Below are 57671 nucleotides of genomic sequence, written 5' to 3' on the forward strand. Positions count from 1 at the left end.
CCTTTTAGAAAATGGTTGTTCGTGGCGTTATTATAACGCCGATTTATTGGAGGAGTCCATTCCATCACTTGCAGCAGACGGCTCCGGCCTGTCACGGTCCTTGCTTGGGCAAGGCCCGCGCTAGGAAAGCCCGCGGCTGAACCGATGGATGCTAGACCGGAATGAAATTGCAATATCACCTAAGGAGTAATTTATAAATGGAAAACCTTCATTACACGTTCGCTGGAATTTTGTTTGTTTGGGCTTTAATAACAGTAGTATTTACACAAAGATCCTTGAGGGCAGAGGGGACAAAATCCCCAATAATTAATTATCCAAATCGAGATGCTTCTGAATTATTAAATATATTTGAAAAAAGATACAATGCTTACCTTGAAGAAAAAAAACGACTTGAGCGATTGATTATAATACAAGCATCACTTATTGGTATCACAGCTTCTCAAATATTTCAGCCAACAAAGATAGCTACATTTAATCTTTTCAACATCAATCTTCCTATTGTAGCATTCAGTTTAATGGTGCCCTTTATGTTGCTTTATGTTTGGGGACGGTTTGGGATAACTCTCGACACTTTAATTGATACACGTCTTTCATTGAATGTTCTTTTAAAGAAATTGGATGATCCTAAGATAGGTGCCGATTCGTTACGACCTACCCTGCGAGACAATGGAGTGGTTGACTCTTATCTTGCATACTATAGCCCGGAAAACTTAGATCGACCGGAGAAAGAACCACAATGGTTGAGCAAATTATATATGCCCTTTTTTGGAGTTTTCTTCTCTGCTGCGCATAGTTCGATATTTTGTATATTATGGAAACAAATAGAACGGTGGTCAGATTGGAGATCATACTACTTTGGTATCATTCTTTTTGTATTTTTTGGTTTCTTTATTACCATTACTCATTATCATTTTGGATTCCGGCGTGGATCTGGAAGTACCAGTACGGCAATAGTGATTTTAACCTTTATAATAAGTATTATATTTATTTTGGTACCTAAATTATTGAGATCGTGATGTATTCGGTCTAACTCTCGTAGCAGCCGTCGGAGTCTTCTCTGTCACGGCCCCTGCGGGGCAGGGCCCGCGCCAGGCAGCCCACAGCTATAACGATTTGTTAGGCCCTATAGAAAGTAAACTGGGGACAACAAATAAGGAGCTAGTATCATAGAAAAGAGATTTCGATATATTTTTATACCAGTTTTTCTCCTAGTTGCAGCGGCATCCGCTACTGCTATCGGCAGTCTTCTTGTCAGGCACTACAGCGGGCAGCAACTGACGGATTTGTGTTCTAGCCTTCAGATCATCATTTTCGTGTTCACGGCATCGGCTGGATTTCTTGCTCTCATAAAATACTGGCGGTCTGTTGAAGCTGAGCTTGAACAGAAACGATGGGAAAAACTCAAACATCTTGAAAACAGCTTTCAGAGATTCAGAGATCACCATCTTGCAGTAATCCAAGCATTCGATTACCCACATATTTTACGCGAGAAATACCTTCCGCTCTGCGAAAAGGCAATGGCATATGACGAAACAGGGCCAGAAAATCAAGCTTCAATGGTGACAATTGATGAGATGGACAGTATCCGAGAGTTTGACGATTTCCTAGAGTTCTTTGAGAACATTTTCTTTGCGCTCGACCGTCGCCTTGTTGATGTCTCGGACTTGCTCGTATTTCTTAGGTATTACATTTTTCTTCTTGGTGATGCGTACTTCGATCCTAGTGATGAGCGTCTGAAGCACTACGTTGACCAGTATTACTGCAATATCTCCTCCTTTTTAGAGTTGGTTGAGAAAGAGCTCAAGGGCGAATCCGACCACTTAATGAACAGGAATTTTGAGAACTATCCGCGAAGATAGATGGAGTGAATGACTAACCATTTGGAAATAGAGAGAAATAATTTGGGCAAGTGACTTAATTAAGATAAGATTTATAGGCAAGCATACCAATAGGATAAACTTGGCCAAACTATCGGATGCAATTGATGGCTCTGGCAGGGGCCCGCGCCAGTCCATCCCGCAGATGAAGCTAACGTTAAGTGTTTTGTGGTGAAAGGGTTTATATGGCAACAAAAGTATTCATAAGTTGGTCAGGTGATTTGAGTCATAAACTAGCAGAAGCTGTTAGGCAATGGTTGCCAGGCGTTCTTCAATAAAAGATCGGGGAATCTGGAAATTTATAGTAATTCTGAGTTACATAAAAAAGAGATGATGAGGGATAGTATTGACGATGACTAAGAAGCAACCTAACTACTGCCTGGATCAACCGGAATCTACCAGGTTACAGCTTTTGTGGAGGTATATCTTCCTGCATGGAGATCTACAACCAATTCGAAGGTTATTATCGGTACGTAGAGAAATGCAGCTGGAGGTGTAGTATGGAGAAAAAAGCTGTAATTCTGATGCCATTTAAAAATAACGACAATGAGATGGTCTACGATTATGTGATCGAACCTTCTTTGCGCGAATGTGGATATTCAGTCTATAAAGCAGATGAAGTTTGTCGTACCGGAGATATTGCAGTCGAAGTCATAAGTCAAATTGTAGATGCTGATCTTGTAATTGTGGAGACAACTGAAGCAAATCCTAACGTGTATTATGAGCTTGGCATATGTCATACACTGGGAAAGAACACAATACCTATAGCACGGGGACTGGATAGAGTTCCATTTTACATGAAGCAGCAACGTATTCTTACGTACGAATCGAAGTCAAAAGAAAGTCATATGGCTTTACGAAGAGAGTTTCTTGACTGGATCAATGAGATTAATTCCGGCTGCAAGGTAGCGGGCAATCCTGTGGAACTGGCCGAAGGGAGCTTGCCAAAACTTCTGGGGCGCGTAAATGAGGAGATGAAACGTCTTCAGGATCAACGTCGAAGAAGTGAGGCGTTTAACAAATTTATAGCAAATGGGCCTCGATATATGGAAGCAAGCGATGGAGTAACTGATGATATCGCTAGGCTTATTGTACAGAGTGAGCCTCAGGTTAGTGGAGTAACGGTTGCGGCAGTGCTTGGTACGAGTGCGATCGGTAAATCAAGGCTTAGTGAAAGGCTTGTAAATAGAATAGCTGACCTTGGGTCCGGAAAGACTGTATCTGTACTTGGAACTGATTGCTATATGCTCTCTCGTGCCGAGAAGTTGGCTAAGGGAGTGCTCGGTTTCGATCCGGAATCGCATCGCCTTGATGAGATGTATGAGGACATAATGACGCTAATAGGAGGATCTGCAATTGAAGTATGTCCGTACGATCACTCAATCGGAGACAGGGGCAAAGTTATAACGATACAACCTCCTAATGTGATTATCGTCGAGGGAGTCCATGCGTTTTTCCATCGACTTGTACCTCATACAGAAGGACTAAGATTTTTCATGCATGCTGATGAAGATACGGCGAAAGAACTTAAATTCCTTGTCGATTTCCTTGAACGTGGTTACGAGTTAAGAGAAGCCTTTTCACATGCGGATAGAGAATATAGGTCCTATGAGAGGCATACTCTAGCATTGGTAGGTCAAGCAAATTACATAATCGAAGTTAAGGATTACTGGGATTTTGTAGGTCCAATTCCTATGTCGGACTGGAGAGTTGGACGAAGATCAATCTAAAAAGTTATTGATAAGCGAAGGATTCTCTAGCCGGTTTCCTGTTTTAAAATGAAAGGAGCAGCATAATGGGCGAAAATAAAAGGGAAAACATAATGGTCGAGCTGGTATTCAGGAATATTAAAGTCACGCATGGCAACGATGTCTATACTGACATGGAGATTAATCCTGGAGATGCAGACTTGTTACAGGTTTATGCGGATTTTCCGGGAAATTTACGTCTGTATCATCAAAACTTTGTAAGTGGAAATGCCATCAGGCAGACCAACTTTCATTTGAAGACAAGAAGACCGGTATTTCAGTTCACGAAAGGGAATAAGATCGTCGCCAGAGTGCAGATTGATTTTCAACCAGGAAGCGCAAGGATACTCGGTATTTGTGAAGGCAAGGTGTCAGTAAGATAGAGGCTATAAACAGATATCTAATACATGATGCATTTTGTTGAATCAAAGAACATTTATGATATATATCGCGAAATTAAATCCCCGATAAACCTGTTTGTTGGTGCCGGCATTTCCGTTCCAGAACCTTCTTGTTTGCCGCTTACATTGGGAATTGCTAAATCAATTCTGAGAATGGATTGGTTCGGGGGTGACGAACGATTTCCAGTTGAAGATGACAATTTGATCCAAAGAATAGCAAAGAAAGTCAGAATGGAACATTTGTTATCCATTTATCATAAGTGGAGGGGGCATGATCCAGGAAATCTGATTACCCAGTTTGGAGAAGCTCGACCTAATTACTACCACAAAAAAATCGCTCAACTTGTTAAAGAGGAAATTGTACAAAGAATATTCACGACCAATTTTGATTTATGCCTGGAAAAAGCATTCCGGGATGAAGAAATACCCTTCCAGCAGATTATTGACCGCGAAGATTATTTAAATCCTGATAAAAATAAAATACAGATTGTCAAACTGCATGGCTCTGTCGTCCTGAGTGAAGGGAAATATTTTACGAAAGGTTTAATAACGACACTGGAATCCATTTCACGGGAAATACCTGTCTGGAAAGCTTCGTGTTTATCGAAAAACATTGAAGAAAATGGATTGGTTTGTATTGGATATAGTGGAAATGATTCATTCGATATAAATCCCGTATTAAGAGCAGGCAGGAATTCAAAAATTGCCTGGGTGTTTCGCAGACAACCTGATCCAGAGGACTACAGGGAAGCAATCCAGACGTTGGAGATGTCCCCGAAGTCACAAGCTATTGTGTCAGATATACCCACTTTTCTAGGCGAAAAACAAAAGCTTAAAATGCCTGAAAATGACTTCGCTTTTAAACCAGTAGTGAACCTTTCCGAGAGATTTCATCCTTCAATTGTTTTGGGCAAAATATTGGAAGAATCAGGAGAATATGAAGAAGCGAAGGAATACTATCTGAATGTCATTACGCTGTCGACAGGGAGCAATTATTGGATGGTTGAGATATTGGATTTACAAAGATCATGGGCAGTCTGCTATTATGAGACCGGTGATTATGATAAGACTCTTGAATTGTTATCAGTTGGTCAGATGATGTTGCTTGATTACAAGAAAAGAGTATCAGAAAAAAAGGGTGGAATTCTTCCAGCAGAGAAGATGTTGATCCTGGAAGAGGAACTCTTATATGGCGAAGAATTCATGGTAACTTATAAAATGCTCAATAACATGGAAAAAGTACAATCCATGGAAAAAACTCTGTTTAAAACTTTGAATGAATTGGAAAAATTGTCTGGCCCGCAGACCACGCACAGATCCCGCCTGCTGTTTAATAGCATTTCAGTAGATTTTCACCTTGTGGAGACTCTGGGCAAAACAGATTTTGTTGAAGCGAAAGAGTATCTTGAAAACAGTCTTGAAATGAAGAAAGAGATCGGGGATCTGATAGGTACGATATTGGTATTAGGGAAGCTGAGCATTATTAATCTGTACCTGGGGGATATACCGGCAGCTCAGGATGTCCTGCTAAAGTGTATTGTTACTATCAGAAAGGCAAATACATATGTCGCGACAGATTTTCCCCAAAAGATAAAATCGATATTATCAGTGGTATTCTTTCAGCATTTTACTGCCGGGTATTGTCCGGTGAATACCAGGGTGAGATGGGATACGATTGATAAAAAACTCATGCAAAAATTTGAGAATTCTCTAAATGATCTGTTGTTCAATATACCTGTCGAAAATCTAGATAGAAAGGGCTTCATAGAGTTTATCGAAAGAGAAAGCGATTTGAATCATATTCTGCGATCGATCAGAAATTCTGTCTTAAGAAAGGATAATTTATTAAAAGATGAGGTAGATGAATTCGTCAGAAAGTATGGAATATCTGTAATTACGCCAGATGACAAGATTCTTCAATATCGTGCAGTTCTTGAAATAATGAATCCTGAAGATACGAATGGTTACTATGCCACAAAATATGGGCAGTGGGAGGCGATCGGTTCACAATATGAAAAGGCAGGAGATTACTTTCAAGCTGCGGCAAGTTATCAAAATGCTCTTGATGGTGCTGAAAATATGATGATTGATATAATGTTCACTCAAGTTGTAAAAGATCATGGGATAGAATATCTTAAGCAAGCAATTGATCGAGTTTCTTCAAAAATAGGGATGTCTGGAATGTGATGATATTCGCCTGCCCCCCCTTGACCGACCTGCCAAAAAACGATATACTAGAAACAGGTATAAATCACTAAATTATCATGAAAGGAACTGACAGGGAAGATTGCTAATGATCTCTGAAAAACCATCTCGCCTTTCCGGGCGATCTGCCTCTGACGCGAGCCTCGGGCCGTGCCTCTATCTCCCTGCCGGCAGGGGGGAAGCGTCATGAAAGTCCGATCGAGTTCGCTCGTTATAACAGGCATCTTCATCTTTATCATCATCTTCATGCCCCTGACCTGCGCCAGGGGGCAGGTGCTGAGCCTTTGGGCGAACGAGCAGAGGACAGCAGCTTGCGTCACTGGCGTACCGGTCATGGCGCCTTATGATATCTACGTTTTTCTCGACCCGGGGGCCGGAGGGGCGATGGCGGTCGAATACCGGATCGACAGCCCGCCAGGGACACACTCGATTATCGGCACGGAGAACGGCGATTTCATCTCCTGCTCGATGGGAGACCCCTTTCTGGAAGGAGTATCCCTCGCGTTCAGCACATGCCAGATAGATCCCGTATGCCTTCAGAAGCTCACAGTGCTTCCGCTGTCGGCCGATGTCGCGTATTTCAACTTTGCCCCACACGCAGATACCGGCCTGCTCGCTGTGGCGACCTGCGAAAGCGGGTATCCGAAAGAAGCGGCAAGCGCCTTAAATCAATTCGTCTTCAACTACTGCGAGCATACGCCTCCCTATATATCGGCGATAGAAGCTTACAGCCCGATATCGATAAGGGTCGATTTCAATCCCTGCGTCAACACGTGGGCTTCGCGTTCCTACTATACCCATTTCACGATGTACGATGTCTCATCTCCGGCTGATACAGCGCGGTTCATAGAGGCGTACCAGGAAGTCGATACCTCCGGAGCCCTTTACCTTGTAACGGAAGCTCCGATGGTCGAGGGCACGACATACCGCCTGGAAGCGGATGATGTCTGCTGCGACTGCAACGGGTGCGGCGATTCGTGGCTCGAATGGACTTATGGCGGAGGCTTCAGCGATCTGCCAGACCTCGATATAATAACATTCCGGACACCGGAGGTCATGCCCGATTCGTGCGCTTCGATCCCGATTGAATTCCTCGTTGTCAATAACGGCAGCGCCGCGGCGAGCGAGTTCGACATCCTTATCGAGTATTACGATTACCCCGGCATCTATCTTACACTTTTCCACGATACATACTTCGACCTCGGTCCGGGAAGCTCGGTGGGAGGCACGATATATATCGACTCGCCCGATTATCTCGACAAGCAGTTCTCTTTCCTCATAAAGACCGACACCGGTGGCGAAGTCGAGGAATGGATCGAATTCAACAACAATTACGCTTCGGCAAATCGCAGCCACAACCCGTCGATCATATCGGTGGAAGACTGCCCCGGCGACTATGGCGGAATGGTGACGCTGCGGTTCAGCTCCTCCTTTATCGATGATATTTTCTCCGGCCCGAGGGTCGATTACGAGATATACAGAAGGGACCTACTCGGCGCGGCATGGACATGCATCGACACTCTTCCCGGCACTGACGACCCCGAATACGAAGTGATCGTCGCGACCGAGGCAGATTCCACTCAGGAAGACGGCGTCGTATGGTCGGCTTTTATGGTGAATGCTCTTGTCGATTACGGAGCGGAGTCATATATGTCGTGCCCCGATTCGGGGTACTCTGTGAATGATCTCGGCGAAGTCGCCACCGCTCTAGTCTCATCTTCGCTCAGCATCGAAGGAGACCTCATCGTTCTTGCCTGGGAAGTCTCTTCGATCGATCGGCCTCAGGGGGCCGCCTTCAGGATCGAGAGATCGGAAGGGCAGGGGCCGTTCGAGATGATAGAGGACGCCGTCATCACAGCCGAAGGGATGAACTTTCGATTCAATGACAGGGATGTCGTTCCAGGAAAATCGTACAGATACAGGGTATATTCTCTCGATGGAAGCGGGGAGCGGCGGCTGCTCTTTGAGACGCAGAGCGCCTCGATCTCAGCTGCGCCGCTTGTCCTGACGCAGAACAGCCCGAATCCGTTCAACCCGTCGACAGAGATCAGGTACTGCCTCAGCGCGAGGTCATTCGTTAACCTCAATATCTACGATGTGAGCGGAAGGCTTGTCATCTGCCTGGTCAGCGAAACGGTCGGCTCCGGCTGGCATACCGCCTCGTGGAACGGGATGGATAGCGCCGGAGGCAGGGCAGCTTCGGGAATATATATATACAGGATCGAAGCGGGGAAGGAGAGGGTCTCGAAAAAGATGGTCCTTCTCCGCTGATTCAGGCCACCCGCCAGATCAAACACGCAAAAAAAACAGGGAGGTGATTTTTCACCTCCCTGTCTGTTATTTCACATTATTATTCGATCATCTTCTCCGGCCGGAGCTGCCTCCCGATGACGAAGACCTCGACGAGCTGCCTCCCGATGACGAAGACCTCGACGAAGAGCTGCTCGATGAAGACCTGGCCGTGCTGCTCGATGATGAGCTGCTCGAACTGCTCTTTCTCACCGAACTGCTCGTCTCTCTCTCGGTCTTCTTCGTCCCGCTCGATCGGGTCCTTGTCGGCGAACTGTTTTTTCTCGTCGTAGTAGAAGATTTCGAATTGGAAGAGCTCCCCGTTCTGTCTCTCGTCGTTGACGATCCGGAGCGGGTCGCGTCCCTTTCCTTGCTTCCGCCGGAGCGGCGGTCGATCGTATTGCCCCTGGTGTTCGGGTTGATCGCCGGGTCGCGGTCCCGGGTATTCGTTCTCGTCCTCGTTGTCGCGGGATCGTATGTCCGGCGGGTCGTCCTCGCGTCCCCGGCAGTTCTTACCCTGCGGGCGTCGCCGTGGATCACCTGCCGTTTGACGTCCCTGTCATAAGTCGTTCTCGTCGCCGGCCTGATTCCGGTGATGCTGGCGTCCCTGACGCGGCTGCTTACCGCCGAGCCGCCGATCGTCCTGTCGCGGACTGTGCCGGATGGGATCCTCGCGTCAGGGCTGAGAGTCTTCGTCCTTCTCGCGTCACGGCTGTCGGCGATCCTGTCCCTGCGGTTGTTCGTCCTTGTGACCATCGCGTAGTCGATCGAGCGTTTCTTGAAATCGCGGGCTCCGTACAGCGGCCTTCTGTCGCGGTGGTAATAGTCGCTGTAGCACGGATAGCCGCAGAAGCCGCCGTACCCGTACCAGCTGTTCCACGCGTAGTAGTTGTACCTGTAGTCATACCATGAGTAGAACGGAATGTGGTGATAGTAGAAATCGTTCCACCCGAAGGAGAAGTAGAACCCTCCGCCGTACCACGGATCCCAGTAGTCCCATCCCCACGGATCATAGTTGTAAGCGTACCATGACCTGTACTGCGGGTAGTAGAAACCGTACGGATAATCATAATCGGTATAATATATCGACAGGTAGACCTTGCTGTCGTCGTACGTGTCGTAATCTCCCCAGTCGTTGGAGAGATTGTCGTCGTAGTAGTTCAGCGCGTAATCGCCGTCATCCGAGTCATCCACATGCTGGATGCTGAAAAGCGGGGGGAAGGGATAGACTGGATCCTGTTCGTAGATCATCTTCTCTATCACTACCTCGGGGCATTCCTGCGCGTACGGATCCTCTATGCTCCCCTCGCCGTGGCACCTCGAGCAGAGATAGCGCGGATAATCGACCTCGCGGTTGATATAGAAATAGGTAAAGTCGGAAGCGGGCGCGACACCCTGGGCGTCATCGACTATCATCTCGTCGATCTGGTTGAAAGCGAGAAAAGGATCGATATCGACCCTGAGCTGCTCGCCCGGCGCAGCGTCTCTGTTACCGGCAAGGTAGAGCAGCTCGTTGCCGTTGATCCTGTCGGCGTCGGTCACGGCTATCGCGTGTATATATTCTATGCCTGTTTTACCTCTGACTTCCCATGATATCCCCTTGCCCTTCTCGGGAAGGAAATATACTTCCTCGCCTTTCGATCTGCGGATTCTTCCGTCTTCAGGGTAGAGGAGCTGTATCATACCCTCGCTGTCTATATTATAGATGATGACGTAGGCGTCTCTGCTTGTGCGGAAGGTCAGGTTGATGTCCCGGCCCTCCCTGAGGACCGAACCTTTGCCTCCGACGAGCCGGATCGCCACGTCTACATCTTCACGGGCGACGGTATCCCTCGCGGGCGTTGCCCGTGTCACCTCAACAGGCGAAGCATCCAATACGCTCAATGGGACGATAATAAAAGCCAGAAGGAAGAGCAGTAGCTTGCGGTTCATAACCCTCACTCCTTCCAGGGGGTGTTCGAAATTCTGTTCCCGCGATTCCAACTGGCACGGTGGCGCGGCGAACGGTACTACTATACTTCATATAGATTATAGTAGTTTTATGGCGAATTGACAAGTCAAACCTCTTTTGCCGGCTCTTCCCGGCGCCTCGGCTGAGGGCCCCGAAACCCTTTGCCCGGCATCGATTCGCGGCAGGTCCGATCCGTCATTTGACGCCTCTATTATATTAGACGTCGGGAAGAGGTGAAAAGTTTCCATTTTTTGCCCTCCCGCGTGTCCGGGGCGTCAACCGGAGCGGTAAGTATAATTTCTGTCGAAGTGAAACTAACTTGACCGTTTACGGGTAGAATGATAATGTGCGCGTTGAAATGGAAAAAGGAGGACCACTATGGGGTATGACGGGATGCCGCTCTTTCTTCAGATGTCGGGAAGCTTTACAGATCTGATTGCCAATACGGGGACGCTGGCGAAGACGATACTCGCTCTTCTGCTCGTGCTCTCGGTCGTCTCGTGGACGATAATCTTCGAGAAGATAAGGTTTTTCAGAAAGGCTTCGAAGCAGAGCGGAAGATTCAGGCGTATATTCGAGGAAGAAAGATCTATCGCCTCTCTCACTGAAAAGACGAAGGGGATGAGTGAATCGCCCGAGGCGGCGATGGCGGGGTATATCGGAAAAGAGATCGGGAGCGGCGAGCTCAGCGACATGAAAAATCTCGACAGCTATATCGACGCCGGGATGGATTCGATCATCTCGGACTGGGAATCATACCTTATATTCCTTTCAACGACCGCTTCGGTCTCTCCCTTTCTCGGTCTTCTCGGGACGGTGTGGGGGATCATGAGCTCCTTTCTCAGCATGGGCGTAAGGGGCTCGGCGAACCTCTACGTGATAGGCCCGGGGATCGCCGACGCGCTGATAACGACGATCTTCGGTCTTGGCGCTGCTATTCCCGCGGTGATCGGGTATAACTATATCCTTCGCGTGGTAAGGAGAAAGGAAGAGGAACTCTCTTCTTTCTCGGTTCGTCTGAGAAGCCGCATCCTCGACGGCCGCTACAGCGATATCGGCCAGTCAGGCGGAAGGTAGAGGGAGGCAGGGATGAAACATAAAAGATACTCATCGATGGCTGATATAAATATCACCAATCTTGTCGACGTGATGATGGTCATGCTAATCGTTTTCATGCTTACAGCTCCTTTTCTCCAGGCCGGCGTGAAACTGAACCTCCCCGAAGCGGAGGCGAAGGTGATCGAGGAACAGGAAGGGATCACAGTCTCAGTCGACGAGGCTGGTGAGATCTTCATAGGCAAGGAGAAGGTAGCCTGGCGCGATTTTTCGGCCGAGCTAAAGAAAGCTCTCGAGACGAACGCCCCGAGAGTCTTTCTCAGGGCCGACAAGGAGACGAAATACGGACACGTGATGAGAGTCATCGCTCGAATAAAGATGATGGGGATTGAGGATCTCGGTCTTATAGCCGAGCAGGAAGATAGCGGTTGATCCGCTAAAGGGCAGGGGACGATGAGGTTATCCTTACTTATTTCGATCCTGGTACATGTCATACTGCTGTTCGCGCTGGTCTACATGTTCAATGTAGTGCCGGACATGCGCCTTCCGAAGAAGATCTATTCGGTGAAGATACTCCAGCCGATCATAAGGAAGGCCGAACCCGAGCCCGAGGTGAAGACCGAAGTCAAGAAAGAAGCCCCCGCCCCCGCGAAACCGAAACCAAAGAAAAAAGACGAACCGAAAAAAAAGGTCGAGGAGAAAAAGCCTCCCGAACCGGTGAAGGAAGAAAAGCCACTCGACGTATCGGTGGACAAGGTGGATGAAGCCACGTCGTCGATGACGGTCGACGCTCCGCGCTTTCCATTTTCGTATTATCTCTCGGCGATAGAGCGCAAGGTATCGCAGAACTGGTTTTCGTCCGCATCCGAAAGGGGGACGGGGATCTCTTGCGTCGTCTACTTCAGGATGAACCGTAACGGCAGCGTGGCCGACGTGAGGATCGAAGAGAGTTCGGGAAATTCATATTTCGACAGATCGGCTCTGCGGGCGATTAAGAGTTCCGCGCCTTTTCCGCCGCTGCCGAGAGCTTTCACCGAGCCGTGGCTCGGGATACATTTCACATTTATTCAGAAAGATTGAACGGGAAGGGCGGCGAAATGAGGAGAGAGTCTTTAATGAGGGTTTTTATAGCGGCCGCGGCGCTGGTTCTGCTGTTTCCAACGGTGGCAGCCTCGCAGACAGACATTCATCTCAGCACCGAAAAGTCCGGCGGCGGGACGATACCGATCGTGATCAGGGATTTCGAAGCGCAGACGCCGGCGGGCGCCGGCGTGGCGGCGTATATATCGAAAGTCCTAGAAAAGGACCTTCTCTTTACCGATATCTTCGAACCGATGCGTTTCGTCGCGGGCGCCGACACCTTTTCGGATATGCGTACCGCATCGGCGATAATCGAGGGCACGCTTGCCGTCGATTCGGGGAAATATTCCCTCGAGGCGAGGCTTCTCGACTATTCAAGCAGGGAAGTGATATTCACCAAGCGCTACACCTTCGCCAGCGAAGCAAGACGCTCGATAGCGCATCATCTCTGCGACGAGATACTCTTCTTCCTCGCCGGAGAGACGGGTGTAGCGACGACCCGAATACTCTTCACAAGAAGGGAAGGAGATTTCAAGAATCTCCACGTGATAGATTATGACGGCTACGGCGAGCGCCCGGTGACAAGCGACGAACTGGTCGTATCTCCCGAATGGGTCGATCACGAAAGGTTCTGTTTCACCTCGTACAGGAGGGATAACCCCGACTGTTACCTCATCGATCCTGCAAGGAACACCAGGACGAATATATCCCACCGGAAGGGGATAAATATCGCCGGGAGCTATTTCCCGGCCCGGGACGAACTGGCCATGACGCTGAGCCTGAAGGGCAACAGCGAGATATATCTCATCAGGCCGAGCGGCGAGATCGTGTCGCGGCTTACGACAAACAGGGCGATTGACTGTTCGCCTTCGTGGTCTCCGAACGGCAGGGAGATCGTCTTTGTCTCCGACCGGACGAGGAACCCTCAGATCTACGTGATGGACAGGTACGGAGGCAACGTCAGGCGCCTGACGCGAGACGGCAATTATAACACCTCTCCGGCGTGGTCTCCCGCGGGGGACCTGATCGCCTATGTATCTAGGGAAAGTTGGCTCTACAGGCTCCGCGTGATCTCGCCGGACGGATTGTGGGAGGAGACCGTCTTCGAGGACATGCTGAGTTACGAGGATCCATGCTGGGCGCCGGATGGAAAACATCTCGCAGCGTCGGTGAAGTTCGCCGGCGAGCCGTGGATAGTCGTGATAGATATCGAATCGGGATCGAAGAGGAGGCTTGCAAGGGGAGAATCCCCCTCGTGGTCGCCTCTGGCGAGGTAGATTCGCGCCGCCTGTCAAAACTTAAAATATTTGTAAAAAAAACAAAATATCTGTTTTCAATATATCGGCCAGAGGGTATTATAAACCTCGATTAATCTGATGGTAAGGCTGAAGGTAGCGGCCTTGATAACATAAACAGGGAGGTTGAGCTCTCATGACTAGATTCAGCTACTTGATCCTCGTACTGGCGCTGGCAGCGCTGATGATTCTTCCCGCTTGCGCTAAAAAAGAGATGACACCTATCGAGGACATCGAACCGGCGGAAGATATCGCGCCTCCGCCACCGCCTCCTCCAGTCCTTGAGGAAGTCGAGGAAGAACCGGTCGTCGAGGTGGAACCGATAGTTCTCGAGGACATCTTCTTCGATTACGACAAGTTCAGCATCAAACCGGAGTACAAGGATATCCTTACGATGAACGCCGAGATCCTGATGGATAATCCTGAAGTCAATCTTCTGGTTGAGGGACATTGCGATGAACGCGGCACGAACGAATACAACCTCTCGCTCGGCGAGAAACGGGCCAAGGCTATCCTTGATTTTTACGTAGCCTACGGCGTCAGCGCCCGCAGGCTCTCGCTTGTCAGCTATGGAGAGGAAAAGCCTTTCAACAGGGGACATGACGAGAACGCGTGGAGCATGAACCGCCGCGCGCACATGGTGCTCAAGTAGCCCTCGTAAGTGAAGGAAATTATTTTGCGAAGGGGATTGATCTTCGCGGTCATCACGATCGCGGTTTTGAATAACGGGTGCTGGGGGCGCAAGTTTTTTCGCGCCCCCGGCGTTACCATGGAGACGTCGGCGAAAGTCGATTCGCTGATCGACGCCAACATGACCCTCCAGAGGCGCGTCTATTCCCTCGAACAGGCTGTATCGGGACAGAAAGAATATTCAAGATCGGTCAATGCCCAGAGGAAGCTCGATCTCGAGGAACTCAAGGATCAGATGAACGTGATCATGCAGATGCTCGATGAATCAGGGAGCGCCTCGGCATGGAAGCCTCCGAAAAGGGAGGTTGTGGCACAGCCGCGGACAGGCCAGGAGGCCACGCGGCCCGATTCATCGTCGACCGGCCATGGAGTAGAGATTCAGCCCGATTCCAGCGCGATCGAACCTGCCGCCGCCATTCCCGGACCTGAAGAGATGTACAGGCAGCTTTATCTCGATTTCAGCAGGATGGAATATCAACTGGCGATCGAGGAGTCGGACGATTTCTTCAGGGAATATCCCGACCATCCGCTCGGCGAGCAGGTCAGGTTCATCCGCGGGGAATGTTATATCGAAATGGAGAAGTATTTCGACGCGCTCAAGGAATTTTCCTCGATACTGCAGCAATATCCCCAGGGGAAAAAGATCCCCTCGGCGCTTCTCCGGATGGCTGTTTCTTACCACAATATCGGAGACGACGACCTTGCCGCGGGAATAGCCAGGAGGCTGCTCAGGGAATATCCCGGAAGCGAAGAGGCGGCCGTCGCGAGAGAGCAGTTCGGCGAGATTCTCGGAGAATGACCGGAGGGAGCACCCGAGGACCCGGGGAAATCGTTTTTATGACCGGAATTACCTGTCACCAGTCAAGCGGGACTCATCAAGCTGTTGAAAATCAGGGTCTCCCCGACGGGGTGGAGATCGCTGCGGTGTTCGTTTTATTATGGAACATATCCTCCTGATCGTATCAGTTGTAATCTTTCTCGCCCTCTCGGCCTTCTTCTCCGGAGCCGAAACGGCGATATTTTCACTGCCCGGATCGTCGCTCTCGAGAATGAAAAAGGGAAATAACAGGGAGCAGTGCATCGCCTCGATGATGAAAAATCCGAGGATGCTGCTTGTTACTGTCCTATTCGGCAATCTTCTCGTCAATATCGCCAATACGAGCATCGTAACAGCCCTCGCCATCAGGATTATGGGAGACAGCGGTCCGGCCGTAGCGACTATCGTCATGACACTTCTTATCCTGATATTCGGAGAGATAACGCCGAAGAGCCTGGCTTTGAAACATTCGGTGCCGCTGGCGCTGGCTGTCGCGCCGGTGCTGAGATTTTTGATGTATATCTTTACTCCCGTAAGGGTAGCTCTGGGATATATCGCCGATATCACGGTGAAAAGCAGCCGCGCCCTTCTTGGCGAGAGCAGGGAGGAATACCATTCCCACGAACTTGTCGATGCCGTTGAGATGGCTGGCAACGACGGCCTTTTCGACGATTTCGAGAGCAAGATACTTACCAATCTTTTTCAGTTTACCGATACGGCTGTATACGAGATCCTGACTCCGCGGGTGGAAGTATTCTCGCTCAGCGCCGATACTACTCTTCAGGCAGCGGCGATCGAGGCAAGAAGCAGGGGATTCACGAGGATCCCCCTTTACGAGGATTCGGTGGAAAAGATCATCGGGATCTTTCACGCGAGGGATCTGTTGAGGTATGAGAAGAATGAAAAGCTTACGCTGCGTGATATCATGCGCCCGGCCGATTTTATCCCCGAGACGAAGAAAATAAGGGACCTGCTCGGAGAATTCATCGCTGACAGAAAGCATGTGGCGATCGCGGTCGACGAGCATGGCTCTTTCGAAGGTATAGTGACTCTCGAGGATATGCTCGAAGAGATCTTCGGGGAGATCCGGGACAGGCGCGAGCCTAACGTCGATGAGTTCAACCGCATAGATGAGGATCATATAGTCGTCGAGGGAGCGATGAGGCTCGAAGACCTCAATTCCGAGTTCGGATCGACTCTGGATTCACGCGAGGTCGAGACGGTCGGAGGATACCTGATCGAGGCGATAGGGCGGATTCCGAGAGAGGGAGAGACCTTTACATTGGGCCCGTACCGCTGGCTCGTGCTGTCGGCGGAGATGAAGAAGATCAACAAGATCAAGCTGGAAAGAACAAGAGGGGACGTCGATTAGGATGACGCTGTTCGATTCGCTGATAATTATGGCCGCTTCTATACTGCTCGCCGGGTTCTTCTCCGGTTCGGAAACGGCGCTGATATCGTGCAGCAAGGTCAAGTTGAGAAGCAGGGCCAAGCTCGGATCGTGGAGAGCGAGTATCCTTGAAAGACTGATCCAGGACCCGGAGAAGTTTTTCAGCATAGTCCTCGTCGGCACGAACATCTCAGTGATTATCTGCACGGCGACGGCGACCGCCCTGGCTGTCTCGAGATTCGGCGATTCCGGGCCGCTTATAGCGACAATAGTCATCACGCCGCTGATCCTGATATTCGGAGAGGTAATACCCAAATCGATATATCTCGACCATGCTGACAGGTTCTCGATAATCGTCGCTCCATTCCTGAAGGCCCTTACATTCATTCTCTGGCCGGTAATTATGCCGGTCACACTGTTCGCGCGCCTGATGACAGGCAGACTGAAAGAGAGCGAGAAGGGGTCGTATATCATCTCGACACGCGAAGAGTTGATATATCTCTACAGGCGGGGCAACGCTTCGGAAGAGGTCAAGAAAAGGGAAACGGAGATGATCGACAAGGTCTTCAGGTTTGGAATGATCAAAGCCTCTGACCTGATGGTCCCCGCTTCCGAAGTGATCTCCTTTCCTGTGACAGCTTCGATCGACGAGGTGGTAGAGGAAGCGAACCGTCATCCTTATACCAGATACCCGCTCACCTCTCCCGACGACGGGAGTATAGTAGGAGTCATCTCACTCTTCGACCTGCTCGGGCTCGATGGAGGAGAAAGCCTTGAAATGGTCATGCATGAGCCTTTTTTCGTCGACAGCGATATCTTCGCCAAGAGGCTTCTTCTTACGTTGAAGAACAATCCGGATCATTTCGCCATAGTCACGGATAATGGCCGGACCGCCGGAATAATCACTCTTGAGAATATCCTGGAGAATATCGTGGGCGATATCGCCACGTAGCCAGCCGGCTGCGGGCGCGTAGAACTTCTTTACCCTTTATCGGGCAGAATCGCCGCGAACTATTTGATCCCCGTGAAAGACCTGAGGTCAGTCCAGCGCTCCGGTGACCTTTTCAACCTCTTCAAGTATCTCGCACGATCTGACAAGCTCTTTCATCGCCGTGTGGTCGGGATAAAGAGGTCTGTCGATATCGAGGAATTTGACGTGCCTCCTTATTACTTCCTTTGCTTTCGTGACGCCCTTTCCGAATGAATAATCACGGAAATCGAGCGCCTGGGCCGCCGCCATCAGCTCGATGCCCAGGACCCCGTAAGCGTTGTCGAGGATCTGGAAGTTCTTGATCGCCGTATTCATGCCCATCGAGACGAAGTCTTCCTGGTCGGCCGCGGCCGGGATCGAGTGGACGGAGGCCGGCATCGAGAGGATGCGTTGTTCGACGATCTGCATATCGGCGGTGTACTGGCTGAGCATCAGGCCGGAGAACATACCGGCCCCTTTCGTCAGAAAAGCGGGAAGTCCGACGCTCAGGGCGGGATTGTTGAGGCGGTTCATCCTTCTTTCCGACATCACGCTGACCATAGTTATCGCCGCGCTTATCATATCCATCGGAAGCGAGACGGGAGTTCCCTGGAAGTTCGCGCCGGAAAGCTGAAGGTTTTCGTCGGGGAAGAAGATCGGGTTGTCACCAACGCCATTGAGCTCTATCTCGACCTGGGATCGGGCGTACTCGAGAGCGTCATGCGCGGCGCCGATGACCTGGGGAGTCGACCGCATCGAGTAGGCGTCCTGGACCTTGCATTTTATCTTTCCCTCCACGAGGTCGCCGCCCTCGACGAGTTTCAGTATCGCCGCGGCGCATCTCTGCGCGCCCTTGAACCCCCTGATCCGGTGCAGCTGGGGGCTGTACGGTTTCATGTTCGCTTTAAGCGCTTCGAGCGACATCGCTGCCGCGATCTCTGCCTGCTTGAGCCACCTGTTCGAATCGTAGAGCATTATCGCGCTCATCGCGGTGAGAAGGTTCGATCCGTTGATGGTCGCCAGTCCGTCCCTCGCTTTGAGCCCTGGAACGGGGATACCCGCTCTCTTCATCGCTTCGGCCCCTTCGAGAAGCTCTCCCTTGTAGTAAGCCTGACCCTCGCCCATCATCAGAAGGGCTATCTGCGACATAGGGGCGAGGTCGCCGCTCGCGCCGACCGACCCTTTCTGACAGACGAACGGAGTAACGTCCTTGTTGAGCATCTCGACGAGAGTGAGGGTTATCTCGGGCCGGTTTCCCGAGTTGCCGTGCGCGTGAACGTTGATCCTGCCCGCCATCGCCGCCCTGACGTACTCTAGCGGCGCCGGATCGCCGATTCCCGCGGCATGATTGTATATGAGGTATTTCTGGAAATCCTGGATCTGGTCGTCGTCGAGTACTACTTCGGAAAATTCCCCGATCCCCGTGTTGACTCCATACATGATCTCTTTCGCGACGATCTTTTTTTCGAGCATCGCGCGGCAGACCTTGATCCGTTCTATGGCATCGGGAGAGAGGATGACTTCTTCGCGATCTCTCGCGATCCTTACCAGTTTTTCAATCGTCAGTTCAGATCCATTTAGAGTGACAGCCAACTTCGACCCCCTGTTTTACGGTTTTAACTTCACCGGAGCGTGGCGATCATCCCGTGATCACGCCCCGGTAGTCTATATATCATCGAAACCGGGCGAAGGCAAGAAGCAAAATAAAAGAAATATCCATTACCGGTCCGGCTGGCTGGCCGGTTGGGGAAACACCTCAGGCCATAAGGCCGTTAATTTCTGTAAACCTCTATTATAAAAGCAATTACGATAAAAGCTATCCCCACGATATTGACGGCTGTCCCCGTTTTGCTAATCCGTTCCGCCTTTGATCCGTCGAGGCGAAGGAGCGAATGGAATGCGGGCGCCTTGAGCAGATTGGATGCGCCTATCAGAAAAAACGATATTGCCCAGACGGGGACCCCGCCTATCACCATCATCTTTCTCGCCAGCGAGAGGATCCCCATCACTGAAAAGACGACGGCCCAGAAAAGGTGCCCGCCACCCGGTTTTTTTATCCTGTCCGATTCATTTACTTTCGTCATGATGAACTGCCTGCTTCAACTCCTCCGGCAACCGCCCGCCCAGTTGCCGGTGAATATTTTTATCTACTCAAGCCTCAGGGGACTCTCCTCGTCGACACATATCCTGAAAAAGTTGCAGTAGCGGCAATGCGGCCCCTGGTTCATCGCGAAGTGCCGGTGGGGCAGGGGCTGATTGAGATGAATATTCCCATCGACAAGAAGTGAGGCCATCTTCGAGATGCCTTCCTTTATATGCTCTCTGAAGGAGTCGATGTTTTCCCCGCTTATCTTATGCTCGATATGCCTCCCTGATCCGAGCAGGTTCACCTCGTAGAGGCGGATCGTGTCGACCGGGTTTTTTCCGATGACTGCCGCGTAGTATCCGTACACTCCGAGCTGGACTCCCGCCTTTCCTTTATCATCTTCGTCATCGCCGCCGTTTTTTCCGCTGAACGTCTTCCAGTCGACGATATTGAAAGTACCGTCGTTGCCGGTGAAAATGAAATCGGTCTTCGCGAAGACGTTTGCGCCCTCGAAGACGAAGACCTGGGCGAACTCGCCAAGATCTATATTCTCAATGATCCATCCTGTCCGGTCGGTCTCGAAGATGATCCCGAGAATATCCGAACGAAGAAGGGTCTCGACCCCCTGTATCGATTCACGTAAGGTCTTTTCAATCCTTTCTTCGGAAAGATCCCGGCCGTATTCATGTTCGAAGAGGGCGAGCCAGTTGATGTTGAGCCATTCGCCGCTTTTTTTCGGCTCGGTGAGGTAGAGCCTCCGCCGCGAAAAATCGAGCTGCTTCTTAAACCTCTCCTCAAGATAACCGGTCACGTCTTCCGCCGCGGGGATCCTTCCCTTCACGCGCGTCGACTGAAGGACTTTCGTTGCTATGTAGTGGACCAGTTGCCCCCTCCAGAGAGGGAGCGATACCAGGCGCTTGAGTTTGAACGCTTCCCGTCGAAGAGGAGAGGATGATCTCTTCCAGCCTTCCCAGCTGAGGTAATAGTGGAAGTAATATTTTCGCGCGCATTCGTTAAACAGAGACTCGCGCGAGATCGACCAGCTGAATTGGTTTTGAAATGGCATCTATTTGTCGAATACTCCCCTGCAGATCCTGTTCTCTATCCTGTACGGTTCGAACTCGTAATCGAACTTCATCTGTTTCTTGCCTCTCAGAGCGACGCCCTTGTTGGTGTACATGTAGAGGTGGTATCTTCCTCCAGCCTTCTGCTGGGAGAGTTTCTGAAACTCATCGTTTTTAAAGATCCACGCTCTGAGCGTACTGAGATCGACGCATGAGACATAATCGGCGGTGTTCTTTGCCGGCACCCACCAGTCCAGCGCCATCTTCCCCTTGCCGCCTGCCTTTTTTGGTTTAAGGTTCGTCGTTACGAGAATAGACCAATTGCGTCTCGGCCTTTTCAGGGTCACAACCAGATCGATCCCGTTCTTTCCATGGCTGCAGAGAATCCCTTCCCTGAGCAGGAGCGAATTGACAAAGAGCTTGCCGCTCACCCCTATCATGCTTTTCGGCACTTCCTGCATCACTGACCTCCTTCCAGGATCACAATAGCCTGGGCATATTCACCGTCGTGGGTGAGGCTGAGATGCGTCGCGGTAACGCCGCGCTTTTCGAGGGCAACCGACACCTTGCCGGAAACAGAGAGATCCGGTTTCCCGTTCTCATTTTTGACAACGCCGACTTCTTTAAGCGAGATGCCGCGCCCCCAGCCTGTTCCAAGCGCCTTGAAAAAGGCTTCGCGGGCGGCGAATCTCGCGGCGAAGAACTGGGCGTTATCCCTTCGATCCGCGCTTTCGTCGATCTCACGATCGGTGAAGATCTTTCCCAGAAAACGTCTTCCATATCTATCTATCAATCCCCGTATCCTGGAGATCGATACTGAATCGATTCCAATTCCGATTATCATTTCATTCCTGCGGCTATTTATGGTAGCTTTTACAGCGTTGTTCTGATAAATCCGTAGCTTGCAAGAACGATATCACTATTTTGAGATTTGTTAAATAAAAAACCACTGGTCGCGGGGATTATTTTCAACAGGTAAAGATGTTCATACAGTACGACGAACCTGTCTACAGGCCTCCAAGCGAAGCGGGCTCTCTGATACTTCAGGCGACGAGCGGATGCTCTCACAATCGATGCGCTTTCTGTCAGATGTATAAAGGAAAGAGATTCGCTGTCAAGGAATGGAAAGTACTGAAGGGTGAGATAGATGCCGCGAAAAGATACCTGCCGGAGACGGCGAGGATATTCCTGGGCGACGGGGACGCTTTCGTTCTCGCCACTGAAAAGCTCGAACGGATCCTCGACTATCTCGCCGGATCCTTTCCCCGTCTGCAGAGGGTGAGCGCTTACGCGAACCCCTCAAATCTCCTGGGCAAGTCGGTCGGCGAGATGACGCGCCTGAGGGAGAAAGGCCTGAAGATAATTTATTACGGCGTGGAAACGGGAGATCCCGAGCTTCTCCTGATGACAGGCAAGGGGGCGACTCCCGGCGAGATGATCGAGGGTTGCGCCAAAGCCCGCGAAGCGGGGCTTAAGATCTCGGCCACGGTGATAACGGGTCTTGGTGGGAGCGAAAGAAGTCTGCGCCACGCGAGGATGACCGGAGAGCTGGTAAGCAGGCTGGAGCCAAGATATCTCTCGGCCCTTACCCTTATGCTCGGTCCTTTCGAAGAAGAATACATAAAACTCTTCGGACCAGGGTTCCGGATGAACACTCCCGCCGAAGACCTGCTCGAACTGAGGGAGATGATATCGCGTCTCGAGAATGACAGATGCATCTTCAGAAGCAACCACGCTTCAAACTACCTCGCCCTGAAAGGGACGCTTCGCAAGGACAGGGAGGCGCTCGTCGCCACGATAGACCGGGCGCTCGATGATCCGGGAAGGTACCTCAGGAAAGAATGGATGAGGGGGCTTTGAAACGCGGCGTTAATCACCTTGAGGAGAAGAGCCTTCGCAGCCATGAATCGGAGAGGTACGTGTCGTACCCGACCCTGACGCCGCCCCAGCGTTCCTTGTAATCGATAAGGCTGTGCGCGTAGGAAGGGGAAGCGCCGAGGTTGATCTTCCTTATACCCATCGATATCCCGACGTCGATCGCTTCGGAGAGCAGGATATGGTTCGGTTTGAACCTCCTGTATTCATAATCCGAGACTGTCTGCCAGTTGAACAGGGTTCCGGCATAGATGAAGTTGATGCAGGACCCGACCATCCTGTCACCGAACATCAGGCAGTTCCAGTAAAGCATCTCCGTGTTGCTCAGATGCTTCAGGATGCTGTTGAAGAAATGTTTGCTGTATAGAGGCTTGATACTGCCGTGCCTCTTCTCGGTCATCTCGTAAAGCCTGTAGAAGGCGTTCAGTTGTTCCCGGGTCTTTATGCAGATTATTTCGGTGTCGGCTTTCTGCCCCGCCCTGATATGGCCGTTTATCTTTCTGTCGGGTGGCGTATGCTCTTCGTTATCGTCGAGGTAGATGATATGGGTGAACGTCTCGCTGTGATCGAGAAACGGTTCGCTCATCCCTGAAAAATTCCTGTCGAAGTCTGTGATCGCTATCCTGGAGAACCTTCTCTTTTTAAGATATTTCACCAGGTGCAGGTAGAACTCGTCCCTGGTCGAGCCGTTGACTCCATCGGCCATGACTACTTCGCCATACGTTCCGTACGGCATCGAGTAGAAAGATTTAAAGCCGAAGTCTCTGGTGATGACAGCCGGCATGCCGGCGATCAGCAGATCGCCCTCGTAACCGCAGAGAAATTCAGCATGCGTTCCCGGAGAGAGTCCGTCGACGCACGTATCGACCCAGTAATGGCTGTGAAAGAAGGAACTTTCCGCGGTCAGCTTCTCCCATGCAGGAACGTCGAGTGATTTTCGGTCGATTACCCTGAACTCCATAAATTCTCCGGCGTGGAAGGGATTCTATACGGAAAAGTCGCGATTGACGGGCGAGCGGTCCAAATGAGGTCTCGCTTTCTCCTCCTCTGACGAATGTAATAAATGAATCGAGGTTAGTCAATGAACATAAGAGATATTCAGGACCATCCCCGGCCGTCCGTATTCCAGAGCGGCGTACCTGCTCGAATCGCCTTTCGATGCAAAAATGAAAGGCCATTCGCATATGGCAACTGTTTTGCGGAACTGTCAATGCCGGGTTACATTTAAAAGCTCAAGAAGAACTTCCCGGATACGATCGGAAACACGATTATTTGGCATGAATCTTTCTATTCAGCTCTGATGGTTGATAAATAATACGTATCCCTTGATTGGTTACGGTGTAAAAAATGAGAAAGAAATTACGGAACGATTCGGGATTTACGATGGCTGAACTGATGGTTGTTGTCCTGATAATAGGACTTATGGCCATTCTTTCGATGCCGGCATTCGGCAGATTCATACAGAACTGGCGGCTGAACGGCGATGCCGAGCAGTTTGCGGTCACTTTGCGAAGCGCCCGTTCTTCAGCGGTTATGAAGAATATAGATGTCGTCTTTTCATTCGATATGACAAACGATAATTATTCCTATTTCGAAGACAGCGATCGCAACGGCAACAGGTCCTCAGACGAGTTTCAGAGCGCGACATATACGCTCTCGCCGGGAGTGAGGATCGTCGGGCATACATTTTCCTCGTCGAAGCTTACATTCGGGTCGAAGGGAAATACGAGGGAAAGCGGTACGATAACGCTTCGAAACCCGGCCAACAAGAACAAGACCGTCCGGATATTCGGAGGGACGGGAAACATCACGGTCGATTAGAGTAAGGAACGGAAGATCATGTTTAAATCGGAAAAAGGCGCGGGACTGGTAGAGATCATAATTGCTATTCTTATTTTCGGCGTGGGGATATCCGCCGCTCTCAGGATACTTCCATCGAGCAACTCCGCCACGTCAAGAGCCGGGAACCTTACCATAGCGACGAACCTCGCCCAGCAGAAAATCGAGGAACTTATGAGCTATCCGTATTCGAGCGCGGATCTGACGAATGGATCCCATACCGATCCTGAAAATCCCCTCGATATCCACTATACGAGAAGCTGGAATGTAGTCGATGACGATCCCGTGTCTGATATGAAAAGACTGACTGTCATGGTAAGTTACCAGACAGCGAGCAGAGACAGCATCGCGACAATGAGCACCTACCTTACATCAAGGCGGTAACCCGGAATGCGAATAATAAGATTAAACAGATCGATGATCGGAACAGAGGCCGGATTCACACTTGTCGAGATGATGCTCAGTATAGTCATAATGGGTTTCGTCCTTATAGCGATATCCGGCGTGTTCATGCTTTTTCAGAAGAGCGCCGCTACGACATCGGATTTCTCCGATGCGCAGCAGAACGCCAGAATAGCTATCGACTATGTGACCGGCGAGTTGAGACAGGCCGGTTCCCAGACAGATTATTTCCGCGGACAGAGGCCGATAGTCCACGCCGGTCCATACCAGGTGGCTTTTAACGCCGATATCGATGACGGGCGGGTGATAGACGGGCAGGCGCCCCTTTCAGCGATAAACATAAGCATGGCTCCCAATACCGTTCCGGTATCGGGATCGACGATATATTCACCCTCTGCCGATTATGACTCGGAAGCCGAGACGGTCGTCTTCACTCTCGATTCGACCGGAGACGGAGTGATCACCACCGCCGACCGCGGCGACGATCCGGAAGAGACCGGTCTGAACAGCAATCTTTTTGTCCTCAAGAAGACGGTCTACGGATACAACGCTTCCGGTAAGAACGAAGTCCGTGAATCGGATCTCGCCATCGTGCGCGGACCGAATTTCGCGCCGACATGGATGACTCCCGAACCGATCTTCCAGTACTATTACGATCATGATGAGGATGTCAATACCCCCGACAGGCTCTGGGGCGATACTGACGGAGACGGCGAGCTTGATACGGCGGAGATCATGGCAGTGACCGATCTTCCCCAGAATTTTCTCAGCAATATCCAGAGGGTCAAGATAACCGTAATGAGTGAATCGAACAGGTATGACAAGAAATACGAGACGAACGGTGGATTTCTCAACGTGACGATGAATTCCGAAGTATTCGTCAGGAATATGTCCCGGACCAGTTCAATGGTCAGGGGCAAGGTCTTCCACGACGCCGACAGCGACGGCATTATCGACAACGGCGAATCAGGTATCCCCGGAGTCACCGTCCGGCTCGCCGGCCAGAGCAGAAGCGTCATCACCGACAATTTCGGATCTTTCTACTTCGCCCTTCCAGCCGGAGCGTATTCGATCCAGGAAGTCGATCCTCCCGGCTACACGTCGACGACGGCGAACCTTGTCTCGATAACACTCGTTTCGGGACAATCGTCGATCATAAACTTCGGTGATATTTCGAGTCTGCCGATCGGAGCGATTGTAGGGGTCGTATACGAGGATCTCGACAAGAGCGGCACGAAGAACGGACTCGAGAGTGGCATCGAAGGAGTGCTAATCTCCCTCGACAGCGGCGCCCAGACTTACACGAACGCTTCCGGATATTATTCGTTCACCGCCGAGCAGGGTAACTATACGGTCGTCGAAGCAGATCCGGTAGGGTATTCATCGACGACTCCAAACTCCGCCTCGGCGAACATCGTCGCCGACGGCGATACGGTGAGGGTCGATTTCGGCGATTACGCCGGACCGACGACAGGAACTCTCGAAGGATACGCATTCCTCGATATTAACGAGGATGGAGTGCGAAACTCGATGGAAGAAGGCCTGCCGAATGTCACGATAAAGGTCTCGACCGGAGACAGTACGATGACCAACTCGAGCGGGTACTATATATTCAACCTCGAACCGGATGTGTACACGGTCGAGGAAAGGGATCCGGTTGGATATACCTCCACCACAGTCAACAAATATACCGATGTAAAGATAACTGCCGATACCACCGTCGTGCGTAACTTCGGCGATATCCTCGAAACGAGGCAGGATTTCGTGGAGATACATATCTCCAACACTGACCGCGTCCTTTCGGTAAGTACGGCGAACCTCGGGGAGGACGAAAAGTATGATACCGATATCATACTCGGCACCGCCCTTTCCGGTGGCATCGGGAACATGCTTGTCTTCCATAACGAGTGGGAGACTTCGGCGACTCCTGTAAGCGAGCTTTTCAATTCCGATCCGGTCTACAGGCGCGATGCCGGCGACAATATCAATACGATGAACCAGTTCGATTTCAACAGCGACGCCGTGCCTGATATATTGACCGGGCTCAACACAAGCACAGACAGGAATATCCAGGTCTGGTTCACCCAGGATGGAGGGATCCTTTCGAACAGTCCCGATAAGGCGTATTACGCGAGCGGGCTGAACGAGGTGATGGACAGCAAGCTTGCCGATTTCGATCTCGATGGTGAATTCGATCTCGTGATCGGACTGAAAGACCCGATCGGTATAACCGGCGCTTTCGAGGTCCTCCTCGGCAGCGGCGATGGAGATTTTTCTTCCAGGGAGTACGTTACCGACGCCGGTCCTGTCGATGATTTCAAGCTCGGAGCGATCTGGGCCGTCGAGACAGGCGATGTCGATGGAGATGGAGACCAGGATATCATAGTCGGGTCGCACGTGACTCCGGTCACCGGGTACATAGACGTATACCTCAATACCGGGTACGCTTCCGCCAATTTCACTTGGAGCGCGAGGTACGCCTCATGGGGAGCGGTCAACGACCTGAAGATGGTCGATATGAAGGAAGACGACGACGGCGACCCCGATATAGTAGCGGGGATCTCGGTCGGTCCGAATATTGGGCTGGTATTCCTCTATCTTAACGAAGCAGGAGTGTACGGGATCGCTGATACGACGGGATACGCCTTCGGTCCGGAGGAAGTACACAATATGCCGGACGATTTCGTCTTCGCTAACGGAGAGGTGCTTAGCATCGCGGTCCTTCAGGTCAATAACGATATATTCCCCGATATCACCTATGGCACGAGGAGCAGTTCACTCTATACCGGTGATATCTATGTTCTTCCCGCTTACGGCACTTTGCCTGAATTCGGGTTGAAGATCAATACTTCCGAACTCGGCGAGATCATATCGATCGACGTAGCCGATTTCAACAAGGACAGCAGTCCTGATATCGTCGTTGGAACAAGATCGTCCGCGACGCAGGGAAAACTGGTAGCATTTTTCGGCAGTGGTATCTGATCAGTACTGTCTGCCGAAAAGGATCGGTGCGATATGGATAAGATGAATTTAAGAAAATCAGGCGGAGAGAAGGGAAATATACTTGTCATCACCCTTATAATCCTTTTTGCCGTCTCGGTCATCGGCGGAACGCTCGCCATGGTCTCATCGATGAATCTGAAGATCGCCGGAAACCAGAGGACGACGGTGCAGTCCCTTTTCGTCGCCGAGGCTGGCATTAACGAAGCGATCCACAGGCTTTCGATGTCGAATCCCACGAACGTCACCATTGCCGGCTGGACTGGAAACGCGGCGATCGGAGACAGTGAACCGTATGATCCGAACTGGAAGGCGAGGATATATCTTACCTCTCCAGGGTCGGCTCCGGCGAGCGCCGGGTCGATATATTCGACCGGCACGCTGCAGAGCACCAGTACTCCGTACATGGAGTACAGCGCCGCGAGTGGTACCGATGACGTACTGACTATCGAACACAAGTGGAAGGACCGCGACGGCGATGGAGCGCGCGACGTCAACGAGATCGTCCGGTACGATCCGATGAAGATACCGCCGGAGAATTTCGCTTCGGGGTTCCCGGTAGAGGTCATAACGGTCAGTGGTACGGCGGCGGGGGGCAGGAGAGTGCTTGAGGCTGAAGTCGTCAAGAGGACCATGGTCGCCCGCACGCTCGGCGCCCTTTACGTCGACAAGGCAGTCAAGCTTACAGGTAACTGTGCCTTCTGCGGATTCAACCATTCGGTCGATATTCCCCCTTTTACCGAACCTAACGCTTGTTTCGCCTATCATCTTCCAAACGGTAACCTTCCCGGCGTGACCGCGACGGGAGACGAAGTAAAGACGCAGGGAAGCGCCGACGTCGTGGGAGATCCGGCGCCTATCGACAACGCCGCGACGAATCCATTCTATTCCCTTGCCGAGGTTCTTGGTATCTCGGATGCCGAGGTAGCGAGCATGCTTGCCAGCGCGGATAACACATCGATAGCCAATCCGTTGAACGGGATAACGTATATCGACGGTGACGCGAGCATAACCAGTAACCTGGTCGGAGAGGGCCTGCTCTACATCACTGGAGATCTTCACGCCGCGGGAAGCTTCAATTTCAGGGGGCTTATCTATGTCGAAGGGGATGTCCATTTCACGGGAACGCCCTGGGTCCTCGGAAGCATGATCGTGCGCGGCACATCCGACTTCAACTTCAGTTCGGGAAACGCCGCCGTGCTTTACAGCCAGGACGCGATCTCGCAGGCACTCGGTTCCTCGATGCCGTGCATGATGCTGTCGTGGAAGGAACGATGATCGCGGCCGCGCTGCCGAATCAATAAAAACCTTTATGGCCCGGCCAGGCGCCGGGCCGTTTTTTATCCTCTGGGGCTGGCTGACGTGGCAGGGAGTTCTCTTTTCTGTCTGGCCGTGAGCCAGCGGGCTTTCACCCCCATGGGTTCTTCACCCTATTGACCATATTCACGACGGCATGGTACAATTTAATCGTGAAAAGCGATGCGTCTGCCGCCTGCTGATAACGCATCACAATATGAAAGGCTCACTGCGCGGCGGCAGAGCGTTCCATTAATATCTGAATATATCTCATTTGGCTTACATATAATCCACGGATGAAATTTTGATTGCGCTGCCATGGACGGTCGCATGGGGATTACCATGAATGGCCCCGGCCGTGTACTGCGCGTTGCAGCATATATCGCCCTTATATCGATCGCCTCTCATTTCGAGGCCGCGTTGGCTGGAGAGGGAGGAGAAATCGTAATAACGGGGCACCTTAGCGACTGTCAGACAGGCGAGCCGGTAAGCCTTGCCGTGATCGATCTGTTCGAGACCGGGGCGACGACGCTGAGCGGTAATGACGGGTCTTTCGAAGTCGTTCTTCCAGCCGGAGCGGCGCTTGCTCATATCGCGATAACTCATGTCTCGTTCGAACAGATCCCTTTCATGGAGCTGAGAGCGGACGGTCCCCTCGATCTTGCGATCTGCCTGGAGACAAAGCTATACGAGATCTCAGGGATCGAAGTGTACGCCGAGGTCCATCCGGAGAGGATGAGCGTCTCTCCGAGGATAGAGATGAAGGCGGATGATCTCTCCAGCGGGACCCTTTCGCAGGCAGACCCCCTTTACGCCCTGAAAGACCTGCCGGGAGTATCTTCCGGCGCCGATTTCGACGGACGCTTCAGCATCTATGGCTCTTCACCCGACGCGAACGCCTTTTTCCTCGACGGGCTCTATTATTCATCGCCATATCACCTCGGTGGCCTCTGCAGCATATATGACCCGTCCAATATAAAGGGTTTTTATTTTTCCCCCGTTCCTCTTTCCGCCTCTTCCCATGGTGCCACCGGGGCGGTGATCGAAGTGGAGACATACGATGGCGCGGCGGAAGAAGAGGGCAACGAGTTTTCCCTCGGGCTGCTAAGTTCTTCGGTCGCTTCGAGAAGATCTTTCTCGGAAGGGGCGGTCACCACATCGGTCCTCGCCAGGAGAAGTTATATCGACCTGCTCTACGACGCATTCGGAGGAGCCTCCAACACGCAGCTTCCCAATTTCTACGATATCCAGACGAATGTAGTCAGAAGGATCGGCGGAAGGAGATACCTGAAACTCGGACTCCTTGTCTCGGGCGATGAATCGAGGATGAGCATGGAGGGTTCTTCAGCAGAGGGCGAAACAGCTTCAGATGTCACATGGTACAGGAGCATTTCGAGCATGTCATTGGCCTACGGTTATGACAGGAGCAAGGGCGCGGCGTGGTGGGGCAGGGCGATGATCGGCTACCAGCCTTACAGGTCCAATTTTGATATGAGCGGCAATGATCTTGAGAGTATGGGATGGTATGGAGGAAGGACGACTCTCAGGATCGACGTGGGAAGAAGTTACGGCAGGGGAACGATTTCGGGGGGGCTCTATTCGTCCGTTTCGATGATCGAATACGAGCTTGATTTCGGAAGGGGGTTCTGGCTCGCCAGCAGGAACGAGAACTCGGCGGTAAGGCTCGATAACGACGGGTATGCATTTGTCGCCGACGGGGACAACAGGTGGGGATATACGGGAAGTTACGCCGAGATGACCTGGGCCTGCGACAGGATCGCCGTCCAGGCGGGATTGAGGGGCGAATATTATTCAAGGACAGATGAGAGTTCTCTCAGCCCGAGGATATCGCTGCAGGGAAGGATCGGGGAGAAGACGGTCGTACTCGCCTCGGGCGGCGTATTTTCGAGGGATGGCGCCGAGGATTTCGGCAATCCCGCTTCGATCGGTTCGCATCTGAAGACGGAAAAAGCGGCTCAATTCAACATGAGCCTGAGAAGGGAACTCCCCGGCGGAGTGCTCGTCCAGGCGGGTGGTTATCTCAGGAGCGAATGGGACCTTCCCGTCGAAGCCGATCCGGTGATCCACGAAAGCATGGGGAAGGGAAGAAGCAGGGGATTGCAGATCGGGATGGAATTCGTGTCGAAAGGCTGGGAGACCGTGATGAGCTATTCATATAACAGGGCCGAGCGGATCGATTATCCCCATACGCTGACTTTCAGGCCCGACCTGAGCGACGGAAAGGTGAACGGTCTCGTACCGGCGTACGACAGCCCCTATTGGTACGCCTCTCCATACCAGCAGAAACATTCGCTGATGATCGAGGCGGGCAGACAGATGACGGAACATTTCAGCCTTTCACTGGCGTGGAATATCGGATCAGGCAGGCCGTACACGCCGATAGGCGAGGTATATCAGAGGGACGCGGGGGGGTATATCGCTTCGGAGGGCGCGAGGATGTCGGCGACGCTGCCTTCTTTCCAGCGTCTCGATATCCATGCCGAGTGGCGCTGGGAGAGCGCCGCTCTCTTTGTCGAAGTACTCAATATCACCAATCACACCAACGTATTCAACCAGCGGTACAACGAGGACTACTCGGCGAGGACCTGGTTCCGCGGTCTTCCAGTGATGCCGGCCTTCGGACTCAGGGTGTCTTTCTGAATTTCATCCCCGCTTCAGGAAAAGGCTTGATTAAATCGGCAGGCTGTATTACCTTGATGCCGTTTCGCTGCCGAAAAGATCTTCGGAGAGCGAGATCCGCCTTGATAAGGTCTATTACCATAGCAGTGAAGGTGTCAAATGCCGAAATTACTATTGATCATTATCAGCGCCGTACTTGTCAATAACTTCGTCCTGCAGAGATTTCTCGGTATCTGCCCGTTTCTTGGCGTATCGAAAAGGGTGTCGACAGCTCTCGGGATGAGTGGAGCGGTGCTGTTCGTAATGACGATGGCTTCCGTCTCGACATGGCTGATCTATCACTACATCCTGGTCCCGGCCGACTCGGCCGGCCATTTCGTTCTGATAGCCGCCGATCTGACATTTCTGAAGACGGTGACATTCATCCTCGTGATCGCCAGCCTCGTTCAGCTTGTGGAGCTGGTCCTTCAGAAACTCAGCCCCACTCTATACCAGGCGCTGGGGATATTCCTCCCGCTGATAACGACGAACTGCGCGGTCCTCGGAGTGGCCGTACTCAATATCCAGAAGGAATACTCCCTGCTCGAAACGACGATCTTCGGAATAGGCGCGGCGCTCGGATTCGGCCTCGCTATGATCCTTTTCTCCGGGTTGAGAGAGAGGATAGATCTCTGCGACACGCCTGTCTCTTTCCGCGGGACAGCGATCGGGCTCGTCACAGCGGGACTGCTTTCTCTTGCCTTCATGGGATTTACAGGACTGGTTAAAATATAAGATAGATAGCGGTTCCGCCGGGGAGGCGGAACATCGATGAAGAAACAGACGACTGATCGTCAATACGGAGGAAGAACCTGATATGCTGAGTGCTGTTATCGCTCTTGCCGCTCTCGCGCTCCTGGCCAGCTTCGGACTGGCGGTGGCCGCCCGTATTTTCGCCGTGGAAACCGATCCGAGGATCGAGCTTGTGGAGGATGCTCTTCCCGGGGCGAACTGCGGCGCCTGCGGCTACCCCGGTTGTTCAGGACTGGCAAAGGCCATAGTCGAGGGGAAGGCTCAGGTAGGAGACTGTCCCGTCGGAAACGATGATACCCGCAAAAAGATATCAGAGATAATGGGGATCTCATTTGAAGGGGGACAGGTCCGGATGGTCGCGATGGTCATGTGCAAGGGCGACGACCAGGTGGCGGGGAAGAGGTTCTATTACAACGGCATATATGATTGCGCGTCCGCGGCGCTTATTTTCGGCGGAGACAAGAGCTGTTCGTACGGCTGCCTGGGGCTCGGAACGTGTGCCGGGATATGCCCCTTCGGGGCGATAGAGATGCTTCCCGGTGGACTGGCCGAGGTCGATCCGGATAAATGTACCGGATGCCGCCAGTGCGTGGAAGCCTGTCCAAAGGGTATCATCAGGATGGTGCCGGCAGCGAGGGATGTGCATATCCTCTGTTCCTCCCACGACAAGGGAGTCGCAGCGAAAAAGGCGTGCAAGACGGCGTGCATCGCCTGCCAGAAGTGCGTGAAAGCGGCGCCCGAGGGAAGCATCGTGATGGAGGATTTCCTCGCCGTGGTGAATTATGATATGGAGATACCGCGTGAGGTGGCGCAGGAGTGCCCGATGAACACGATAGTAGTGAGGGCGGCCAAGTGCGATGATCCGCCCTGCGAGAAGCAGGCAGCAGGGGGAGGTGGCGCCTGATGAGCAGCAGAGGATTTTTCGGAGGAGTGCATCCCGCTTATAACAAGACGATGGCAGAGAGCCGCGCGATCGTCGAGATGCCGCTGCCCGGCGAGCTGGTAGTATATTTTTCCCAGAATCTCGGAGCTCCATCCAAGCCGATTGTCAATAAGGGGGACGAGGTCAAAAAGGGCCAGGAGATCGGCGCGTCGAGCGGATTCGTATCGACGCCGGTGCACGCTCCCACTTCCGGGAAGATAATATCGATAGAGAAAAGGCCGTCGCCGGTAGGAGCCGATATACTGGCTGCAGTCATCCAACCGGACGGCAAGGACGAATGGGCTCCGGAGTGCGATAAGGAAAGGGCGAGTTCCGATCTCGACAGGGAAAAGATCAGGAACCTGATCCATGACGGTGGGATCGTAGGGATGGGAGGGGCGACCTTCCCCACTCACGTCAAACTCTCCCCGCCCGAAGGGAAGAAGATAGATACTCTCATTATAAACGGGGCCGAATGCGAACCGTACCTTACCGCCGATCACCGCGTGATGCTTGAGAGGGCGAAGGATGTCCTCGACGGAGCGTCCCTTTTCGCGCTGGTAATAGGGGTCGGGAAGATCGTCATCGCGATAGAAAAAAACAAGCCGGACGCCATAAGCGTAATGCGCAACGAGATCAGCGGAAGAAAAGGTTTCAGCGTCGAGGCGATGGATGTCATATATCCGCAGGGAGCTGAAAAGCAGTTGATCTACGCCCTGACCCGGAGAAAAGTACCGGCGGGGGGTCTTCCGATGGATGTCGGCGTCCTCGTGCAGAATGTCGGAACGGCCGCCGCGGCGTATGAAGCCGTCAGGTTCAACAGGCCTCTGATACAGAGGGTCGTTACCGTGACCGGAAGCGGAATAAAGGAACCGGCAAACGTGATGGCGAGGATAGGGACGAAGTTCGGAGATCTTATAGAGTTCTGCGGAGGGATCGAAAAAGATACGATCAAAGTCATCAACGGTGGACCGATGATGGGGATCGCCCAGCATTCACTCGAAGCGGGGATGACGAAGGGAACGAGCGGACTGGTCCTTCTGACTGAGAACGAAGTCGGGCAGTACGTCAGCGATCCGTGCATAAGGTGCGGCCGCTGCCTGGAAGTCTGTCCCATGCGCCTCAATCCGTCCGACCTGAGTATATACAGCGAGCGGATCAGGTTCGATGAGGCTGGAGAATATAATGTCATGGACTGCATAGAATGCGGTTGCTGCGCCTATGTCTGTCCGTCGAGAAGGCCTATGGTCCATCATTTCAGAAGAGCGAAAGCCGAGATCAGGAATAAAGCCAGAAAGGCGATTTAGCCGGTCCGGCCGATATCTGGAGGTATTTTTTGGAAGAGAATATCGAGGGCATCGATCCTCAGAAGGAACGCAAAAGCGGCGGCGACCCTCCAGCCGGGGGAGAAAAGCCTTCCGCCTCCGCGGACGAAAGCGCTACCGCGAAAAAGCCGGCGCCGAAACCTAAAAAGAAGGATGAATCGGGGCCGAGATTTCTCGTCAGTTCTTCGCCGCATATGCATGATGGCCGCACCGTAAGCTCCGTGATGAGGCTTGTGATATATGCGCTTCTCCCGGCGAGTCTTTTTTCGGTATATCTTTTCGGGATCGACGCCGCGAGGGTGATCGTGATATCGATCGGTTCAGCGGTGATATTTGAACTTCTCGCTCAGAAGATGATGAAGAAAGCGGTGAGGATCGGAGATTTCAGCGCCGTCCTTACAGGACTGCTCCTCGCCCTTAACCTTCCCTCGGCCAGTCCGTGGTGGCTGATAGTTACTGGAAACTTTTTCGCGATCGTCATCGCGAAGCAGCTCTACGGAGGGCTTGGCTATAATCCGTTCAATCCGGCCCTGATCGGCAGGGTCGTCCTGCTTATATCCTTTCCCGTTCATATGACCGCTCGCTGGGTGACAAGTTCTGCCTGGGGAGTCGATGGGGTGACGACGGCGACTCCTCTGGCGGCGGCCAAGGAAAGCCTCGCCACTCTGGGTCATATAGACGTAGCGTTCGGGAGAGAAGAGATAATCAACCTGCTTATAGGATTCCGTCCGGGGTGTCTCGGCGAAGTATCCGTAGTACTGCTCCTTGCCGGCGGGTTGTTCCTGATATTCAAAAAGGTGATAAGCTGGCATATACCGGTTTCGTACATCGGTTCGGTATGGCTTATGACCGGCATCTTCCACCTGGCCGATCCGACCCGTTTCGCCGATCCGACATTCCACGTCATAAGCGGCGGTCTTTTTCTCGGAGCGATATTCATGGCCACGGATTACGTGACCAGTCCGGTGACGAAGAAAGGGATGCTTATATTCGGCGCGGGATGCGGAGTAATAACAGTGATAATAAGGCTCTTCGGCGGATATCCGGAGGGTGTCAGTTTCGCGATATTATTAATGAATGCCGCGACGCCTCTTATTGACAGGTGGACGAAGCCGAAGGTCTTCGGCGCCGTCAAACCTGAAAAGGCGGCTGCCTGAAAGCGTTCGATAATGGAGGTACCTGTTCGATGAAAGAGATCTTCAGACTCTGTATGGTGCTTACTCTCATTGCGGCAGTCTCCGCGGGCGTGCTGGCGTTTGTAAGTGAAAAGACTGCCGAACCGATAGCCAAAGCCGCGCTTGAAGAGAAGATGAGCGCGGTGCGCGCGATACTTCCTCCCTTTGACAACGAGCCGGACAAGGATATCGTAAAGATAGCGAAGGAGGACGGAAGTATCGTCGAGATATATCGGGGCCGCAAGGAAGGGGCGATCGTCGGCGTCGCTTTCGAAGTCGTGTCTCCCGATGGATATTCCGGAGATATCAACTTCATGGTCGGAGTGAATATCGACGGCGTCGTCCAGGGGATAGAGATATTGAAGCATCTCGAGACTCCAGGTCTCGGGGCAAAGATAACAGATGCCGATTTCAAGGTGAAATACAGTGGGAAAAGCCTGACCGATCCGGAGAACTGGGCAGTGACGAAGGACGGTGGCACATTCGTGCCTATCACCGGAGCGACGATCTCATCGCGGGCAATAACGAAAGCCACCCACGGCGGCCTGGAATTTTTCGCGAAAAACAGGGAGGGGATCCTCTCTGATGGAGATGCCGGACAAAAAACTGAAAATAATACTGAAGAAAACAAGGGAGGCGATCAGTAGAGATGAGAGCCTGGAACGAGTTCATAAAAGGTTTCTGGAGTGAAAATCCTGTCTTCAGGCTGGTCCTGGGGCTCTGTCCGACCCTTGCCGTGACTACGTCGGCGATCAACGGTATAGGTATGGGGCTGGCGACTACTTTCGTGCTCGTCTGTTCTAACGTCGTCATATCGGTCCTTCGCTCGGTAATTCCGAAGAAGGTCCGGATACCGGCCTTCATCGTGACGATCGCGACATTCGTGACGATAGTCGATCTGGTGATGAACGGCTATTTTCACGCTCTTCACAAGAGCCTGGGACTCTTCATCCCCCTGATCGTCGTAAACTGCATAATTCTCGGCAGGGCCGAGGCGTTCGCTTCGAAGAACCCGATCGGGATATCGCTGATCGACGGGTTGGGAATGGGATTCGGTTTTACCCTCTCCCTGGTCGTTCTCGGCTCGGTGCGGGAGCTTATAGGTAACGGCTCTGTCTTCGGCGTCAGTGTATTCGGCGCTGGTTACGTCCCCCTTCTTCTTATGATCCTTCCGCCGGGCGCTTTTATTGTTTTGGGAATACTGCTTGGCCTGATGAATAAGGCGGAGATATCCCTTGCCCAAAAGCAGGGACGGACTCCGGCGATAAGGAAAAAACATGATTGCGCTACCTGCGTCCTTCATCAGAAATGGTTCGATTTCGGACCGGACAGCGATGAGACGCAGTGAAGTAAGGCGGCGGCCTTTTAAGAGATATAGCCGATCGTGAGCGGATCAGTCGAGAAGAAGGGACTTTCCAAAATTTCCCGTGAATTCGAAGGTGTCATCGACGAGAGCGTATACCACTTTTACGCCCGGTATCTTTGCCGCGGCCGCCGCGCCCGCTTCGGGGCCGAGGACGAACATCCCCGTTGAAAGAGCGTCCGCTGCGAGGGCGCTTGGAGCGACGACTGTGACGGCAAGTATATGATCTATGGTTCGGCCCGTCGATGGATCTATTATATGTCCGTACTTCTGTCCGTCGATCATGATGAAGTTCTCGTAATTGCCTGATGTGGCGACACCCTCGTCGCGCAGAAGAAGTTTTCCCACGATCCCCTCTTCTCCGTGCGGTTCACGGATTCCTATGGACCAGTAATCGCGCCCCTTTGGAGAGCCTATCGCGAACATATTGCCGCTCAGATTCACAAGCGCGCTTGTCACTCCATGCTCCTTGAGGATGGAAGCGCATCGGTCGACGCCGTACCCCTTGCCTATGCCGGCAAGATCGATCTGCATCCCAGGGGGAAGGGTAACGGTCATCTCGTCCCTGTCGAGGATCACGCGGTGATAACCGACGATCGCGAGCGTGGAGTCGATCTCCTCGCTGGACGGGAGTCTTGGTTCGCCACCCTGGAATCCCCAGAGTTTCACCAGGGGCCTTGCGGTGATATCGAAAGCTCCACTGGTCAACCGGGAATATTCGAAGGCAGCCTCAATTATCTCGAAAAGTTCGTCCGATACCCTGACCGGACCATCCTTTGACCTCCCGTTCAACATCGAGATCTCGCTCTCGGAGATCCAGTTGCTCATCACGCTCTCGATACGGTGAAGTTCGTGAAGCGCTTCTCCGGCCGCTTCCGAGGCTTCCTTTTCGCCGAGGCCATAGATAGTGATGACAGCCTTTGTGCCCATCACGAAGGTCTCTTTCGAATAAGGGGACTGATCGGAGCATGAGGAAAGGAAAAGAAGCGAGGCGGAGGCATAGATGATAACGGCTGCCCGCTGTATTCTCTTCATACCTGATATTGCGTTATTATCCATTCGCCCCCGGTTTTCCGAGAAGTTTGAACATCCTTGATTTATATTCCTCGACCCCCGGCTGATCGAAAGGGTTGACGTCGATAAGCCTTCCAGTGATGGCTACGACGAGTTCGAAAAAGACGAAGAGGTTGCCGATCGCGTCGGGAGTTATCGACGGGATCTGAAGAGTAAGTACGGGAAGGCCTCCGGAGATATGGGCGGCTCTTGTCCCTTCGAACGCTTTCCTGTTTATCTCGCCGAGGGAACGACCGGAGAGATAGTTGAGATTGTCGAGATCGGACTGTTCTTCCGGAACGGTGAGGTCTCTTAACGGGTGCGCCGCGACGAGGAATGTCTCGAGGATGTCGCGGGCTCCTTCCTGCAGCAGCTGCCCGAGGGAATGAAGGTCGGTAGTCATCACGGTCGAGGCGGGAAAGAGGCCCTTGCCGTTCTTCCCTTCCGATTCTCCCGCCAGCTGTTTCCACCACTCGCAGAAAACGGCCAGTTCGGGGTGGAATGTCGACAGCACCTCTATCGCTGTTCCTTTGTCATGAAGCAGATATCTAATCAGGGCGTACCTGACGGCTATATTCGATTTGTCCAGGGCGGTATATCTTTCCAGTCCCGAAGCAGCGCCAGCTATCATTCCGGCAACGGGGATACCGGCGGCTGCGCAGGGGAGAAGCCCGACCGGAGATAGGATACTGAACCTTCCCCCGACATTTCCCGGGATGTCGAATATCCTCCATCCGTTCTCTACGGCCATCTGGCGAAGCGCCCCGCGGCTCGGATCTGTGATCGCGATGATCCTGCCGTCGATGCCGTCCCGGCCGAATTTCTCAATCAGTTTTCTTTTCAGCAGCCTGAAGGCTATGGCCGGTTCGGTCGTCGTTCCCGATTTGGAGATGACGCATATCGAGAATCGTTTTCCATCGAGGTGCGAAAGAAGACGGTCGTGATAACCCGGAGAAAGGTTGTTACCAGCGAAATAGACGGGGAAAGCGGCTTCGGTCGGAAGAGCCTCGATCGCCGCCCTGGCGCCGAGATAAGATCCTCCGATCCCCACGACGACCAGGCAGTCGTTCTCGTCCTGTATCCGTTTGCCGGTTTCGGTGATACTGGCCAGATCGCGTTCAGGAGTGGCGGGAAGATCGAGCCACCCGAGCATCTCTCTGCCGGCGCCCTCTCTTTTCAGCAGGGAGTCGAGCGCTTCGATGGCCGACGGCATACGCGCGTCGAAATCGGCCTTGTCTATGTAGGAAAAGAGGTTTTCAGCATCGAGAGTTATCACTTCTTGCTCCTTTACGCGCGTCAGGAAATTGCCTTTTCAGTAAGACGCATCGTTTCTTCCGTATGCCTGACGACTTCTTCGCGCAGGCTGACAGCTTTGTCCATCGTCTCTTTCTTGAATTTTTCGTCTATTATCCCTGGAAGGTTTATCATTACGTTGAGATAGGCGCCTTCGGCCGCCGTTCTTGCCGTAAGGGCGGCGACGCCGGCGTCGCTGACGGAGTTCCTGTTTCCTTTCTCCGCCACTATCCTGGCTAGTTCCGCCGCTTTCATCGAGCGCTCAAGCACTCCGAGAGGGATAAGAGTCGCTTCCTTCGTCATCTCTTCTATCGCGGCGTCGCGGGCGGCTTTTTCCTCGTCCGTCTTTTTCTTCATCCTCATCGCTTCCATCACTCTGTTGAAAGCGTCAGTGTCGCGGTCGACATCGGCGAGGAACTGGTCCTTGAGCTGCTGTGCCTGGAGGCTCACTTCCTCCATCTCCCCGAACGCCTCCTCGTACCCTTTCTTCCCATGGGTCAGAGCTCCGACCATCGCCGAAAGGGCCCCGCTGAGCGCTCCGCAGAGGGCGGCGACGCTTCCACCGCCGGGAGCGGGGGCATCGGTGGAGAGGATGTCGCAGAACCTGACCGCTGACATCGCTACAAGGCTGTCTTTCCTTTTGAACTGGTACTCGATGATCTTTTTGTCCGCTTCGAACGGGTAGAGATCGCTGAGTCCCATCGAGAGGTTCGCTATATGGATCAGTTCCGATTCAGGCACGCCGGTGAGTCTGCCCATCTTTTTCAGATAATATCTTCCCGCTTCCACCATCGCGGCGAGGGGGATCAATCCGACCAGTTCGCTTCCCGTGACCCTCGCTCCGTGTTCAGCGGCTATCCTCGAGCATTCGTCAAAGACGAGATGGGGAGGGGTGACTTTGTAGTTGGTCAGGTTGATCGATACCTGGGCCCTTCCGAAATCATCCATGTACCATCCGACAGCCTTGCATTCCCTGAAAAGGCCCTTTTCGCGAAGAGCATTTCCCTTTTCGTCACGGGCTATCTTGTTACCTTCGTCTCTTTTCAGGCGGCCTTTCTCCCTGATTGCGAAAGCGATCTCTTTCGCCACGGCGGTGTCGCGGGTATTGAGGTTGACATTGTAGGCGATCAGGAACTCCCTGGCGCTTACCGCTGTCGCTCCCGCGCCGGGCAGGAACTCGGCCGGACCGCAATCAGGTTTCCACTCGGGATCTTTCAGTTTCTTGCTCAGTCCTTCGTACTCGCCCGCGCGCACGTCGGCGAGATTACGCCGCTCAGGCCTCGACGCGGCGTACTCATAGAAATAGACGGGGATACCAAGCTGGTCGCCGACTCGTTTGCCGAGGCGGCGGGCCAGTTCGACGCAGTCGTCCATGGTGACTCCCGTGACGGGGACGAAGGGGCACACGTCTGTCGCGCCCATGCGGGCGTGCGCGCCGGAGTGGGTCGACATGTCGATCACCTCGGCGGCTTTTTTTATCGTCCTGAAAGCCGCTTCCACGACCTCGTCAGGGGGGCCTATCATCGTTACTACAGTCCTGTTGGTGTCTTTTCCCGGATCGACATCGAGCAGGAGTACTCCATCGACGCCCCTGATCTCGTTTGTAATGAGGTCGATCTTGGCCATATCACGGCCTTCACTGAAGTTGGGTACGCATTCGACCAGTCTCATTTTAATTATCACTCCTTGTCTTGTGACCGGATATCTGGCAATATGTGGGAAGGATAATTGCATAGCGCTGACAGGTCAAGAGGGTTTGAACACGGAAGAGTCTAATATGAGATTTTATCTCAGCGTACCGCTGGATAAGCTGGAGGAAAAAATCGATTTCGTCAGAAAGGAAGGGTTCCTTCCCGAAGTAAGGATGACGAATGTCGATCATATGATGAGTATATCGTCCGAGACGCTTTCGCGGATCAGGAAGACGCTCTCATCCTTTTCATTCACGCCTCTTACACATGGACCTTTTTTCGGGGTCGATGTGGCTGGAATAGACAGGAATATCTCGGAATATTCCGTCCGGTGCCTGATCCACGGGCTTGAGATCACAGCCGCTATCGGCGGGGGAATAATGGTTATGCATACCGGATACCTTCCCCAGTTCTCAACCGGGGGCAGAAGGCATTGGTTCAGGAACTGGTCGGAGAGGATGCCTGAAGTCCTGGAGAAAGCGGAAGAACTCGGCGTGATGATCGCCCTGGAGAACACGTGGGACGACAGGCCGGAGATCCTCGAACATCTGGCCGGACTGCTTCCGGGCGACAATGTGAGATTCTGCCTCGATACGGGACATGTCAACACGTTCTCTCATCTTCCGCTGAAGAAATGGTGGGACGCCATCGGAGACAGGGTAGTAGTGATCCATCTGCATGATAATGACGGCTCATCAGACGATCATCTCCTTCCAGGCAACGGCACATTTGATTTTTCCGAACTGGCCGGGTATCTTAAGACTCTGGATGACATCCCTCTTCTGGACCTCGAGGTAGATCTGGCTGACGCGGCTAAAGCTAAAGAATATCTTGCCGGGATCTTTTCCCGGATTTGGCGGAGGTGACTGTGATTGATATACCGGGCTGGGTGACCGCCCTTCTTCTGGCGGTAAATATCGTTCTTCTTCTGGTGATCCTGCGGAAAAACTCAGGTGCGGGTGCCGGGAGCCAGCAGGGAGAGATACGGGAAGAGTTCCGCCGGTCGAGGGACGAATCGGCGACGATGTCGAAAAATCTCAGGGAAGAGATCGGCAGGATACAGAAAGATACGACAGAAACTCTTGTGAAGACCCTTGACGGGATAGGCAGGAGCCAGACCGGCCAGCTCGAGATCGTCTCTAAGCGGATCTCGGAACTCACCGAATCAAACGAGAATACCATCGCCCGCCTTCGTTCGACAGTAGACGAGAAGCTGAGGGAGATGCAGGATAGCAACGAGAAGAGACTCGACAGGATGCGCGAGACTGTCGACGAGAAGCTCCAGTCCACTCTTGAGAAAAGACTGGGGGAATCGTTCAACCTGGTAAGCGAACGGCTCGAGGCTGTTCAGCGCGGGCTTGGCGAGATGCAGAACCTGGCGACCGGGGTAGGAGACCTTCAGAAAAGCCTTACGAACGTCAAGACAAGAGGTGTCTGGGGAGAGGTTCAGCTCGGAGCGATTCTCGAACAGATCCTCACTACCGATCAGTACGAGAAGAATGTTAAGACGAAAGCGGACTCGGCGGAACTGGTCGAGTTCGCTATAAAACTTCCTGGTCCGGACGATCGACCGCAGGAGTACGTCTATCTTCCGATAGATTCGAAGTTCCCGCAGGAGGATTATATAAGGCTGGTCGACGCTTCCGAAAAGGGAAATGCTGACGAAGTGCAAAAAGCCGTAGTATCTCTCATGCGGGTCGTGCACAGCTTTGCCAGAGATATCCGGGACAAGTATCTCGACCCGCCCCGCACGACCGATTTCGCCATCATGTTTCTTCCGACCGAAGGGCTGTACGCCGAAGTCCTGAGGCAGGCTGGCGAGGTGGAGAAGCTTCAGAACGAATACAGGATCGTAGTAGCCGGGCCGACGACACTGACCGCGATCCTGAGCAGTCTCAGGATGGGATTCAGGACGCTGGCGATAGAAAAACGCTCCAGCGAGGTCTGGAAGATCCTCAGCGCCGTAAAGACGGAGTTCGGAAGGTTCGGCGAAGTGCTCGCCAGGGTCAAACGCCAGCTCAGCGCCGCTTCGAACACGATCGAGCAGACAGACGTGAGGACGAGGCAGATGAACAGGAAACTCAGGCAGGTCGAGGAACTGCCAGCAGGAGAGGCTTCAGATATTCTTGAACTCGAACCTGGCGATATCGAAGACGATCCGGAAGTATAGGGGTGCTTGTCTTTTATTGAGTTTTGTGACGAGGAGGATGGAACAAAATCATATCAATAGGGGGATGATATGAAGGTATCTGATTATTTTGCCGCCCGATCTGTCAGGGCGACGGGGGTCGTGACTTTCTTTCTTTTCGCGGCGGGGTGCGCCGCTCCATTTTCAGATTTTCAGAGCGCTAGGACTGTGGGCCGCGGCAAGGCGGAGATAACGGGGCATTACTGCGCCGCCTCTGTATCGGGAGAAAAGCTCCAGGACCAGCTGGGAGTCCAGGCCGGTATGGGGATATCGGACAGGGCTGATCTGCGGGTGAGGTACGAGAATATAAATCCCGTCGGCAGTAGTATCGATCCGATCGGGGCCTTTGGATTCGGTCCGAAATGGGCTCTCGATCCCGATCATGTCGCCTTCTATCTGCCGGTCGGATTCGCTTTTGGCGAGCACGTGGAATCATCAAAAACATGGGAGGTCCACCCGACCCTTCTTACGACGCAGAAACTCGGCAGCAGCGTCGAGATAAACATCTCTTTGAAACTTCTGCTAGGCCTTGACGACCAGGCTCCCGATCACAGGGTAGCGGCAAATGTCGGGCTCGGCATAGGTCCGGACAGGACCTGGCTTCTTTTAAGACCGGAGGCCGGAATAATGTTTAGCACAGGAGGAGGAGACCCTTTCTATCATTTCGGAATAGGGATATCATTTTCGGGAACGGACAAGAGACGTTCGGAAATGATCAGGGAAGAATGATCATCAGGCGATGCCCTGGGTGAGGAGAAAAAATGCGGATATCGATAACGTATTGCGTTGTATGAGACTACCTGCCATATGCTTCCCGTGTGGAAGAGGAGTTGAGATCGGCATTTCAAGGAATCGAGGTCAAGCTCGTCGAAAGCGGCGGGGGAGTCTTCGATGTCAAGTTCGATGGCAGACTGATCTTCAGCAAGAAAAGTACGAAGGAGAACAGGTTTCCTGAAAGCGGCGAGATCACAAGACTGGTCGAGGCGCAGATCGGTTGAAAGGTCATGGGTGGTAACAAAATAGAATTCAAGCCGATCGGGCTCGTGCGTACGCCGTTCCAGCATGTAAGCGGGATGCCGATACAGGCTTCTCGTTCCGGGGGCGCGGAGGGGACCGTCGAGGTCTTCGACGAATACGCCGGCGGGCTTGCCGACCTCGACGGATTTTCACATATAATCCTTCTCTATCATCTTCACATGTCAGAGGGGTACAGTCTCAAGGTGATCCCCTTTCTCGATGATCAGCCAAGGGGGCTTTTCGCGACGCGCGCCCCAAGGCGTCCCAATCCGATAGGGCTGTCGGTGGTTCGGCTCGTGGGAATCGATGGAAGGATAATCTCTGTCGTCGACGTCGATATGCTAGACCGGACGCCTCTGCTCGATATCAAGCCTTTCGTCGGAGAGTTCGATTCCCGCCAGGACCTGAAGACCGGCTGGCTCGAGGAAGCGGGAAAGAAAAATATCAGATCGGATGAAAGGTTCAGGTAGAAATGAGTGGCCGGTCACGGGAAGGGAGATAAGGAACAGGGAGAGATTTTAGGGAGGATTATGCCATTTGCAGGATCTGTCTTCGAGGGGCAGATTATCCTTGCAGAGGGGAAATCCATCGAATATTATTTCATTTATATATCTTCTCCGTTTGACATCAATAACGGAGTACTATATTGTCTTGCGAATGCGTGGAGAATGATGAGTAGCAACTTTTTTACGGAGGTAGCGGTTTTATGGAACTTGTTCAGAAAAGACTAAACGACTCCAAGGCGCTGAGATGGATGGTGCTGATACTGATAAGCACGCTGCTCTTTTCGACATACTGGTTCCAGGATTGCATGGGCCCGCTGAAGGGTCTGATGGAGAGCCAGCTCGGATTCGACAGCAGCCAGTTCGGCACGATAGTGGCATCTACGACCTGGGCCAACCTCGCTCTGATGATCATTCTCGGCGGAATGGCTCTCGATAAGTGGGGGATCCGTAAGACAGGTACGTTTTTCGCGATCCTTGCCGGAATCGGAGCTTTCATAGTCGCTCTTGCCAGTGCCGGAAAGTTCGGTACGAACGAGAAGACCATGATGATATGGATGATGATCGGAAGGATCCTCTTCGGTACCGGTCTTGAGACGGTATGCGTAATGGTGTCGAGGACGATCGTCAAATGGTTCAAGGGGTACGAACTGGCCCTCGCGATGGCGATAAATGTCGGCTTCGGACGTCTCGGTTCAGCCGGCGCCAACTTCTTCGGCGTCGATATCGCCGGAGGTAACGTATCGACGGGACTGCTTTTCGCCGCTTCCCTGGTCGGGATTTCGGTCATTGCTTTCCTCGCATATCTGATGTTCGATGTCAAGTTCGACAAGAGAGAACTTGAGATCACCGGGAAGGTCGAATCTTCCGGAGATTCCCAGTTCAAATTCAGCGATCTTGGAAAACTTCTTACCGATAATTCTTTCATGTTTATCGCCCTTCTCTGCGTCGCTTTTTACGCGGCTGTCTTCCCATTCGTCATGTACGCCCCCGATCTTCTGATCAACAAGTTCGGGTTCACGAGCACCCTGCCTGATATGGCGGGGATGGGGTTCTGGATGAAGGTGAAGGAATTCTTCCATAACGGTCCGAAGGTGACGAGCCTTATCCCTCTCGGGACGATCCTCTTTACCCCTGTTTTTGGATCAGTCGTGGACAAGAAGGGAAAGGCTGCTACCCTGATGATCCTCGGGTCATTTCTTCTGATTTTCGCGCACCTTTCGCTATCGGTCTTCAACAGCGTTACGCTCGGGTACTTCGGTCTTCTCGCCCTGGGAATAGCTTTTTCCCTTGTTCCCGCCGCGATGTGGCCTTCGGTCGCCAAGATCGTCGCTGAAAACCGTCTGGGCACGGCGTACGCGACGATGTTTACCATACAGAACTATGGTCTGGCCGCCTTCTTCTGGGGAATAGGCAAGGTCCTCGATCTGGTCAATCCTAAGATCGTCGCCCAGATTCAGAGTACAAGGGACAATCTCCTTGAGCAGGGAGTCTCGATGCAGGAGATCCCGGCGAGGATCGACGCGCTCAAACTCTCTGGAGAGATACCTCCATATAACTACACCTACCCGATACTGATGCTTGTCGGGCTCGGGATCATTTCGATATTCCTCGCCTACCAGCTCAAGAGGGCTGACAAGAGGCAGGGATATGGCCTTGAGATGCCGACCGGTCACCAGATGTAGATCGGATTGAATAAGAATAAAGAATCGTCGATCGGATGATTCGAAGCGGAACGGAGGTCAGCTCCGTTCCGCTTTTTTTTCACTGCCACTGGTCAGGGAGTGTTTTTGCAGGTTTTTTATTAGACCTCGGGCCACGGAAATTGTATTCTGATACTGTCTGCCCCGCTCTGGAAAGGTGCGGAATGCTCTGGTCCGGTAAAAGGAGGAGGATACGATGATCAGACGGCGAGCAATACTCTTTCTCACCATGCTATTTTTCCTATCGATGATGATCACGAGCACTCCCTCGATATCCTTGGCCGGGACGGCCTTCGACATGGATAATCTCAGGCTGGATCTTGGCGGTGGGCTCAGCTTCTACAGGATGTCGAGGATCAATGACGAATATATAGAATGGATATCTGGCGCAATCGGCATCTTTGATGAAAAGATCGAGCGGGGACCAGCCCTGTCGGGAACGATCGGATATCGGATCATGCCCAGGGTCTCGCTAGATATCGGGCTGACTTTTCTGCGTGGAATAAGCGCCAACGATTCGCAGGTCGAATGGCAGGATCTCTATGGAGACGCGCATTATTATGATTTCGAATCGGAACTGAGGACTTCTCTTCTGGCAACAGAGATCAAGGCTAAATATTATTTCCCGTTCGATGGCGTGGAACTCTTCGCCGGGGGAGGGATAGCGTGGTGCCATGGAAAGACCATCATAGATGTCGGATACGAAAATCTCGGTCCGGAAGGTTATAAGTTCACTTCAAATGGTCTCGGGTTTGTAGCCTCGCTCGGGGGATTCTGGGAGATCTACAGGCCGGTATCGTTTTTCTATGAAGCCGGTTACAGGTTTTACAGGACAGGAGACCTCAAGGACAGCAACGGCAAGAGGTGGAAGTTGGACGTTCTCGAAGATGCCCCGGTGATGAATCTTGATTTCAGCGGATATTTTTTCGCCGGCGGGATCTCGATCTCTCTTTCAAGGTAGGATATTCTTCGTGCCGTTAAAAAGAGTATACATCGCGGAGAGAAAGGAATGGCGCAAGTGGCTTGAGACGAATCATGGCACGGAGCCGGGGATATGGCTGGTCTATTACAAAAAAGCTTCCGGTAAAGCGAGAATAAGCTATGACGACGCCGTCGAGGAAGCGATATGCTTCGGCTGGATAGACTCGACGGTCAAGAGGATAGATGAAGAAAAATATATGCAGAAATTTACGCCGAGAAAGCCTGTCAGCGGATGGTCGAGGCTGAACAGGGAGAGAGCGGAAAAGATGATAGCGTCTTCGCTTATGACAGAAGCGGGATTGGAAAAGATCGAATCGGCGAAGAAAAATGGCATCTGGGAGAGTGATGGGAAGAGGATCATCGATCCCGATATCATTCCGGGGGACCTTGAGGCTGCCCTGTCGAAAAGAAAAATGGCTCTTGAGAACTTCCGGAATATGGCTCCGTCGTACAGAAGGAATTTCATCGGGTGGATAGAAGCAGCAAAGAGGGAAGAGACCCGCCGCGGGAGAATAGCCGAGACAGTCGATTCAGCGGAGCGAAATGAGAAGCCGGGGATGAAATAATCGGTAAAACGGTTGATTCCAGGCGGGAAATCATCTAGAATATTCGGGCCGCGTTCGCCGCGGCCGGTTCTTTTATAGCGAAGAAAGGCTCTCCGCCGAGCGAGTGACAGCCAGCGGAACAGCCAGACGGGATATCTGCTTCGGCAGTCCACATTTAATCAGGGAGCGCAAAAATGCGAAAACGCCTTCTCCTTCTGTTCGTCGTCGCCTTGATGGTCCTTTCATGCGCGGCGAAGGATCAGAATCCGTTCTTCTCCGAATTCGATACGACATTCGGAGTGCCACCCTTCGACAAGATAAAAGAAGAACATTATATCCCGGCCTTTACCGAGGGGATCAGGGTCCATGATGAAGAGATAGCGGCGATAATCAACAACAGCGATCCTCCGACTTTCAAGAATACCATAGAAGCTCTCGAGACTTCGGGTTCGATGCTTACCAGGGTCGCGAACGTCTTTTTCGCCCTTAATTCGGCGAATACAAACGAGACGATGCAGGGAATCGCGAAGGAAGTGGGACCACGGCTTGCCGAGCACCAGGATAATATCTCCCTTGACGAGGATCTCTTCAGAAAGGTCAAGGCGGTATATTCAAAGATAGATGAATCCGGTCTTGATACCGCGCAGAGAAGGCTTCTCGAAGATTATTACAAGGGATTCGTAAGGGGAGGGGCTGATCTCGATGAAGAGGGAAAGGCCAAACTGAGGGAGATCAACCAGGAACTCTCCCTCCTCGGGCTTCAGTTCGCCGAGAATGTTTTGAAAGAGACGAACGCTTTCGAGCTTGTGATAGATAAAGAGGAAGACCTCGCCGGGCTCCCCGACGTCATCATCGCGGGCGCATCGGAAGCGGCCGCCCAGAAGGGGTACGAGGGCAAGTGGCTCTTCACGCTGCAGAAACCGAGCATGATACCTTTTATCCAGTATTCGGAAAAACGCGGCCTGAGGGAGAAGATATACAAGGCTTACTATCACATGGGTGATAACGACAACGAATTCGATAACAAGCAGATCCTTTCGAAGATCGCGGCGCTCAGGGTGCAGAAAGCGAATCTCCTCGGATACAGGACATACGCTCATTTCATCCTTGAAGAGAATATGTCGAAGAACCCCGATAACGTCTTCGCTTTTCTCGACAAGCTCTGGCCCGCGTCGCTCAGAAAAGCCAAGGAGGAAGCCGCCGAGCTCCAGGCGATGATCTACAAGGAAGGCAAGGATTTCAAGCTGGAGAGTTGGGACTGGTGGTACTATTCGGAGAAGGTGAAGAAAGAAAAGTACGATCTCGATGAAGAGATGTTAAAACCGTACTTCGTGCTTGATAACGTCATCGACGGGGCTTTCGGAGTAGCAAACAAGCTCTGGGGGATCACATTCACGGAGAGGAAGGACATCCCGAAATATCACAAGGATGTCAAGGTCTTCGAAGTCAAGGAAGCGAACGGAGATCATATAGGTATCCTTTACACCGACTATTTTCCACGCGAGAGCAAGAGAGGCGGCGCGTGGATGGGAGCTTACAGAAAACAGTCGGATACGGACGGGAAAATGATCACGCCGGTGATCACAAATGTCGGCAACTTCCAGAAACCGACCGCGGACCAGCCCGCGCTCCTTACATGGGACGACGTCCTTACCCTCTTCCATGAATTTGGCCACGGACTGCACGGTCTTCTCACCAACTGTACTTATGAAGCACAGTCAGGCACCGCGGTAGCGACCGATTTCGTCGAGCTTCCATCGCAGATCATGGAGAACTGGGCGGGGGAGCCCGCGGTACTCGCCACCTACGCGAAACATTACAAAACCGGAGAGATCATTCCCGATGAGCTCGTGGAGAAGATGAAAAAGTCAAGCAAGTTCAACCAGGGATTTGCCACGACTGAATATCTCGCCGCGTCGTATCTTGATATGTACTGGCATTCCCTTTCGGTTCCGGTGGAACACGACGTCAGGGAATTCGAGAATAAAGCTCTCGAGGAACTCGGTCTTATACCGGAGATCAAATCGAGATACCGCTCGACCTATTTCAGGCATATTTTCTCCGGCGGTGGAGATTACGCTGCGGGATATTTCAGCTATATGTGGGCCGAGGTCCTCGACCAGGACGCCTTCCAGGCGTTCAGGGAGACCGATATTTTCAACAAGAAGCTTGCCGAATCGTTCAGGGAGAACATCCTCGGAAAAGGTGGATCGGAAGACCCGATGGTCCTTTACAGGCGTTTCAGGGGAGCAGATCCCTCCATCGAGCCGCTTCTGAAGAAAAGAGGATTGATCTAGGGGCGGTGATTGATCAGGTACCTGGTTGAAAAAGAACGAGTCTTTCGAGGGGACCTGGGCGCTTTTAACAGGTCCCCTTTTTTCGCTGAAAAGAACCGCTTCGGCGTACGGCGCGGGAGAGCGTGACGGTGAGAAGGAAAAAGATCGAGATAAGAGCTTTCAGGGAAAACGACCGCGCGGAAGTGGTCGATCTGTGGCGCAGGTGCAATCTGACCGTACCGTGGTACGATCCGTCGAAAGATATCGACAGGAAACTCCAGGTAGATCCGGAGCTTTTTCTCACGGGCCTTATAAGCGGCATGGTGATCGCTTCGGTTATGGGCGGGTATGAAGGGCACAGGGGATGGATCAACTACCTCGCCGTGCATCCCGAGTACCGGGGAATGGGATATGGACGTGAGATGATGGAAGCGGTCGAGGCAATGATCGCCGAAAGGGGATGTCCGAAGATCAACCTGCAGGTGCGCTCTTACAATAAAGGCGTGATAGAATTCTACAGAAAACTCGGGTACCGCGACGACGAAGTGGTAAGTTTCGGCAAGAAGATCGTGGTTGATTCAGAAGAACCGCAGAAGTGAAGCTTTGGCCGCGAAGATCAACCGCCATGCGCGAGGTGGAAGACTGTCACTGACTCTCCGTCCTCGATCAGGTGCGTCTCGTAGTCGTCTTCGGGGATAAGCCTGTCGTTTACAGTCACAGTGATAAGAGCGTAATCATATCCCATCTCATCGAGAATATCCTGTACGGTCATGCCAGGTCTCCATTTGACCCTGTCTCTTTGATTGACTGTTATCATCTTATCATACCTCGCCGCGCGCGATTATCTCGATAGCGAGATTGGCCTGCATGTTGGCGGCAAGGGCTACCCTTGCCGAGCATAACCCGATATCGGAGCCGGTCGTCTCATCGCCGATAATATGTATCTTTCCAGAAGACCTGATGACGATGGAAGAAGAATCGCCTATTCCCGATATGCCGCTCGCGCAGATCAGGTGCCTCTCTGGAAATAACCCGCACCACGTCTCTATCAACCAGTGTTTGCTCTCGGCGTCGTCGAACGCCTCTATAAGAAGATCCGCGCCGGAGAATATCTCGCCTACTGAAGCGGGAGTGATCCTTGCCTGGTGAGATATTATCGAGATCTCAGGGTTGATCTCCCTCAGGTGAGCGGAAAGCGCTTCGACCTTTGGCTTTCCCAGATCTGAGCGGAAATAGTATTGCCTGTTGAGATTTGAAAGTTCCACGACGTCGAAATCGGCAATGATCAGCTTTCCCGCCCCAGCCCTGGCGAGGGCTATAGCGGCGTTCGATCCGAGCCCTCCGCACCCTGCTATTCCGACGCAGCTCTCAAGCATCTTTTCGGTCGAGCCTGGCACGTTACGCTCGAAGACGGGAGATATCTTTTTTCTTTCCACGCGTTTCTCCGGCTCAGGAGCCATCGATCGTTACATGTTGCCGGTTCATGATCTCCGCTGGATCATTCCTGGTCGTCCTTTATGATCGCGACAAGCTCGGGAAGATCGATTCCGAGCTCCTTGAGCCTTGCGATCGTCGGTACGCCGTTATTCGTCCAGCCCCTGCGTTTGTACGCCGCGTCGACGACCTTGTTGTACTGATCCATCCGGAATTTTCTTGTTATCTCCATCTTTTCTTCAGTGCTCTTGCCCGACGGATCGATGCCGATGATCTCTTTCATCTGCCTGTCGTAATACTTGTCCGCCCGCGATTCGTACTCTTCCTTCGTCACAGGTCCGACAGCTCTGTACGGAGGCATGTCGTCCTTTCGAGTACCGAATCCGAGCATCCTGATCATTATCCTCTCGAGGTTATGTACCCTGGCTGATTGAGCAAGCATCTTTTCCTCATCGAGTGCGATGCCGGTCATTCCCTCGTGGAATTTGAAGAAATCCTCGACGTGGCCGGGGACCTTCGCCGCTTCCTGCGGTTTGTACTTCTTGTTATCGAGCGGTACAATATCGTTCCAGAGAAGCTTGCAGAGGCCGTGCAGGCCGAACCAGGTCCGCCACAGCGGATAATAATAGAGGGCTTCCGCCTTGTCCTCGAAGGTGGGGATCTGGTTGTTGACCATATCCATGAAGATCAGCCATGCTTCGTCATGCTGAGGACCTTTTACCGCCATTGTATAACCGGCCTGCTGCGCGAGGGATTCCTTGCAGACATACTCGGAATATTCAAGCCCCTTGACCTCCATCCCTATATCCTGCAGGAACGCAGCGTCTGCGCCGAGTTCCCTGATCCATTTTTCTTTCAACCACCGGATACCCATCCCGACCTCAACGCCGAACCCTTCACCTCGGGCCATCTCGTGGAGGCACTCGAGGACCTCGTCCTTCGCCCCGAACTTCAGCTCCTTGCCGCCTGTCTCTTTCGTCGTGATCACGCCGTTCTCAAACGACTCCATCACGAAAGCCATGCAGGTGCCGACCGAGATCGTATCTACGCCGTACGTGTCGCAATAAAAGTTGAATTCGGCCACGAAATCGGCATCGAAACATCCCATGTTGGCCCCGGCCGCAGCCGTTTCGTATTCAGGGCCGTCCACCATCACGACATCGCCTTTGTACGGCCCAGTCTTCAGCACGAAGCCGTCGATCGTCTTGGCGCACGCCATCGTGCATCCTTTCCAGCATCCGTCAGGAAAATCCTGCGTAAAGTATCTGGCTTTGAGAATGCTCGAACCGATCTTGTACGTCTCCTTATGAGAACCATACTTGTAATTGAGGACGGGGAGGAGGTCGTATTTATCCATGACATCGACGATGTTCGCCGTACCGACCTGCCTCATCCTGCACTGGTCCTTGTCGAGAGTCGCCATCTCGGCGGTTATCTTCATGCCGTAATCCCTGATCATCTTAGGATCGACCGGATGGTTCAGGTCGTCTATTATCTCGATGGCGCCGGTAGGACAGGTATAAGCGCATGATGTACAGCCGATGCAGTGAGGATCGACTTCACCGAACGGCATCGCGATATGACGGTCTATGCCGCGGCCGGCAAAATCGATTATCCGTTCCATCGCGAATTCGTCGCACCCGCGCACGCAGCGGCCGCAAAGGACGCATGCTTTCGGATTCTCGTCGGTGAGGTCGCTTTTGTATTTCTTGCTGTCGGTTGCGCCGCACATCTTTGCCAGGCCCTGGATGACCGGGACGTTGGGCCAGCGCCCGAGATACATTTCGGCGAGGTTCCTTCTGTGAGTTTTGACTCTTTCGGAAGCTGTCTCGACTCTGATAGCAGTCCGGACGGGATAGTTGCACGATGTGACCATCCTCTTTTTTCCATCCTCTTCGATCTCGACGACGCAAAGCCTGCAGACTCCGGCGGGCGTAAGGTCCTTGTGGTGACAGAGGGTAGGCACCTTGATCCCGCTTTCCCTGAGGATTTCGAGCAGGAAGGCATCTTTTTTTACTTCGATATCTTTTCCGTCGATATTGATATTGATCTTTGTCGTAGCCATTATATCACCTCCACCGCGTCGAAGTTGCAGCTTTCATAACAGATCCCGCATTTAATGCATTTATCGCCGTCGATATGATGCGTTTTTTTCTTCTCGCCCGTTATGGCGTCGACCGGGCAGTTGATCGCGCAGAGGGTGCAACCCGTGCAATTCTGCGCGTCGATGCTGTACTTGATGAGCGCCTTGCATCTGCCACCGGCGCATTTCTTTTCGTCGATATGCTGCTCGTATTCTTCCCTGAAATATTCAAGGGAGCTGAGCACCGGATTTGGAGCAGAGCCGCCGAGCTGGCAGAGGCTTGTGTCCCGCACCGTCCGGCACAATTCTTCAAGAGCTTCGATATCACCCGTCTTTCCTTCGCCGCCGCATATTCGCGTCAGCAGGATCTTCATATGGTGTAGTCCTTCGCGGCAGGCGGTGCATTTTCCGCAGGATTCATCGGCGAGAAATGCGATTGAATCCCTCGCGACATCGATGATACATGTTCTGTCGTCCATCACGCTCAGAACACCGGACCCGATCATCGATCCCGCCTCCATCAGAGAATCGAAACCGACAGGCAGGTCGAGTTTTTCCGCGGGAATGATCCCCCCGGAAGGTCCTCCAGTCTGAACAGCCTTGAAAACCCGGCCGGCGGGGACTCCTCCTCCTATATCCTCGATGATTTCGCGAAGAGTCGTGCCCATCGGGACCTCAACGAGGCCGGTGTTATTTACAGCGCCGGTGAGGGAGAAGACTTTCGTTCCGGAAGATCCGTCCCAAGCCGATCTGCTTACATCGCCCATGCCGATCGAGGAGAACCAGGAGGCTCCGCGATCTATTATCACCGGAACAGTCGCCCATGTCTCGACGTTGTTAAGGATCGTCGGTTTGCCCCTGAAGCCCGATTCGAAGTTGTGCAGATATTTCGGCCTCGGTTCGCCCGCTTTCCCCGACATCGAAGCGAAAATAGCGCTCGATTCGCCGCTGACGAAGGCGCCCGCCCCGCGATGGATATTGATATCGAAACAGAGGTCGCTTCCGAGAATGTTATCGCCGATAAGCCCGTAATCGACGCACTGGTCGATCGCTTTCCGCAGCCTCTCGATGGCGAGGGGGTATTCTTTCCTCGTATATATATATCCCGCGGTCGCTCCCGTCGCAAAGGCGCCTATCAACATTCCTTCGATCACCGAGTGGGGATCGCCCTCTATGATGCTTCTGTCAGAGAAAGCTCCAGGGCCTCCTTCATCCGCGTTACAGACGAGATATAACTCTTCATCCTTTTCCGCCGCCGCCTTGACCGCTGATTCCCATTTGATGCCTGTGGGAAATCCGCCGCCGCCCCGGCCCCTTATGCCGGAAGCGATGATTTCTTTAATGACATCCTCTTTTTTCCCGCCCGCCAGGACTTTTCTCAAAGCGGCGTATCCTCCGCGGGCGATATAATCGTCGATCTGTTCAGGATCGACGAGTCCGCGGTTCCTCAGGGCGACGAGCTGCTGTTTGCTGAAGAATCCAATATCTTCGATCTTCGGACAAGCCTTGCCCGAGACAGGGTCGGTGTAGAGAAGCCTTTCGACAGTCTTGCCTTCGACAAGGGCGTCGATGATATCCCCGGCATCCTTAAGGCCTGCCTTCTGGTAGAATATGCCGTGAGGCTGCACGAGGATGATCGGTCCATTGGCGCATATCCCATGACATCCCGTGCCTGTCACGAGATAATCCTTTTCCAGTCCTTTTTCCTTAATGACTTCTACAAGCCTGTCGCGGATGGCGGGGCCTTTCGCCGATACGCATCCGGTCCCAGTGCAGACCATAAGGATCCCCTTGTAACCGGAGCTTTCTTTTTTCTTTCTGGCGCTGATCCTGTCGAGGTCCTCAGGGGTTATCCGGATGGCGGTCATGTCAGAGTCTTCCCTGGCTGCAGGTGATCCTTTTTTGCCCTTTTCGACATTCTTAAGAAGCTTCGCTACGTCTTTAGCCTGCACGTTGCCGTATAGTTCTTCGCCTATCCTCACCACCGGGGCGATGCTGCATGCTCCGAGGCAGGCCGCCTCCTCAAGGCTGTATTTCATATCACCGGTCGTTTCTCCAGCCTTGATGCCAAGGGCGCGCTCGAACGACTCGAGTACTTTCGCTGAACCTTTCACGTGGCAGGCCGTGCCCATGCAGACCTGGACGATCGTCTTGCCTTTCGGTTCAAGGCTGAATGCTTTGTAGAATGTGGCGATATGATAGAGGTGCGCTTTCTGCCTCCCCGTCTTTTTACATATTTCATCGATGGCAGTCTTCGAGACGTATCGGAAACGATCCTGTATGTCCTGCATCATCTCGACGACATATTCAGGGTCGCTCTGCCACTTCTCAATGATCCCGATTATCGCGTCGAGATCCTTTTTGGAAGTCTGAACGGCGATCTTCTTTGGGGTGACATCTTTCGCGGCCTTGCTTTCTTCGATCCTCCAGGCGGGAGTTATCTGCCTGTTCTTAAGAACGAGCGCCTTGATATTCTTGTCCCTGAAGACCGTTCCGATACCGCCTCTTCCCGCCTGCTTGATTCTGGGAAGAGCCCTTCGCCAATCGAAGAAGGAGAAGTTCAGCACTCCCATGTGAGTATGCTGCGCTCCGCGGCCAGCGGTGACGCAGGCGATATTTCTCATGTCGAGCTCATCGTCGGCGTACATCTCGGTCAATTCTTCAGCAAGGAGATGCGAATCTATGCTTTCTTCCGGAGCTGTCTCTATCGATACCCTGCCTGTGACGGCATCGATGACTACTATCACATCTTCGGCCGCTTTGCCGGTGACGACAAGAGCATCGAATCCCGAGAACTTAAGATACGGCCCGAACCAGCCGCCGACGTTGCAGTCCATCACAGATTTGGTAAGGGGGGAGAGGGAGGTGACAATCGTTTTCCCTGAACCGGGAAAAGATGTAGTCCCTCCGAGAGGCCCCTGGGAGAAACAGATCGGGTTGTTATTGTCGTTCCATTTCGTCTCTGCCGTTATCTCCTGGAACATAAGCCAGAGGTCGAATCCCTTTCCACCGGTCCAGAGTTTCTTCATCTGGTCTGATATTGGAAGGATGGTCACTTCGTTCTTATCGAGATCGACCCTCAGAGCCCTGCTGGCGTATCCTCTATCAAGATCGATCACTTCAAATGTAAACTCGCAAAGCGACTTATGCGCCTTTTTCATCTTCAAAAGATCTTTATCCGGCATTGATTCGGCCTCCTGTAAGGTTTATTTTTTTCAGGATTCCAAATATACACCGTTTCGACCGGTTTTTAAAGGAGAAAATCGATGACTCAACCTTCGATTGAGCAGGCTGCCGGAAAATATTATAAAAATATAATGCTATGATAATATGGATGTTAGAAGGTTGAAACCTCT

At 52.5% G+C, this 57671-nt stretch carries 50 protein-coding genes; 36 read left to right on the top strand and 14 right to left on the bottom strand.

Annotation, left to right across the window (positions count from 1 at the left end):
* Nucleotides 1–197 precede the first annotated feature (197 nt).
* From JW814_10430 to JW814_10455, 6 genes are all read left to right on the top strand, one after another.
* A complete protein-coding gene (locus tag JW814_10430; GenBank protein ID MBN2071861.1) occupies nucleotides 198–1016 on the top strand; it encodes a hypothetical protein in 819 nt (272 codons plus the stop codon).
* Between the two features lie 297 nt (nucleotides 1017–1313).
* On the top strand, nucleotides 1314–1859 hold the full coding sequence (locus JW814_10435) for a hypothetical protein (GenBank protein ID MBN2071862.1): 546 nt from the start codon (nucleotides 1314–1316) through the stop codon (nucleotides 1857–1859).
* A 518-nt stretch (nucleotides 1860–2377) separates the two neighbouring features.
* Nucleotides 2378–3607, top strand: coding sequence for a hypothetical protein (locus tag JW814_10440; protein ID MBN2071863.1), 1230 nt, complete (start codon nucleotides 2378–2380; stop codon nucleotides 3605–3607).
* 65 nt (nucleotides 3608–3672) lie between these two features.
* Entirely contained in the window at nucleotides 3673–4008 is a 336-nt protein-coding gene (locus tag JW814_10445) for a hypothetical protein (GenBank protein ID MBN2071864.1), read from the top strand.
* 27 nt (nucleotides 4009–4035) lie between these two features.
* A complete protein-coding gene (locus JW814_10450) occupies nucleotides 4036–6213 on the top strand; it encodes an SIR2 family protein (GenBank protein MBN2071865.1) in 2178 nt (725 codons plus the stop codon).
* 204 nt (nucleotides 6214–6417) lie between these two features.
* Nucleotides 6418–8502, top strand: a complete 2085-nt coding sequence (locus JW814_10455) for a T9SS type A sorting domain-containing protein (protein ID MBN2071866.1) — start codon at nucleotides 6418–6420, stop codon at nucleotides 8500–8502.
* Nucleotides 8503–8589: 87 nt separating this feature from the next.
* Here the strand turns inward: JW814_10455 and JW814_10460 are convergent, their stop codons facing one another.
* Nucleotides 8590–10452 (bottom strand): DUF4384 domain-containing protein, encoded by a 1863-nt coding sequence (locus tag JW814_10460; GenBank protein ID MBN2071867.1) that lies wholly within the window; start codon nucleotides 10450–10452, stop codon nucleotides 8590–8592.
* Between the two features lie 397 nt (nucleotides 10453–10849).
* Here JW814_10460 and JW814_10465 point away from each other — a divergent pair, with 397 nt between their 5' ends.
* The 8 genes from JW814_10465 to JW814_10500 all read left to right on the top strand — a co-directional run bounded on the left by JW814_10465 (nucleotide 10850) and on the right by JW814_10500 (nucleotide 17751).
* On the top strand, nucleotides 10850–11548 hold the full coding sequence (locus JW814_10465; protein ID MBN2071868.1) for a MotA/TolQ/ExbB proton channel family protein: 699 nt from the start codon (nucleotides 10850–10852) through the stop codon (nucleotides 11546–11548).
* Between the two features lie 36 nt (nucleotides 11549–11584).
* Complete coding sequence (locus tag JW814_10470) at nucleotides 11585–11959, top strand: biopolymer transporter ExbD (protein MBN2071869.1); 375 nt, start codon at nucleotides 11585–11587, stop codon at nucleotides 11957–11959.
* A gap of 21 nt (nucleotides 11960–11980) precedes the next feature.
* Entirely contained in the window at nucleotides 11981–12607 is a 627-nt protein-coding gene (locus JW814_10475; protein ID MBN2071870.1) for a TonB C-terminal domain-containing protein, read from the top strand.
* A gap of 35 nt (nucleotides 12608–12642) precedes the next feature.
* The gene (locus JW814_10480) at nucleotides 12643–13884 is read left to right on the top strand and encodes a PD40 domain-containing protein (protein ID MBN2071871.1); all 1242 of its coding nucleotides are present in this window, start codon (nucleotides 12643–12645) and stop codon (nucleotides 13882–13884) included.
* Nucleotides 13885–14038: 154 nt separating this feature from the next.
* Nucleotides 14039–14554, top strand: coding sequence for a peptidoglycan-associated lipoprotein Pal (gene pal, locus JW814_10485; GenBank protein ID MBN2071872.1), 516 nt, complete (start codon nucleotides 14039–14041; stop codon nucleotides 14552–14554).
* A gap of 24 nt (nucleotides 14555–14578) precedes the next feature.
* Complete coding sequence (locus JW814_10490; protein MBN2071873.1) at nucleotides 14579–15391, top strand: tetratricopeptide repeat protein; 813 nt, start codon at nucleotides 14579–14581, stop codon at nucleotides 15389–15391.
* A gap of 139 nt (nucleotides 15392–15530) precedes the next feature.
* Nucleotides 15531–16781 (top strand): HlyC/CorC family transporter, encoded by a 1251-nt coding sequence (locus tag JW814_10495; GenBank protein ID MBN2071874.1) that lies wholly within the window; start codon nucleotides 15531–15533, stop codon nucleotides 16779–16781.
* A gap of 1 nt (nucleotide 16782) precedes the next feature.
* Nucleotides 16783–17751 (top strand): HlyC/CorC family transporter, encoded by a 969-nt coding sequence (locus JW814_10500; GenBank protein MBN2071875.1) that lies wholly within the window; start codon nucleotides 16783–16785, stop codon nucleotides 17749–17751.
* A gap of 87 nt (nucleotides 17752–17838) precedes the next feature.
* Here JW814_10500 and JW814_10505 read toward each other — a convergent pair whose 3' ends face one another.
* The 5 genes from JW814_10505 to JW814_10525 form a co-directional block, all read right to left on the bottom strand.
* A complete protein-coding gene (locus JW814_10505; GenBank protein MBN2071876.1) occupies nucleotides 17839–19362 on the bottom strand; it encodes an aromatic amino acid lyase in 1524 nt (507 codons plus the stop codon).
* 179 nt (nucleotides 19363–19541) lie between these two features.
* Nucleotides 19542–19853 carry a hypothetical protein gene (locus JW814_10510; protein MBN2071877.1) on the bottom strand — a complete coding sequence of 104 codons (312 nt, stop codon included), beginning with the start codon at nucleotides 19851–19853 and terminating at the stop codon, nucleotides 19542–19544.
* Nucleotides 19854–19916: 63 nt separating this feature from the next.
* Nucleotides 19917–20921, bottom strand: a complete 1005-nt coding sequence (locus tag JW814_10515; protein ID MBN2071878.1) for a PD-(D/E)XK nuclease family protein — start codon at nucleotides 20919–20921, stop codon at nucleotides 19917–19919.
* Nucleotides 20922–21380 carry a hypothetical protein gene (locus tag JW814_10520; GenBank protein MBN2071879.1) on the bottom strand — a complete coding sequence of 153 codons (459 nt, stop codon included), beginning with the start codon at nucleotides 21378–21380 and terminating at the stop codon, nucleotides 20922–20924.
* Complete coding sequence (locus tag JW814_10525; protein MBN2071880.1) at nucleotides 21380–21763, bottom strand: holo-ACP synthase; 384 nt, start codon at nucleotides 21761–21763, stop codon at nucleotides 21380–21382. The genes JW814_10520 and JW814_10525 overlap by 1 nt, the downstream gene beginning before the upstream one ends.
* A gap of 137 nt (nucleotides 21764–21900) precedes the next feature.
* Here JW814_10525 and JW814_10530 point away from each other — a divergent pair, with 137 nt between their 5' ends.
* Nucleotides 21901–22779: a radical SAM protein gene (locus JW814_10530; GenBank protein MBN2071881.1), complete on the top strand. Its 879-nt coding sequence runs from the start codon at nucleotides 21901–21903 to the stop codon at nucleotides 22777–22779.
* Between the two features lie 13 nt (nucleotides 22780–22792).
* Here the strand turns inward: JW814_10530 and JW814_10535 are convergent, their stop codons facing one another.
* Entirely contained in the window at nucleotides 22793–23755 is a 963-nt protein-coding gene (locus tag JW814_10535; protein MBN2071882.1) for a GNAT family N-acetyltransferase, read from the bottom strand.
* A gap of 386 nt (nucleotides 23756–24141) precedes the next feature.
* On the opposite strand from JW814_10535, the gene JW814_10540 reads away from it, so the two are divergent.
* The 11 genes from JW814_10540 to JW814_10590 all read left to right on the top strand — a co-directional run bounded on the left by JW814_10540 (nucleotide 24142) and on the right by JW814_10590 (nucleotide 37533).
* A complete protein-coding gene (locus tag JW814_10540; protein MBN2071883.1) occupies nucleotides 24142–24615 on the top strand; it encodes a GspH/FimT family pseudopilin in 474 nt (157 codons plus the stop codon).
* 18 nt (nucleotides 24616–24633) lie between these two features.
* Entirely contained in the window at nucleotides 24634–25017 is a 384-nt protein-coding gene (locus JW814_10545; GenBank protein ID MBN2071884.1) for a type II secretion system protein, read from the top strand.
* A gap of 6 nt (nucleotides 25018–25023) precedes the next feature.
* On the top strand, nucleotides 25024–28017 hold the full coding sequence (locus tag JW814_10550; protein ID MBN2071885.1) for a VCBS repeat-containing protein: 2994 nt from the start codon (nucleotides 25024–25026) through the stop codon (nucleotides 28015–28017).
* Between the two features lie 33 nt (nucleotides 28018–28050).
* Nucleotides 28051–29313, top strand: a complete 1263-nt coding sequence (locus JW814_10555) for a pilus assembly PilX N-terminal domain-containing protein (protein ID MBN2071886.1) — start codon at nucleotides 28051–28053, stop codon at nucleotides 29311–29313.
* Between the two features lie 348 nt (nucleotides 29314–29661).
* Nucleotides 29662–31992 carry a hypothetical protein gene (locus tag JW814_10560; protein MBN2071887.1) on the top strand — a complete coding sequence of 777 codons (2331 nt, stop codon included), beginning with the start codon at nucleotides 29662–29664 and terminating at the stop codon, nucleotides 31990–31992.
* Between the two features lie 138 nt (nucleotides 31993–32130).
* On the top strand, nucleotides 32131–32745 hold the full coding sequence (gene rsxA, locus JW814_10565; protein MBN2071888.1) for an electron transport complex subunit RsxA: 615 nt from the start codon (nucleotides 32131–32133) through the stop codon (nucleotides 32743–32745).
* A gap of 82 nt (nucleotides 32746–32827) precedes the next feature.
* Complete coding sequence (locus tag JW814_10570) at nucleotides 32828–33667, top strand: RnfABCDGE type electron transport complex subunit B (GenBank protein ID MBN2071889.1); 840 nt, start codon at nucleotides 32828–32830, stop codon at nucleotides 33665–33667.
* A complete protein-coding gene (gene rsxC, locus JW814_10575; protein ID MBN2071890.1) occupies nucleotides 33667–34992 on the top strand; it encodes an electron transport complex subunit RsxC in 1326 nt (441 codons plus the stop codon). Before JW814_10570 ends, rsxC begins: the two co-directional genes overlap by 1 nt.
* A gap of 212 nt (nucleotides 34993–35204) precedes the next feature.
* Complete coding sequence (locus JW814_10580; protein MBN2071891.1) at nucleotides 35205–36167, top strand: RnfABCDGE type electron transport complex subunit D; 963 nt, start codon at nucleotides 35205–35207, stop codon at nucleotides 36165–36167.
* 29 nt (nucleotides 36168–36196) lie between these two features.
* Nucleotides 36197–36832 (top strand): RnfABCDGE type electron transport complex subunit G, encoded by a 636-nt coding sequence (locus JW814_10585; protein MBN2071892.1) that lies wholly within the window; start codon nucleotides 36197–36199, stop codon nucleotides 36830–36832.
* Between the two features lie 2 nt (nucleotides 36833–36834).
* Entirely contained in the window at nucleotides 36835–37533 is a 699-nt protein-coding gene (locus tag JW814_10590; protein ID MBN2071893.1) for an electron transport complex subunit E, read from the top strand.
* A gap of 45 nt (nucleotides 37534–37578) precedes the next feature.
* On the opposite strand, the gene JW814_10595 is transcribed toward JW814_10590, so the two are convergent.
* The 3 genes from JW814_10595 to ftcD are packed head-to-tail and all read right to left on the bottom strand — an operon-like array spanning nucleotide 37579 to nucleotide 41565.
* The gene (locus JW814_10595) at nucleotides 37579–38583 is read right to left on the bottom strand and encodes an FAD:protein FMN transferase (GenBank protein MBN2071894.1); all 1005 of its coding nucleotides are present in this window, start codon (nucleotides 38581–38583) and stop codon (nucleotides 37579–37581) included.
* 16 nt (nucleotides 38584–38599) lie between these two features.
* Entirely contained in the window at nucleotides 38600–39877 is a 1278-nt protein-coding gene (locus JW814_10600) for a glucose-6-phosphate isomerase (GenBank protein ID MBN2071895.1), read from the bottom strand.
* Between the two features lie 20 nt (nucleotides 39878–39897).
* Nucleotides 39898–41565 (bottom strand): glutamate formimidoyltransferase, encoded by a 1668-nt coding sequence (ftcD, locus tag JW814_10605; GenBank protein MBN2071896.1) that lies wholly within the window; start codon nucleotides 41563–41565, stop codon nucleotides 39898–39900.
* Between the two features lie 106 nt (nucleotides 41566–41671).
* Between ftcD and JW814_10610 the strand changes: the two genes are divergently transcribed.
* The 10 genes from JW814_10610 to JW814_10655 all read left to right on the top strand — a co-directional run bounded on the left by JW814_10610 (nucleotide 41672) and on the right by JW814_10655 (nucleotide 51397).
* On the top strand, nucleotides 41672–42451 hold the full coding sequence (locus JW814_10610; GenBank protein MBN2071897.1) for a sugar phosphate isomerase/epimerase: 780 nt from the start codon (nucleotides 41672–41674) through the stop codon (nucleotides 42449–42451).
* A gap of 5 nt (nucleotides 42452–42456) precedes the next feature.
* The gene (gene rmuC, locus JW814_10615) at nucleotides 42457–43755 is read left to right on the top strand and encodes a DNA recombination protein RmuC (protein MBN2071898.1); all 1299 of its coding nucleotides are present in this window, start codon (nucleotides 42457–42459) and stop codon (nucleotides 43753–43755) included.
* A 69-nt stretch (nucleotides 43756–43824) separates the two neighbouring features.
* A complete protein-coding gene (locus JW814_10620) occupies nucleotides 43825–44502 on the top strand; it encodes a hypothetical protein (protein ID MBN2071899.1) in 678 nt (225 codons plus the stop codon).
* Between the two features lie 101 nt (nucleotides 44503–44603).
* On the top strand, nucleotides 44604–44771 hold the full coding sequence (locus JW814_10625) for an Rdx family protein (protein ID MBN2071900.1): 168 nt from the start codon (nucleotides 44604–44606) through the stop codon (nucleotides 44769–44771).
* 6 nt (nucleotides 44772–44777) lie between these two features.
* Entirely contained in the window at nucleotides 44778–45260 is a 483-nt protein-coding gene (tsaA, locus tag JW814_10630) for a tRNA (N6-threonylcarbamoyladenosine(37)-N6)-methyltransferase TrmO (protein MBN2071901.1), read from the top strand.
* Between the two features lie 236 nt (nucleotides 45261–45496).
* A complete protein-coding gene (locus JW814_10635; protein MBN2071902.1) occupies nucleotides 45497–46978 on the top strand; it encodes an MFS transporter in 1482 nt (493 codons plus the stop codon).
* Nucleotides 46979–47192: 214 nt separating this feature from the next.
* Nucleotides 47193–47957 (top strand): outer membrane beta-barrel protein, encoded by a 765-nt coding sequence (locus JW814_10640; protein MBN2071903.1) that lies wholly within the window; start codon nucleotides 47193–47195, stop codon nucleotides 47955–47957.
* 1 nt (nucleotide 47958) lies between these two features.
* Nucleotides 47959–48543, top strand: coding sequence for a YdeI/OmpD-associated family protein (locus JW814_10645; protein MBN2071904.1), 585 nt, complete (start codon nucleotides 47959–47961; stop codon nucleotides 48541–48543).
* A 173-nt stretch (nucleotides 48544–48716) separates the two neighbouring features.
* Nucleotides 48717–50819, top strand: coding sequence for a M3 family metallopeptidase (locus tag JW814_10650; GenBank protein ID MBN2071905.1), 2103 nt, complete (start codon nucleotides 48717–48719; stop codon nucleotides 50817–50819).
* A gap of 143 nt (nucleotides 50820–50962) precedes the next feature.
* The gene (locus JW814_10655; GenBank protein ID MBN2071906.1) at nucleotides 50963–51397 is read left to right on the top strand and encodes a GNAT family acetyltransferase; all 435 of its coding nucleotides are present in this window, start codon (nucleotides 50963–50965) and stop codon (nucleotides 51395–51397) included.
* A 17-nt stretch (nucleotides 51398–51414) separates the two neighbouring features.
* Here JW814_10655 and thiS read toward each other — a convergent pair whose 3' ends face one another.
* The 4 genes from thiS to JW814_10675 form a co-directional block, all read right to left on the bottom strand.
* On the bottom strand, nucleotides 51415–51615 hold the full coding sequence (gene thiS / locus JW814_10660) for a sulfur carrier protein ThiS (GenBank protein MBN2071907.1): 201 nt from the start codon (nucleotides 51613–51615) through the stop codon (nucleotides 51415–51417).
* A 4-nt stretch (nucleotides 51616–51619) separates the two neighbouring features.
* The gene (gene thiF, locus JW814_10665) at nucleotides 51620–52234 is read right to left on the bottom strand and encodes a sulfur carrier protein ThiS adenylyltransferase ThiF (protein ID MBN2071908.1); all 615 of its coding nucleotides are present in this window, start codon (nucleotides 52232–52234) and stop codon (nucleotides 51620–51622) included.
* A gap of 62 nt (nucleotides 52235–52296) precedes the next feature.
* Nucleotides 52297–54108 (bottom strand): aldehyde:ferredoxin oxidoreductase, encoded by a 1812-nt coding sequence (locus JW814_10670; GenBank protein ID MBN2071909.1) that lies wholly within the window; start codon nucleotides 54106–54108, stop codon nucleotides 52297–52299.
* Between the two features lie 188 nt (nucleotides 54109–54296).
* Entirely contained in the window at nucleotides 54297–57500 is a 3204-nt protein-coding gene (locus JW814_10675) for an NAD(P)H-dependent oxidoreductase subunit E (GenBank protein MBN2071910.1), read from the bottom strand.
* Nucleotides 57501–57671: the final 171 nt, after the last annotated feature.

The organism is Candidatus Krumholzibacteriota bacterium (assembly GCA_016932415.1).
Classification (GTDB): Bacteria; Krumholzibacteriota; Krumholzibacteriia; order Krumholzibacteriales; family Krumholzibacteriaceae; genus Krumholzibacterium.

Bases quoted from the DNA above. Each gene is read 5' to 3' on its own strand.
- rsxC (MBN2071890.1), top strand. From the start codon at position 33,667: ATGAGCAGCAGAGGATTTTTCGGAGGAGTGCATCCCGCTTATAACAAG.
- JW814_10450 (MBN2071865.1), top strand. From the start codon at position 4,036: ATGCATTTTGTTGAATCAAAGAACATTTATGATATATATCGCGAAATT.
- JW814_10545 (MBN2071884.1), top strand. From the start codon at position 24,634: ATGTTTAAATCGGAAAAAGGCGCGGGACTGGTAGAGATCATAATTGCT.
- JW814_10455 (MBN2071866.1), top strand. From the start codon at position 6,418: ATGAAAGTCCGATCGAGTTCGCTCGTTATAACAGGCATCTTCATCTTT.
- JW814_10520 (MBN2071879.1), bottom strand. From the start codon at position 21,380: ATGCAGGAAGTGCCGAAAAGCATGATAGGGGTGAGCGGCAAGCTCTTT.
- JW814_10475 (MBN2071870.1), top strand. From the start codon at position 11,981: ATGAGGTTATCCTTACTTATTTCGATCCTGGTACATGTCATACTGCTG.
- JW814_10540 (MBN2071883.1), top strand. From the start codon at position 24,142: ATGAGAAAGAAATTACGGAACGATTCGGGATTTACGATGGCTGAACTG.
- JW814_10445 (MBN2071864.1), top strand. From the start codon at position 3,673: ATGGGCGAAAATAAAAGGGAAAACATAATGGTCGAGCTGGTATTCAGG.
- JW814_10515 (MBN2071878.1), bottom strand. From the start codon at position 20,921: ATGCCATTTCAAAACCAATTCAGCTGGTCGATCTCGCGCGAGTCTCTG.
- JW814_10460 (MBN2071867.1), bottom strand. From the start codon at position 10,452: ATGAACCGCAAGCTACTGCTCTTCCTTCTGGCTTTTATTATCGTCCCA.
- JW814_10585 (MBN2071892.1), top strand. From the start codon at position 36,197: ATGAAAGAGATCTTCAGACTCTGTATGGTGCTTACTCTCATTGCGGCA.
- JW814_10595 (MBN2071894.1), bottom strand. From the start codon at position 38,583: ATGAAGAGAATACAGCGGGCAGCCGTTATCATCTATGCCTCCGCCTCG.
- JW814_10555 (MBN2071886.1), top strand. From the start codon at position 28,051: ATGGATAAGATGAATTTAAGAAAATCAGGCGGAGAGAAGGGAAATATA.
- JW814_10590 (MBN2071893.1), top strand. From the start codon at position 36,835: ATGAGAGCCTGGAACGAGTTCATAAAAGGTTTCTGGAGTGAAAATCCT.
- pal (MBN2071872.1), top strand. From the start codon at position 14,039: ATGACTAGATTCAGCTACTTGATCCTCGTACTGGCGCTGGCAGCGCTG.
- JW814_10560 (MBN2071887.1), top strand. From the start codon at position 29,662: ATGGGGATTACCATGAATGGCCCCGGCCGTGTACTGCGCGTTGCAGCA.
- JW814_10510 (MBN2071877.1), bottom strand. From the start codon at position 19,853: ATGACGAAAGTAAATGAATCGGACAGGATAAAAAAACCGGGTGGCGGG.
- JW814_10430 (MBN2071861.1), top strand. From the start codon at position 198: ATGGAAAACCTTCATTACACGTTCGCTGGAATTTTGTTTGTTTGGGCT.
- JW814_10480 (MBN2071871.1), top strand. From the start codon at position 12,643: ATGAGGGTTTTTATAGCGGCCGCGGCGCTGGTTCTGCTGTTTCCAACG.
- JW814_10530 (MBN2071881.1), top strand. From the start codon at position 21,901: ATGTTCATACAGTACGACGAACCTGTCTACAGGCCTCCAAGCGAAGCG.
- JW814_10500 (MBN2071875.1), top strand. From the start codon at position 16,783: ATGACGCTGTTCGATTCGCTGATAATTATGGCCGCTTCTATACTGCTC.
- JW814_10610 (MBN2071897.1), top strand. From the start codon at position 41,672: ATGAGATTTTATCTCAGCGTACCGCTGGATAAGCTGGAGGAAAAAATC.
- JW814_10620 (MBN2071899.1), top strand. From the start codon at position 43,825: ATGAAGGTATCTGATTATTTTGCCGCCCGATCTGTCAGGGCGACGGGG.
- JW814_10640 (MBN2071903.1), top strand. From the start codon at position 47,193: ATGATCAGACGGCGAGCAATACTCTTTCTCACCATGCTATTTTTCCTA.
- tsaA (MBN2071901.1), top strand. From the start codon at position 44,778: ATGGGTGGTAACAAAATAGAATTCAAGCCGATCGGGCTCGTGCGTACG.
- JW814_10675 (MBN2071910.1), bottom strand. From the start codon at position 57,500: ATGCCGGATAAAGATCTTTTGAAGATGAAAAAGGCGCATAAGTCGCTT.
- JW814_10650 (MBN2071905.1), top strand. From the start codon at position 48,717: ATGCGAAAACGCCTTCTCCTTCTGTTCGTCGTCGCCTTGATGGTCCTT.
- JW814_10495 (MBN2071874.1), top strand. From the start codon at position 15,531: ATGGAACATATCCTCCTGATCGTATCAGTTGTAATCTTTCTCGCCCTC.
- JW814_10580 (MBN2071891.1), top strand. From the start codon at position 35,205: ATGCATGATGGCCGCACCGTAAGCTCCGTGATGAGGCTTGTGATATAT.
- JW814_10550 (MBN2071885.1), top strand. From the start codon at position 25,024: ATGCGAATAATAAGATTAAACAGATCGATGATCGGAACAGAGGCCGGA.
- JW814_10465 (MBN2071868.1), top strand. From the start codon at position 10,850: ATGGGGTATGACGGGATGCCGCTCTTTCTTCAGATGTCGGGAAGCTTT.
- JW814_10635 (MBN2071902.1), top strand. From the start codon at position 45,497: ATGGAACTTGTTCAGAAAAGACTAAACGACTCCAAGGCGCTGAGATGG.
- JW814_10570 (MBN2071889.1), top strand. From the start codon at position 32,828: ATGCTGAGTGCTGTTATCGCTCTTGCCGCTCTCGCGCTCCTGGCCAGC.
- JW814_10525 (MBN2071880.1), bottom strand. From the start codon at position 21,763: ATGATAATCGGAATTGGAATCGATTCAGTATCGATCTCCAGGATACGG.
- JW814_10470 (MBN2071869.1), top strand. From the start codon at position 11,585: ATGGCTGATATAAATATCACCAATCTTGTCGACGTGATGATGGTCATG.
- JW814_10670 (MBN2071909.1), bottom strand. From the start codon at position 54,108: ATGGTCACATCGTGCAACTATCCCGTCCGGACTGCTATCAGAGTCGAG.
- rsxA (MBN2071888.1), top strand. From the start codon at position 32,131: ATGCCGAAATTACTATTGATCATTATCAGCGCCGTACTTGTCAATAAC.
- thiS (MBN2071907.1), bottom strand. From the start codon at position 51,615: ATGATAACAGTCAATCAAAGAGACAGGGTCAAATGGAGACCTGGCATG.
- JW814_10440 (MBN2071863.1), top strand. From the start codon at position 2,378: ATGGAGAAAAAAGCTGTAATTCTGATGCCATTTAAAAATAACGACAAT.
- ftcD (MBN2071896.1), bottom strand. From the start codon at position 41,565: ATGAGACTGGTCGAATGCGTACCCAACTTCAGTGAAGGCCGTGATATG.
- JW814_10535 (MBN2071882.1), bottom strand. From the start codon at position 23,755: ATGGAGTTCAGGGTAATCGACCGAAAATCACTCGACGTTCCTGCATGG.